The organism is Neobacillus niacini NBRC 15566 (assembly GCF_001591505.1).
Classification (GTDB): Bacteria; Bacillota; Bacilli; order Bacillales; family Cytobacillaceae; genus Neobacillus; species Neobacillus niacini.
Genome location: NZ_BCVA01000043.1, coordinates 1 through 49910, shown reverse-complemented (window position 1 = coordinate 49910; position 49910 = coordinate 1). Strand labels below are relative to the sequence as shown.

The following is a 49910-nucleotide window of genomic DNA, read 5'->3' as shown; positions in this document are numbered from 1 at the left end:
TAATATGATGTTTCTTCAGCCGAACAAGCAGATCATCTTGTCGACTCTTTACATTATAATGACGTTGTATTATAAAGTCAATACGATTTTTCGATAAAATAAGTTGCAAAATATTTCCTTAATCCCCTTGTAACTCTTTTACCTTTACTAGCTTACCTCTACACTTTCCACACACGTAACGACTTGTATTAATACTTCGTTTTCTTTTGTATTGCTGATGGCATATTGTACATTGATACAGGAGGATTTTTGTGGAGATGCGTTTCTTAGGTTTGTCTAGCAGCGGACTGCAAAACCTCGGTGCACCTACTTTTTTTAATAACATTTTAAAATCGGAATCACGGTGCTGATATCCTCTTCCTTCTATATGAAGATGGTAATGGCAGAGTTCATGTTTAATAATTCCAATTAGTTCATTTAATCCTAGTTGATCTAAATACTTTTTATTAATATCGATATTGTGAGTCCCAAGCAGGTATCTGCCCCCAGTGGACCGGAGCCTGTTATTAAAAGAGGCTTTATGCCTAAAGGGCTTTCCAAACGATTCAATTGAGACTTTTTCAACCAGTTTTTGTAGTTCTTTATCCTCCATTTAGATTCCCTCCTACTTAAAGCGAACGTGACAACCTATTATAGCATATATTGTATATACCTTTAATGATCTACTTTTCGGGAGGTTGAACTATGCCGACTTGGTTTCAAAACCAGATGAAAAGAGCTTTCTACGAGAAGGACCGATACCAAATTAAACTGTTAAATCAATGCTGGTTTTTTTACAGAAAAAAACACATTTCGTGAGACTTCCAGTTGCAACAACAAAATCTATTGGTTACCATTTTTCTATTTTCCTTTTTGCTATGGTAGCCAATAACCTCTATTGGTTACCACTTTTTCAATTTTTCTCTAATGTTGGTCATCATGAACACTCTTTGGTTACCACCTTTTCAATTTCTCCCTAATTTCGGGCATCATGAACGCTCTTTGGTTACCACTTTTACAGTTTCTTTCTAATTTCGGTCATCATAAACGTTCTTTGGTTACCACTTTTTCAGTTTCTTTCTAATTTCGGTCATCATAAACGTTCTTTGGTTACCACTTTTTCAATTTCTCCCTAATTCCGGTCATCATGGACGCTCCACGTGTTATTAAAACACAAAAAAGATGACCATCCATATTAAACGGTCATCTTCTATTAAAATTTCTTTATTTTGACGGCGGCAGCATGGTTAACGCGACTCTGCCCTTTTTCATATCGACTGAGTCTACCCAAACGGTTACGACATCCCCAACCGATACGATATCTAATGGGTGTTTTACAAATCGATTACTTAACTTCGATATATGAACCAATCCATCCTGCTTAACACCGATATCGACAAAGGCACCAAAGTCTACTACATTTCTAACCGTTCCTTGCAGCTCCATTCCAGCGCTTAAATCTTCTAATTTAAGAACATCCTTTTTCAATAAAGGACGCGGCAAGTCGTCACGTGGATCGCGTTCTGGCCTTACTAGTGCATCGATGATATCTTTTAATGTTAGTTCTCCAATAGATAATTCAGCAGACATTGCTCTGAGGTCGAGTCCACTAAGCGCATCCCGTAATTCAGCTGTTCCTAAATCCTTGGCTGAAAAACCTAAGCTAGTTAATAGTTTTTTCACTTCATCATAGTTCTCCGGGTGAATTCCAGTTCGGTCTAAAGGTTGCTTTCCATCTAATACACGTAAGAAGCCAATTGCTTGTTCATAGGTTTTCGCTCCCAAACGCGGGACTTTCTTTAATTGCACCCTGCTTGTAAACTTCCCTTCCTCTTCCCTTTTCTTAACAATATTGTGTGCAGCGGTTTTGGTTAATCCCGCTACATATTGGAGTAAGGACGCTGAGGCTGTATTGACATTAACACCTACACGGTTTACTGCTGTTTCCACCACAAAATGCAAGGATTCTGAAAGACGCTTCTGCGTTACATCATGTTGATATTGACCCACACCTACGGATTTAGGATCAATCTTTACTAACTCAGCTAGTGGATCCTGCAGTCTACGTGCGATGGAGACTGCACTTCTTTCTTCTACTTGAAAATCAGGAAACTCTTCTCTTGCTATATCAGAGGCAGAGTACACACTAGCACCCGCTTCATTCACAATTAGATAGTAGATTTCCTCATCCATTTCTTTTAGGATATCTGCCACAAATTGTTCGGTTTCTCTAGATGCAGTTCCATTACCAATCGCAGCCATCTCCACTTTATAATCACGAAGAATTCGAATGAATTTTTCCTTAGCTTCCTTTGTCTTAGATACGGGCGGATGCGGATAAATCACATCAATTTTCAGTACCTTACCAGTTTCATCTACGACAGCAAGCTTACAGCCTGTCCGATACGCGGGGTCAACACCAATAACCACTTTCCCTTTCAACGGCGGCTGTAAAAGCAGGTTTCGAAGATTTTCAGAGAATATATGAATGGCCTGCTCTTCACCTTTATCATTAAGCTCACTTCGAATTTCCCTTTCAATCGAAGGCTGAATCAGACGCTTATAGCTATCTTCAATAGCTTCTATAACATATGCTGCTGCAGGTGAATGCTGAACGCGCACCCATTTTCTTGTTAGGTAGGATAAGATAATATCATTATTTATTTTTATAGATACCCTTAAGATATCTTCCTTTTCTCCACGATTTAACGCAAGGATTCGATGTGGAACAATTTTATTTACAGGTTCCTCATACTCATAGTACATTTCGTAAACCTTTTTCTCGTCCTTCTCTGCGTCTTTAACGGTTGATTCTACTTTTCCAGACTTAAAGGTTTCATTCCGAATCCACTTTCGGCCTTCAGCATCGTCAGAGATCATTTCTGCAATGATATCCTTTGCACCAGCAATCGCTTCTTCAACAGTAAGGACTTCTTTTTCATCAGATAAAAATTCCTTAGCTTTATCCTCGATTGGTGTCATCGGAAAGGTTAAAAACCATTCTGCTAACGGCTCTAAACCCTTTTCCTTAGCAACCGTTGCTTTTGTACGTCGCTTTTGCTTATACGGCCGATATAAATCTTCAACTTCTTGCAGCTTTTCTGCTTTCGTTATTTTAAGTGTAAGTTCGTCGGTTAGTTTACCTTGCTCCGCAATGGTACGAAGTACTTCTTCTTTCCTTTGCTCAAGGTTTTGTATGTATTGCCAGCGTTCCTGGATATCTCGTATTTGGACTTCATCTAGGGCCCCTGTCATTTCTTTACGGTAGCGGGCAATAAATGGCACGGTATTACCCTCATTCAATAAAGAAATAACACTTTTCACCTGTTTTTGAGATATCGCTAATTCGGCAGCTACCTTTCCAAGAAGCTGTTCATCTTTCACAACTGTATCATTCACAACACAAACCTCCATTCCTATTACCATATTGTATCAAATTAGCTCAATCGATTCACATAAATAAAAAAAGCAAGCTAATTAGCTTGCTAAAAGCAGAAACAACTATGAGGGCAGAACATCCGTATAAAAAAACGCTCTTTCTTAAAAGAGCGTGCATACATGCTAAAATTCGATGAGACCTATACTTACTCGCAAGGCTTCATCCACTTTTTCCATCATTTCGTCATCGAGATGGGTTATTTTATCGGTTAACCGCTGTTTATCAATTGTACGAATCTGTTCTAAAAGTATGACTGAGTCTCGTTCAAAACCGTAGCGCTTCGCATCAATTTCTACATGAGTGGGAAGCTTCGCTTTTTGAATTTGTGCTGTAATCGCTGCAACAATAACTGTGGGACTAAACCGATTCCCGATGTCGTTTTGAATGACAAGTACAGGACGGACGCCGCCTTGTTCAGAACCAACAACTGGGGATAGGTCCGCGAAATATACGTCACCACGCTTGACAATCAAGGGATTACCCTCCGCTTACAAGACGTTCAACTGTGTGCTCTGCCTCAAATTCTGCTTGAAACATTTCCGATGCAATCGTTAAATTGATCATCGCCATTTCCATGTATCCACGTCTCATGGATTCGCGAATTTGTCTCTTTTTTCGTTCGCGTAAATACATTTTAGTTGCTTGATAAATAAACTCGCTCCGGTTAACGTTTTCTAATTTTACAAAACCATCTAACTCGGTTAAAAGATGTTGCGGTAATTTCACTAAGATTTCCGTAGTTGCGCCGGATTCAGACACAAACATACACCTCCACCATCACTACACACCAATTTTTCTATCTACCATATTTTATAATAACACTTAATGCCCAAAATGCATAGACTAATTATAATACTACTGTATTATAGGCCAAACAAACTACCTTTTATGCACTAAAATTCCGCATTATCATAAATATGTTACATTTTCATTATTAGCCCACTTATTCGTGAAGAAGGTAATTTTTTAATACGACAATTTCCCCACCCTGTTTATATAGACGAGGTACTCTCGTTGAGATAATACACGGTACTTCGTAATTGATCGTTTCTAACTTTTGAGCAATTTCATTAACAGAAATGAATTCATCTTCCTGTTTGCCAATTAAGGTCACAGTCGTCCCTACTGGAACAGCATGTGGTAATTTTACCATACATTGATCCATACAAATCCTGCCAACAATTGGTACCCTTTTCCCCTCAACCAATACTTCCTGACCCTGGAGCCGACGGATCCATCCGTCTGCATAACCGATTGGAATGGTACCTATCCACTCTTCTCCCTCCGTCTCATACGTAGCACCATAGCTAATCTTCTCACCCTTATCCAGTTTTTTCACATGGACAAGTCTTGAACGGAGCGAAAAAGCTTCATTTAACGCGAGAGGCAGTTCATGTTCAATCTCGGGAGAGGGTGTTAATCCATACATCGCGATTCCAAGACGAACAGCATTAAAATTAGCCTTCGAGAAGCGTAATGCTGCTGCACTATTACTGCAGTGCACGTACTTCGGCCGTTCTTTTAAAACAGATAATAAATCATGAAATAACTTCAGTTGTTGTTCGAAATAAGTTAGATCCACCTCATCTGCTGTAGCAAAGTGTGTAAATATCCCCTCAATATTAATACGCTCATTGTTAGATATTAATTGCACAACCGCTGCTAACTCTTCCTTAGTTCGGATTCCTATCCTCCCCATGCCTGTATCTAGCTTAAGGTGAACGGAAAGGACCTTATCAGAAGGTAAATAGGATTGAGCTGTTTTGACCCATTCCAATTGAAAAACCGTAATCGTGATGTCCAACTTGACTGCAAGTTCAACATCCTCTGGTCGAGTTGCACCTAAAACTAAAATAGGCGCTTTTATCCCTTTATTCCTAAGCGCAATGGCTTCATCCATGAATGCAACTGCTAAATAGGTCGCTCCCGCCTGCAGTGCACTCTCCGCAACTTGTACATCTCCATGGCCGTAGGCATTTGCCTTAACCACCGCTATAATATCGACATTTTCCGGCAAAAGTTTTTTAACCGAGGCAACATTTTCAGTAATACAATCTAAATCGACTTCTGCCCATGTATCTCTATAGAAATAGCCCTGCTCTTGCATGTCTCCACTTCCTATTAAACTAAAGTTATTACAAATTTTATTTTTACTTTTTGATTATCGAACTTGTTTTATTATATGTCAAATACCATATTAGGTTTGAGGATATTGTTTTAACTAACTAATCCTTCTTTCGTTAGAATTTGTTTTTTAAAATCTGGATAAGGTACTATGCCTCAACTTTTATATGATTAAAAGAAACAACATCAAATAACCCTTTATCTGTTAGTTTTAATTCTGGGATCACCGGTAAACATAAAAACGATAAAATCATAAAAATATTTTGTGAGTGGTGGTCTACAATGGTCTCCAGTATTTCATGCATATCTAAAAGTTTCTTGACCGTCACCTCATAAGGTTGGTCAGACATTAATCCAGCAACCGGAAGTTCCACTCGAGCTAAAATTTGTCCATTATTAACAATGACCAATCCCCCCTGAGTCTTTTGTAATTCTTCTATTGCTAGGATTATATCTTTATCATTCGTACCAGCCACGACAATATTATGTGAATCGTGCGCAACGGTGGAGGCGATTGCCCCACACTTTAGTTTCAAACCGTGGACAATACCCAATCCAACATTACCCGTTCTTTTATGCCTTTCACAAACTGCCATTTTAAGATAATCCTTTTTTGGATTACTTATAAAAAAGCCATCTTTAGAATCGGCAAAGTCAACTCTTTTTCTGGTAATCAGTTTGCCAGGTAAAATTTCAATGATATTAGCCTTTTGTCCTTCTTTAAGAGGGATATTCAGCATTTCTTCAGTAATTTTTGGAGTATTTACCGAATTCATAATAGATCTTGGAATCTGGGCTTGTTCTTTCCTTTGTTGACTTTCAATATCCACCATTTTCCCGCTCTTTATCACTTTATGAATGGACAAATCGGCAAGATCATCCACTATTAGTAAATCCGCGATATACCCTGGAGCAACAGCCCCTTTATTTTCTATTCCATGGCATTTTGCATTGTTAATTGTCGCCATTTGAATGGCGATCAACGGGTCTAATTCATTTTTTACGGCAAGTTTAATTGCATGGTTGATTGTGCCCTCCTCAACCATTTCGTCGAGATGTTTATCATCAGTACAAAATGAAAACCGAGTACTATTCTTTGTAGTAATGGCAGGCAAAATCGCCAATAAATCTTTCGCCGCAGAACCTTCTCTCACCAAGACATTGAAACCCTTTCTTACTCGAGTTATAGCCTCATTGGCATTTACCGCCTCGTGATCATTGCGAATCGAAGCAATACTATAAATATCAAGTTTATCATCACTTAAACCTGCAGCATGGCCATCAATGACCAATTTCTTGTTTTTCACCATTTCAATCTTTTCCATCATATCTTGTTCATAATTAATGACTGATGGATAATCCATTACTTCTGCTAATCCAATAACTTCGTCATAATCTAATAGCTTTCTTAAATCATTTGAAGTGAGGGTTGCTCCATTATTTTCAAACTTCGTTGCTGGGACACTAGATGGTAATTTTACTAGGATGTCTACTACAGAGTTTTTCGCATCATCTATCATAAACTTGATACCCTCTATACCTGATACATTGGCAATTTCATGCGGATCCGTTACGACGGTAGTAATTCCATGTTTAATGATAGCTCGAGAGAATTCAGATGGCCGCACCATAGTTGATTCAATATGAATATGACCATCAATCAGCCCAGGTATAATGTACTGATTGGAAACATCAATTACCTTTTGGGATGTTTCAAAATGGCCTATCCCAACAATGTATCCATTAAAGATGGCAACGTCTCCTTTAAAGGTCTCCAAAGAAAAAACATCTACAATCTCTCCATTTTTTAATACGAAATCAACTTCATCAATCTTTTTAGCCTTTCCGATTAAGTCTGAAATAATTGCCTTCATGATTATCCTCCACAGTATAGTAAAAAAAGATGGTGGATAAGTTATCATCGCTCATAACTCTTCCACCATTCTTATTATTACTTAATTTCTATTCGCTAATCGATTTCTAACATCATCAAAAGACGGCATTCCTTGCTGAGCTCCCAGTTTCTCAACTGAAAGAGAAGCTGCAGCATTTGCAAATTGAACAGCCTCTCTTAAAGCATAACCTTCACTGATCGCAAAGCCAAGTGCTCCATTAAATGTATCACCAGCACCGGTCGTATCTACTACAGATGTCTTATAGCCGCTGACTTGAACAACCTCTGTTCCATCGTAATAGGCTGCACCAGCTGCCCCTAATGTTACAATTAGTTTATTGGGGTATGTCTTTAAAATTTCATCAGAATACCCGCCAAAAATTTCAATACATTCTGTCTCATTCGGTGTAATATAGGTCGCCATTTCAATCATTTCCTTCGTACAAGAAGCAGCAGGTGCCGGGTTTAAAAGGACTGGCACCTTGTGTTTCTGGCAAAGCTCAAGTACTCTTTCAACAGTTTCTGGCAATATTTCTAACTGAACAATCACCATGCTACTTTTGGGTAGAACTTCATTCACTTTTTGAATATGCGAAGGAGATAAACTAAAATTAGCCCCAGGGACAACAATAATACTATTATCACCCTCCGCTAAGATGATTGTAGCAACTCCTGTTGATTGAGCATTGTCTATATCGAGATAATCAATACAAATGCCCTCTTTCAATAAATGGTTTTGGAGGTCTTCCCCAAAACTATCCAAACCTACACTACCTACAAAATTCACATTACCGCCTAACCTAGCAGCTGCAACAGCCTGATTTGATCCCTTTCCGCCGGGAAAAGTTGAAAAAGAATTACCTAAAAGCGTTTCCCCTTGGACTGGTCTTTTAACAGCTTCGACTACTAAGTCCATATTGACGCTGCCCACCACTGTGATCATTTCATCACCACCGGCCTCATTATTTTAAAACTGTACGCATCACAATGTCTAAGAATTTTTCATAATCAGCTTCGTAAGCAATATCAACCTCAGGTAAGTTGTTCCATGTGTGATGATGTCTTGTATCTAGGACTGTCATTCCAAGTGTAATTTCCCCTTTGGTTTCAATGCCTACCTTTCCTCTTAGTGTTTTTATGGTTGATTCATCAATTATAGCACCAATCGCCATCGAATCGATTAACACACAATAGGATTCAAAGCCCCTGCCATTTACAAATTGAATCATGTTTAATAGAAAATCAGCCTCTTTTGTCTTCGCTTCTTCAAGTATCCTTAAATGCTGCTCGGTAAAATTCACGTCAAAGTGTGTGGCTACGTCTAATCCAATCGCAGTTAACGCAACACCTGATTTAAATACAATATCCGCCGCTTCAGGATCCACATATACATTCCATTCACTTTGGGGATTGTCACCTGTAGCATTTGCTGTAGAATATTTGTTCAGCCCATATGCTCCGGCAATGGCATAGATCCCTTTAATCATTGGAATGATTTCCGGACTTTTTAAGAATGCCATTGCGATATTTGTTAATGGCCCAAGTGCAGCGATATACAGTTCATTTGGATATTTTTTCACCGTATCGATTATTAAATCAATAGCATGCTGACTGACCAGCTCCATAGAAGGATCAGGAAGATTCGCATTTGCCTGGCCATCCTCTCCGTGTGTAAAAGGATCATTGGGTAGATCTCGGACAATTGGTTTAGCCATTCCTCGGGCAACCGGTATGTCCGTTATATTTAACAATTCAAGTGTTTTTCTTGCATTCACACTCGTTATATCTACATGATAATTACCTGAAACAGTGGTAATCGCTTTAATATCAAGCATATCAGATTTACATGCCAGGATAATCGCTAATGAGTCGTCCATACCTGGGTCACAATCTATTAAAACCTTTTTTATTTCTTTCACTATGATTCACCTTTCTTGTCCATCATTTTATTCAGCTGCATATACGCTTTGTTTCTTGTATTTTGATCGATTCTAAGAGGAACGCCTTCTTCCTCTATACAAATGGCTGCACTGATACTTCCCATCAAGCCCATTTCTTCTAAAGAACGATTCTCACAAAATCCAATTAATACTCCGGCTGATGAACTATTGCCGCCACCAGTAACATCAACAACATTTACATCCTTCACACTGCTTATTTTTACCGTGCTGTTTTTGGTGACCATGTAGGCACCCTTTGATCCAACTCTTAAAAATACAGTGTTGATGTTCCATTCTTTCAGCCGTGTAATAATCACTTCTAAATCTTCTTCTGCGAACAATGTCTTTGCTTCATTTTTATTAATTGAAAATACATCTATGTTTTCAACAATTTTTCTAACCTGATGTAAGTATTCAACGTGTGCAGAATCAGCATTGATTTCCCACATTATTTTAAGTTTTTGCTTCTTATTGAAGCGGAGTAACTCTTCCCAAAATGCTTCATCATGGTCCTTAAATACGTACATACCCACCGTTTCACTCGTTGCTGCTTCAGCAATTTCATTCATTGTGGCATTCATTTTTTTATAATGGTCAATCCCATAATAGGGGGTTTCTGTTCGATTATCGTCATCTTCATATTGGATAATCGTTTTTGGTGTCCATGGATCTTTTATGATCAAATTTTTTGTTGATAGTCCGTTATTGTTAAACCACTTAAAATGGAGTCCAGCAAAATCCTCTCCAACACCGGTCAAAATAGATATATCGTCCGTCCAGACCTTTGCGCCTGCCAACGCATAAACACCGGCCCCGCCTAGGGCATATTGGACTTCCCGACTATCTTTTTTGTGAATTTCATCCGTTACAGCCGTAGAGACGATTAAATATTTAGACATCCAATTCACCTCTTTAATCAAAACTAATATTTTTTACAGAGAATCCATCCGCAACCATCGTTCCTTCATCCATAATGAATCCCGCAGCGCCACATGAATACGTATGATTTGGATCATTTACTTCTATTAAGACTTGTCCATCCACAGTTACAAAGAATCTATTTCCATAAGCTGAAAATTCCATCTTATAGAGCTTGTCTTGTTTGTATTCAAATGGAATAGATCCTAAAATAATTTCATTGTGATCCTTCTTACAAATAATGTCCAAATGCTTGCCGCCAACAAACTTAGCCGCATAATACCGCCGGTGCCCATTACTTCGCAGGATTAAACCAGCAGAGGTATGCAGGCTTAATTCTAATGCAGACTCAACTGAATAATCTTTCCAGCATTGGGTCCCAATCGTTGCCACGCCATTCTTTTCATGATGAGAAATACAATAAGTATATTTAAAGTCGGCAGCAAAGTGCTTAGCTGAACTGGACCATGCACTTAACCAAAATGGATTGGTGTTCCAAATCGAAGTCATCAACATTCCTTTTTGATAAAAGTGACTTGGTGCCTCGTTCCAATCAATTTCCTTAATCATAATCCTTCCATCAAACTGTTTTTCTGAAAGGATTTCGTAACCTAGCCGGAAAATGGACATCCCTTCGGTATCAGGAACAACCCACTCTATTTTATTTTCACCTTTTTTTAAGGGTAAAGGTTCACTTTCAAGCCTTTTAATTTCATTGTGAATGTCATAATAAAGGACGTATTGCTTGATTTGCACTTCATCTTCATTAAAATGTTGAATGACTGACGTTACTTTTTGTGAAGCATATAACGTTGGAGACGCAGTCGTAGCAAAGTTTACCGCTAATTTATCAAATTCAAGAAATACCGGTGTCGATACATGTAGACTCAATCCTTTGGCAATTCCTTTGCACTCCAGTAACAAACCATTTTCATCTGAAAGCTCATTTGAATTATAGACTCTAGTATACTTTGTGTGATTTTTTGAATAGGGACACAGATCAAATCCTTGTGTCGAACCTTTAAAATCAAATGTATAGTTCTTTTCTTCCCGCAGGTAAGTTTCACCTTTTAATCTGTGACTGGCTTCAATAATTTTATGTGTTTCTTTTACGGCGTCCGTAACCACCGAGCCTCCATCCGCAGAAACAACATACAACAAATCTCTCACTGGGTCTCTAAAATCCGGACCAGCGCTTATTCCTTCTAATCCTAAGCGAATTCCATTCAAACAGCCTACATTCCCTGCATTACAATCCGTATCCCAGCCAGCGGAGGCCGCAATCATGATTGATTTTTGAAAATCATCTTCTCCTAAAATCAATGCCGTTAGCAGCATTAAATGATTAGGTACAATATGACAGGTTCCAGGAAATTGTTTATATCCATATTTTCTGTCCAAAAACTCTCTTACTTTTCGCCAATCCTTTTCACGGCTGCACACGTCTCTTGTTTCCTGGATGGCATTTAGTAAGAATGGATTTTCAATATATGTTAAACCTTTATCTAAAAGCTTATTGATATCCTTCTCCTCAAATGCCATAGCTTCCATAGCACCCAGCAAACAAGCAGCTTCAACAGCCATCCCATCATGACTTACACTTGCTGAAGCTTTTATCAGCTCTACTGCTCGATCAGGATCGTTCGGGCACGCCATGGCAATCGCATCAATAAAAATTTGGGCACCAATTTGTTCTGCTAAGGTTGAACCATTCATTTCGATCGAACCGCTTAATGGAGCTTTTATCCCATTCTTTAATCGTAAGAACGCAGTATGCTCGGTGGATCGACCCAAGCCGCCCCACCAAAGGACTGTTTTATCTTCAATAATGTAATTTAGCCAAGTATCACCAAACTTTTCAGCAGTCAACTCTTTATAATCGTAATCTTTTAATGCTTTAAAAAATCCGAATGTACCTGATAAATCATCATCAGCCACTACGAGCGGAACTCCGCATTCTTGATGAACATAGTAATTGATTTCATCAAATTCAGCTTGGATTTTCTCATACGCCCAGCCTTCTACCGGTCTGCCTAGATAAACCCCTATCATTTTCCCTAATACCCCTGCATAGGTTAACTCTGAATAATTCATCAATACCATACCGAACCCCCCTGATTATCTGGACGATACTTTAAATCCATTCGCGAGAATCGCCCCTGAATGAACGACAAATCCCGCACCACCGCTGGCAAACTCGTAATCTACTGCATCAAGTTCCTTAACGCCATCTACCAAGACCTCTAAATTGTGGCCATTCACGATGAACGATACAGCGTAACGCGTATCTAACTTCAAATGGAAGTCTTTATTAGCTAGTTCAATAGATTCATTGTCTTTTTGTTTTGAAATCACCAATTTATCTTTGTAAAATAAAACGGAATAATATCGTTTATGACCATTCGCTCTTGCCACTAATCCGGCAGACTCTTGATTGGTAAAAATAAGTTCTGAGGAAACACGATAATTGCTCCATTCCTTTGAACCGGTTGTTACCACTCCATTATCACTTGAATGTGAAACAGAAAACGTTTCAGCAAAATCAGGATTAAATTGATCTGCAGAACTCATAAACGATTTAATCCAAGTGGTATTGGTCGTCCAAGGTGTTAAGCCTGGAGTTAAATCGAGCGATTTTTTCAGTTCAAAAGATTTTGGCGCTTCATTCCAGTCAATCGTTTTGATCACGATGCGGCCATCTAATCTTTCGTTGCTGGTTAGTCTTATCCCTAATCGATAAATGGCGTGTCCTTTCGTATTAGGAATGGACCATCGTAATTGATTGCTGCCTTTCACCAAACTATACACATCACTATAGATCGTTTGAACTTTATCCTCTTGATCATAGATGTCAATAAAGAACGTTAAAGCTGGGTGCTTTTCATTCAGCGAAAGTACTTCTACTTCAATTTCTTGGGTTGAATACAAGCTAGGGGAAGCCAACACTTCAAAATAGCTTGTCCCTTCTTTTCCTCGAGATTCCAGCTCTATAAACGTATCGACAGAAACAGAGGAATGGTTTCCTTTGGCTAAATGATCAAATTCAATCACTAAACCATTCTCATTTGAAATAGTGTTATAGTTATATAGCTTTGTAGTTGTTAATTCTTCCAGAGTGTCATCATAAAGGGTAAAACCTTGTGTTGAACCAGGGTATTCAAATGAAAAGCGTTTCATTTTAGCCGGTAACTCTTCTCCATTTAACGCATAGGCTGCTTTTACAACTTTCCTTGTCTCTATTACCGCATCGGTTATGCAGCTGCCGCCATCAGAAGAAACAACATACATTCGGTCTGAAACCGCTTTTCGATAATCAGGCCCTTGGCTGATTCCCTCTAATCCTAAACGGATTCCATTTAAGCAGCCTACATTTCCAGCATTACAATCCGTATCCCACCCAGCTGATGCTGCAATCATAATCGACTTTTGTAAGTCATCACCGCCCATGAGTAAGGCCATAATGACCACTAAGTGATTGGTCACCATTGGACAGCTTCCAGGATATTTGTCGTAGCCATGATTTTGTGAAATCCACTCGCGAACCTCTCTCCAGTCCGAAGTCTTGTTACATTCTTCGCGCAAGTCTGTAATGACCTTCGTCAGTTCCTCATTATTTACAGCAGATAAAGCATTTGTAAGTAACTGATCAATATCCCGTTCCTCAAATGCACTTGCTTCCATATGTGCCAATAAACATGCCGCGTCAACAGCTATTCCATCGTGGCTGACACTTGCCGCTTTTCTTGCAAATTCTACTGCTAATTCTGGATTATTAGGCGTTGCTAAAGCCCAGCTGTCAATAAAAATTTGCGCACCTATCTGTTCAGACATACTTTTTCCATTCAATTCACTTGATCCGCTCATCGGTGCATTTATTCCATTTTTCAGTCGAAGATAAGCGGTATGTTCGGTTGATCTTGATAATCCGCCCCACCATAGAACGGTTTGATTTTCAATAATATAGTTAAGCCATGTATCACCTATTTGCGCTGCTGTTAACTCTCTACTAAATTTATTATCTTCCAACGAGCGAAAGAAAACGAAGGTTCCGGAAATATCATCATCAGGTACAATTAACGGAACTCCAACCTGTCTGTGCACAAAGTGATTCACATCATAAAAGGATTCTTTGATCGCCTCATACGTCCAGCCTTCTATTGGCCTTCCTAAATAGACACCGATGATTTTCCCCAAAACTCCCGAATAAATCTGATTTTCATACTTTGAGATACTCATTTTAAGGTCACCCATTTCTTTTATCCTTTAACCGACCCACTAACCAAACCATCAATAAAGTATTTTTGTACTAGTAAGAAAAAGATAACTAACGGTGCGATCATTAATACAGACGCCGCCATCATTAATCCTTGATTGGTGTTGTACGTATTATTCAATGATAAAAATCCTAAGGTAGCAGTGAAATTTTCCTGCCCTTGTAGAAAGGTAGATGTAATCAGAAATTCATTCCAAACCGCTATTCCAACAATGACACTAACTGTAATCAGTCCCGGTCTTACGAGAGGAAACATGATTTTTGTCAGAACATCAAAAGTGGAAGCACCGTCTATTTTTGCCGATTCCTCTAATTCACCAGGAATATTCATAAAAAAGGTACGCATTAAGAAGGTGGCAAGTGGCATATTTACAGCCGCCAAAATGAAACTAACTGCGAAGATGTTTCCGATCAAATTAAATTTGGCTAATACAAAATATAACGGGAATAGAAATAACTGAATCGGGATGGTCATCGCAACCATGAAATAGATCGTTACTCCTTTTTCTGCTTTAATCCTCTTCCCAGCTAAGACATACCCTGCAAGCGATGCGGCAATTAACACAATCACAATGGTTGTCCCAGTCAGCAATAGACTATTAATAAACCCTGTGCTTAAATTAGCTGCATTCCACGCCTCAACATAATTAGAAAAATTCAATTGTTTTGGCCAGGACAAAGGATTTCTTAATATTTCTGTTTGATTTTTAAAACTATTAATCAACACAAGTGATAATGGAGCTAAAGCAGTTATAGAAAAAATGATGAGAATGGCATGGGAAAAGGCCGACTTCTGTCTTGTCTTAGCCAACGTCCTGCTTTTCATTGTCATCCCTCCAGAAGTTTAATTTTTCAGTTCATTCCTACTCATCCATATGTAGAAGCAAGAAGCTAATAATCCGAAGAAACTCATAAATAATGCGATTGCCGCCGCTTTCCCTACTTGAAAAGCAGAAAACGCAAATGTATAAGCATACGTACTTAACATTTCAGTTGCATGCGAAGGTCCGCCGCCAGTAAGTAAATAAACATAATCAAATGTAAGGAAAGAGAAAATAATAATCATGATAAACAAAATATTAAATGTCGGCTTAATCGTTGGAAAATACACGTATCTAAAAAGCTGCCAGCCATTACAACCTTCGAGGTGGGCTGCCTCAATTTGATCTAGTGGAGTTTGTCTTAATGCAGCTAGAAAAACAACCGTCAAGAATCCCCAATAATGCCAAACATCTACGGCTGCTACTGCATACAAAGCTGTATTCATGGATGATAGTGGGGAATCAATCGGAATTCCTGCCTCCTGTAAGTAGCCAACAACTCCAGAAACTGGGTTGAAGATGATGTTTAACCATAAAATTGCATTGGTGGTAGGTGCTAGAATATAAGGAAATAGAAAGATTAATTGATAGACACTCTTCGTTCTTTTTCTTTTTAATAGCAACATTGCTGTTAAAAGCCCAATGACGATCGGAATGGTGATAAAAATTAACGTCCATTTAACGTTATTGAATAAAGCCTGCCAAAAGATGCTGTCTACAAACAATTCATTAAAATTTTGTAATCCAATAAATTCTGGTGTTGTTGAAACCCCATTCCAATCGGTAAAGGATACAATGATTGTTAATAATCCTGGAATAAACACGATTAAAAGACTAATAAGCAATGCTGGAGATAGTAAAAAGTAATTTAATGCTTTTCTCATCAGCCATTGACACCTCTCTACTTCCATGACGTATAAGTAAAATTTCTTTCAGCGGAGGTTCTGCTTATCCCTCCGCTGAATCCAAACTGTTATTATTTAGCAGGTTCCGGTGTTGGTGGAACTAATCCTTTTTCTTTTTCTTTATCAAACTCTTTTTGAGCTTTCTCCATTAATTCTTTACTTGTCATTTGTCCGTTCCAAATCGATTCAATATCTAAGAAAATTTGTTGTGTTGCTGGTGGTAAAAATACACCTGTATAATAGCCAAAGTGTCCCTTATTAACTCCCTCAACCATGCTTTGAATTGCCTCTGCGTATCCTTTTGACAATTCTGGCATATTACTCGTATCAATCTGAAGATCTTTTAATGGTACTCCCCAATATCCAGGCCATGATTTTGTCATCTCATTCATAAACTCATTTGTCATCATCGAATCTAAAATTTTTGCTGCCTCATCTTTGTTTTTTGATTTCGCATTAATAGAAAACGTCGCTGTTACACCTAAAGTATATTGCGGCTCACCAGTTTCGTTATTCATGGTTGGGAATGGCATGAAACCTAAATCCTTAGCCTTATCTCCTGAAAAAGAATGAGAAGCAAATTGATAGACTAAAGATGGACCAAAGAAAAATGGAGCCTTTTCATCCGCGAGTAATTGAGTTGATTCATTAAATGTAAGATTTGGATAATCCTTTCCTGCTAAATAACCCTTTTTATACCATTCAGCAGATTTATCTAACGCTGCAATAATCTCAGGATCCGTCCACTGTGTGTCACCAGTTAAGGCTTCATATACTTTTGCACCGCCAGCAAAATGGGTTAGGAATAAGGAGGAGTAATTTTCATTAACTGGTTTCCACCCTTTGTTTCCTGTTACCGAAGCATACATTCCCTTTTCCATGGCTTCATCCATAATTTTCACTAAATCCTCTATCGTTTTTGGTTCAGCCCAATTGTTATCCTTTAAAACTTTCTTGTTATAAAAAATCCCAATTGTATTTAAAGAATTACCTAAACTATAAAGACTTCCATTCACTGTACCTGATTGATAAATAGGTTCTACAATACGATCCTTCCATCCATATTGTTCAGCATACTTATCTAAATTTTCAATTTTTCCAGCCTCTGCTAAAGGGATGACAAATGATGGACCTGAACCATATACAATATCCGGACCTTGTCCTGAAGAAAGAGCTACTGAAATATCCTTATCAACAGAATTTCTAAATTCTACCGTTAATTCGTACTTATCTTGAGATTTGTTGTATTTATCAACTAAAACCTTCTTCATTGTTTCTTGATGTTCTGGAGGGGCTCCCCAAAACCACATCGTAATTTTTTCTTTCCCACCTGATGTATTTTCACTTTTACTTGAACAACCTGAGACGAATAACATCACCATGAAAATCGCAATAAATCCAACAAATTTCTTTGACATTTTTGTATTCCCCCATTTTTATTTATCTGATTGAACTTTTACATAAAACTCTCTATTTCTTGGCCCATCAAACTCAAGAAAATAAATTCCTTGAGAATGTCCAAGTAGTAATTCACCATTCTCAATAATTAAACTCATTGAAACTCCAATTAATGATGATTTGATATGACCAGCTGCATCTTGGGGTGTGTCATGTTGATGTTTAAAGTCAATTCTAGTTGGAACAATTCTTCTTATTTCATCCTGTAAATCTTCTAAACCTCTTGGATCCCAAAATGAGGTAATGGTTAAACCTGCCGTTGTATGTGGTGTATAGATAGTACAAGTACCACTTTCCACACCACTGCTCTTAACAAATTCAACAATCTCATCGTTTAATTTGACAACATCATGTTCTGCCGTTTGTAATTTAAAGTTTTTTAACATTAGTTTGTCCTCATTTCGGTACTTATTTTATAATGATTTCACTATTTTTAACTGCATTGCCATTTTGAGCAAATGACCAATTATCCTTACATCCCCTGCCATCTTCTTCACCAATAATTTTGGCAATATATCCACTTAGCAAGGCCAATGGAACAAATTGTGTTAAAGGAATAGAGATCGGATATTTTGATATTGGTGTAGCGATTACCGTGCAGTCTTCCGAGAACACGTCTTCCTTTATATCTGAAATCACTAGTGTAGGTCGTCCTAATTCGATTGAATATCCTATGGTTTCAAGCGCCCGAGATAAGCATGGGTTAGAAGAATTCGCCACCATCACAGTCCCTATTTTCGAGAAGTTTCTCATAAAGAAATTAAGATGGAGCCATTCTTCGGTATTCACATGCATGGCATACTTTCCTGCCGCTTCAAATATCTTTGCGTGACCATACCATGCTGCAGCATAGTCAAAACCTGAACCGACAAAATCAAACGCTTCCATTTCTGACCAATTTAATGCTAGTTCTAATGTTTTACTATCCATTAAAGGCAGTGATTCTTCTAAAAGATCTGCTTGTGTTAAAATGTCCCTTCGATAATCCATCGCTACATCCATCGTGTATTTTCCTCTAACCTCACCAATCCTAATAGCCAAAAGCAATAACGATAGAACCGAAACTAAATAACTTCGAACTCCAGGACTTGGTTCAAAGGATGGAATCTCCAAATCTAATGTCTTTTTTGCCGATTTTCCAAGATACGACTGTTTGTTGGCGGTAATTCCAATGGTATATGCGCCATATTTATTAGCTCGTTCTACCGATTCTCCTACTCTCGCAACAGTGCCTGAATGACTTACTGCAAAAATGAATGGATTATTTGGCGAATTCCCCAATTGGTTAGTTGCATACAATCTACTTAATTCAATGGAGGTAACAACTTCAGTTGGAATCCCTGTTAACAGTTCAAAAATATGTTTTGTTGCTAATCCAGCCGCAAAAGAATCCCCACATCCTGTAATAATAATTTTCTGTATTGAAAATATTTCGGGAGTCGTTAAGAGCTTTCTTGTTTTTGGTTCTAAGTCCTCATACTGTTGTCTAATCAATGACGGTAAACTATACACTTGATTTTTCATTGCATTTTCATGTTTGCCCATAATGCCCTCCTAAGAATGATCTCTAACTTGTATTAACAATAACACAAGCATACAACTATTATCAATAATTATTTTTAAACTCAGTAAATTCAATATATTTCCTGTTTTGTGTTATACTTATTTCAAGTACGTTGTATAGACAACAATACAAACAAGAAAATGGAGGGTATGTTTTTGTACTCTAATCGAATATTTATCGACAAAGATTCACCTGTTCCAATCTACCATCAAGTTGCAACTAGTATTCGGGAACGCATTATGAAAAACGAATGGAAAGAGGATGAGAAGATTCCTTCAGAGGCAGTACTTACGAAGGAGTATGATATTAGCCGCGTTACCTTACGACAAGCTCTAAATGTGTTGGATATGGAAGGAATTATTAAAAAGATTCAAGGTAAAGGTGTTTTTGTTAAATATAATCCTAAACCTTTTGTGCATGATTTCAGTCTGCCTACTGCTATGAGTTCCAAATTGGAGCAGAGTGGGCATAATCTTAATCCCGTTTTACTAACCTCCACTCGCTGTGGCCCAATATCTCATGTTAATGAACTATTAAAGATCTCTGAATCTGAGAATTTAGTCTATATAAAACGTCTGTTTTTATTTAATAACAAACCGATCGGGTTAAATAGATCTTGGCTGGCTGAATCAATGGTTCCTGAAATCACAGAGAAACCATTATTGAGTAATAGTCTAAGTAAGACGCTTGCACAAACCTATAATCTAACACCTGCATCCTTAGAAAACTCTTTGCAATCCATTATTCCAAATGCAGCTGATTTAAAGCTTTTGAATGTCCAATACACAGTACCTGCTACTCTATTAAAGAGTGTTTCTTATTTAAATGACCGCACTCCACTGGAATATTCTGAAACCATTTGGTTAGGGGAAAGTGTAAAGTTTACTTTTAACACAAACTAAAAGCACGCAGCACAAAAAACAGGCCCTTTTTTAAAGAGCCTGTTTCTTTAGCTTTTATTTTTCTATATCCCCTTGGACAGTTCTTGCAATCTCAACAAGTTCTTTTTCGGTTAAGTCATTCGAGGCAATCATATAGTCTACACCATCCATGGTCCACGTAATCGAACCTTCAGATACCGCACCGATGGTCACACCTAAATCAACTAAGTCTCCATCCACATATGTTGGTGATGCAGAAGCTTCTTTCACAGTTACCTTTTCTTGTACAAGTGTAAACGACTTTTCACCCTCATACGTTAAGACAACACGCTTGCCATTTTCAAGTTTCACTTCTTTTTCATCTATTAATTTTGCGCCTAAATCAGATGTAGGATATTTAACGGTAAATGCCGTGTCCTTGCTATCTGCCATCACAGGCAGGTTAAGATCCGCACGAGTCATATTCTTTTTCATATCAAAATCACTGTCGTCGAAGCTTGCATTAAATTTAACCTTAGAAAATTCCACTGTCACAAGAGCATTTCGATCAGGATCCATTACTTTTACAACCGCAGGTGATAAATCTTCTTTGTTAAGTTTAATTTCTTGAATTGGCAACATACTATTGTTTTGATAGCGAGTTTTTGTTTCAAATACATAATGTTCTTTCGTAGAAGAAAATTTCGCTTCTTTATCCTCAACGATGTCTTTGATCAATGATTCGTATAAATAGGCCTGGCTGCTGTTTTGCGGCCAATCACTTTGGAATTTGAAACTCTTCTTAAGAGCTGGAGTTAACACAAATACTCCTTCATTATTCCGTAAAATCATTTGGCTTTGGTCTTTTTCAGCATTTTTTAAATTAACGCGATAAAATGTTGGATCTTTATGCCAAATTTCCACGTTATATACCTGTGAATCAGCACCCATTTTTAACGTCATTTTTGCGTCTACTTTATACCCTGATAAATCATTTAGTTTTCCATTTAACTCTTTCACCACATCTTCTTTTGACTTTGAGCCACAGGCTGCTAGTAGAAAGACGACCATTAACCCCGTGATCAAAAGCAACAACCTTTTCTTCAATTCCTTCAACCCCTTCTTGTCTCATTTTCATATGAATTTAAAGAAGACTTGTCTCTCCCATTTCCCTATGAATATATGAGACAACCTTTTGGAATATGATAAAGGATTGAAAGAAAAGTAAAAGCGCCTCGAGGGGCTAGGCACGGGAACTAGACAGTCCGTGGACATCATTTTTTCTACTTTTCTTCGATTACTACCTGGGCAACAGCATAATCACGACTGTGTGAAATTGAAAGAAAACCATTGGTATCAGGTTTTACGATATAAGGCTTGCCTAGAGAATCAGTTTCAATTTCAATATCTAAAAACGATAGTTCTCTCCCTATTCCCGTCCCGGCGGCCTTTGAATAGGCTTCTTTCGCAGCAAACCTTCCCGCTAAAAATTCAATCTTCCTTCGGTCCGGAAGCTGTTCAAATGTTTGTTTTTCTTTATCAGTCAGTATTCGATCAATTAATTTTCTCTGTCTCGTGACAATCTCTTCAATCCTTGAAAGTTCGATTATGTCAATTCCAATCCCTTTAATCATGGCTAGGTCCCCTTCTATTTATATTAAACAATGCATAATAGTACAACAGGAGCAAAATTCAGTCTATTATAGAGGTAAGTCTATTCAGGAGGTCATTATGTTTACGAGAACAGAAAGTTTTCGCGAATTTATCCGTTATTATCCAGTTGTTTCTACTATTATTGCCATCCATTTCCTATTATATCTTTTTACTGCCTTACCTATTTTTCCAAACTTTTGGTTTAAATCCACCTTTTCAGGGGTGAACCTCTATATTACGGAAGGGCAATATTGGCGGTTGGTAACCCCCATTTTTATGCATGGCGGTTTTACTCATGCTTTATTTAACAGTTTTTCACTTGTCCTTTTTGGCCCAGCACTTGAAAGGCTGCTAGGGAAAAGTAAATTCGTATTGGTTTATCTTGTTTCCGGCATCCTAGCTAATATAGCGACACTGCTGCTTGAACCGTTAACATATGTACACGTTGGATCAAGCGGAGCCATCTTCGGATTATTTGGTTATTATATTAGCATCATTCTCTTTCGTAAGCATATGCTCTCACAGCAAAACTCTCAAATAATCCTTACAATTTGTGCCCTAAGCTTAATCATGACCTTTATACAGCCCAATATTAATATTACCGCCCATATATTCGGATTAGCAGGTGGATTTTTACTAGGAGCTATTTTTTATAATAAAAAAAGGGGTTGAGCCATTTATTGGGTTCAATCCCTTTTTTCAGATTCCCTCGAAAACCAAGTGTAGACCTTTTTCACATCATTTCGGTCCATATCGCTTACACGGCCTCCCGCACCACCAAAGCCCACTTTCACAAAAGCCTCTAATGTCACCAGGTCTTTCCTTCTCTGAAAATAACTTTCTTTCAATTCTAGAACTTGAAGTTTACTTTTCTTAATAAACACAGTGGTCCGTACCATAGTTCGATAACGAAGACTCAATTGCTGCTCTTCCAATCTCCAGCCGGCGTCCTTATATTTTAATACTCCCCAGATTGTTACTAGGGCAAGAATAAGCAAGGAAAGAAGGCCCCAACCCTTTAGAAAAACTATTGAAGCGACAGCAAGTGGAACGATTATGATCCAGCTTCGAAAAACATATCGGTTCATGGCTCTTTTAGGAACGGGCGTGAAATTTGAAGCGAACCGATAATCCGTAAGAACTGGCCCTAAAATTTTTTCAATGTCCTGCAGTTTAACAAGCGGAAGCAGTAATACCTTTGAACCTTCTTTATTACTAGCTGAACCACCAGCACTTTCAACCATAACAGAACCGTAACCCAGCCATTGCCGGACGATATTTTCATTAATCCTTATGGCTTGAATTCTGGTTAACGGAATGGTAATTTGTCTTTTTTCTAATAGACCTTGAGAAATAACTAAATCATGTTCTGTTTTTGCAACTTGGAAATTTGCATATTTTAACATTGTTCCAAAAAGAGCAACAATCCACGCTGCCACAAAGCCGATAAAAACAAAAATGGCGATTACAATCATATTACTTACCGCCAATTGTCCGACGCCGCGGAATAATTTTTCGTAAGGAATAAAATCATCCAACTGAGAGAAAAAGGCCAATACAGCTGAGATTACGACCCCTACTCCTCCTGAGGTAAGTGATAATAAAATAAGCTGTGCCGAAGTCATTTTGAATACTGTGTGATTAGAAGGTTCTTGAACATCTTCAATGTCTGGAACAGAAGGATTTTTAGCTACAGCAACATACTCTTGTATATAGCGTGCCTCTGATTTAGAAATGGCTGACAGAACTGCCTCTGCCTCATCGGTTCCGCTCCCGCCAGCTGTTTCAATCCGAACTTTTACCATCCCACATAAACGCTGAAGAATCCCCTCTGAAATATCCAGACTTTGGATACGTTCCAACGGAATATACCTTTTCTTCCGGACAAAGACGCCGTATTCTATTCGAAGTTCATTCTCCTCTAACCGGTAAGTATAGCGCAGCCATGAAAGGATGCTGATTAGAATAATTCCTATAATCACAATAGCGGAAGCACCAAAAAGCAGCAGCTTCCCGCCATCACCTTTATTCCAAATAAAGAACAATGCGATAAATGAAAAAATAAAATCCTTAACTCTCTTACCGATCGTTAACACAATCACAATGGGATGGAGCCGTTTTGGTTCAGACATCTTCATCCGCCACCCTTGCTAGATTAGAAATAAAGCGCCTTAATTCTTCCGCTTCACTCTCTTCTAATGCAGGAATTTCATGAGCTGTTGCTGCCGTATTAATAATGACGGAGGCTAATTGATAATTACGCAAAATTGGTCCCTGCACAGTATCTACATGCTGTACTCTAACCATCGGAATCAATGTCCGCTTCACAATAAAGATTCCTTCTTGAAGCTCAATTTCCTCTTCCCTAACCTCATAACGCCAACGCTTCCATCTAAGTGATGGTAATAAGTAAATAATAAAATACGAAGAAATAAGTTCAATTGCGATTAATAATGGTGATATCCAAAATGGACCCTTAAAGATATGTAAAAGATATATCGCTACGCCAGCTAAAATCCAGCTGATTGCAATTTTTATCGCACCTGAGATTCTCCAAACCGTTAATGCTTTCACAGAAATTCTTTTTTGCGGCTCTAGAATCATATTTCCCCCCTACTTCCATAGTTTCCCTTAAGTATACACGGAAATGGGTCAGGAAACATCCTTGTTATTCAACTACAAAGCTAGATTGGTCTAGTACCTTAATTCCCCGGCTTTTCAGGTCATCTATCAGTTGAAAGAGTGCCGCATCTTTTTGTTTGGCTTCTATCATGCAATGGATCTCTGGTACAGTTCCTATTATTGTGTTTAAAAATGTTAAAAGCATTTCTGGATCAACAAAATCAGCATGTGCCCTAAATTCATTTTGTGAACGAGGACTTGATATATGCATTTTAACCGGAAGTGGAGAATCCCTCCAGGTAGTGACAATTCGTTCCCAATCCTGCTGCCACTCCACGTCTTCGTGATTTGCCAAATGGTGGTGATAGTCAAATACCATTGGAATCCCTAGCTTTTCACAAAGATACAGCGTTTCTTTTACTGTAAATGTTGTATCGTCGTTTTCAAGCATAATCATTTTTTGAATGGCTGGCTGGATGAATCCCCAATTGTGAATAAACTGTTCAAGCGCCATTTCTTTATCTTCGTAGCCGCCGCCTACATGTAGGACACAGCGATGCTCAGTATCGATCCCCATACCTTTTAGCAATTTCTTATGCATGACAAGTGTCTTTAGTGCGTTGGAGAGTATCTCTTTATTCGTTGTGTTAAGCACTACAAAATGGTCAGGGTGAAAATCAACCCGCATGGGGTGGAGGTTAAGATAGTCACCAATCCTTTTTAAAGATTCCTTTAGTGGTTTAATATAATCCCAATCCAGCAACTCCTCGTGGTTAGCAAGAGGAATCAGGCGGGAGCTTAGGCGAAAGAAATGAATTTGATTCCCAGCATTGTGTTTTAATAACCGAAGGCAATTATCTATATTTGACTCAGCAATTCGCTCAAGCTTACGAATAGCTGCATCACGGTCTTTAATTTTGCTAAATTGTGCAAATGTCATCGTTTGAGAAGGCGAGGCGTTCTGAAGCTCCACACTCATTGCAACATAACCAAGTTTAACAATCATCTTAATCACTCCTAACAAGCTGTTACCATTAATGTTCCCAATATACAATTGTAAAATAGAGGCTTGTTAAACTTGTCTGTTGATTTCTTTTCCTCCTTAGCCTCAAATACTTGTTCATATGATGAGTCTGTTAATTTTGAGAAGTGGATACCTTACTATTGTTTAGTGAATACTCGTTACCGTTTACCCCCAAAATATCGCTGTACAGGCACGAATAGACTCTATTTGTTACCTTTTTAATTAAGTTTCCTCTGCACGGGCACGAATAACTATTATTCGTTACCGTTTTCACTTAAAGTGCCGCGGTACAGGAACGAATATCCTATCCGTTCCAAACCAGCTCCAATACACACTCCTTTTTCCTAAAACAAAAGCCAAAAAAAGAGAGCACGGACATTATATGCCCATGCTCTCTTACATTATTATCGGTTAAAGCTTCTTGGTTTTGATGATTTTCCTGATGTGCGTGTTTCACCTGTTCTTGGCTTTCCAGGTGCCTTTTTACGATCACGATTACCGCCGCTGCGTTCCCCGCCACGAGATGAATTATAGCCGCCTCTATTGTCGTCTCTTCTTCTGCGGTCACGATCTTGCGGCTTTCTGTCTCTCTTAGAATGAAGCGGTGCTTCTTCCGTTAACTTTACCGGAGTTTGATCTGGTTCTTTTGTTAACATTTTCAAGACTGCTGCAATGACAGTTGAAGCATCATTTTCTTCAAGTAATTCGTTGGCAGCTCGTTTATAATACTGAAGATTATTTCCTTCAATTGTTTGAACAATCTTATCGACTACTGCGCGTTGCTGACCTTCTAACGCTTCATCAAGTGTAGGAGCAGTCATTCTCTCCATCTTACGCTTCGTTGTTCTTTCTAAAATTGAAAGGTAAGACTTCTCACGCGGTGTGATGAATGTCAGTGCCATACCAGATTTACCGGCACGTCCTGTACGACCGATACGGTGCACATAGCTTTCTGGATCTTGCGGGATATCAAAGTTGTAAACATGTGTTACACCAGAAATATCTAGACCCCTTGCAGCTACATCCGTTGCAACAAGGACATCAATCGTTCCTTCTTTAAATTTACGAAGGACTTGAATACGCTTTGCCTGTGTTAAATCTCCGTGAATTCCTTCAGCAGTATAACCTCTTAACGTTAGTGCTTCAGATAATTCATCAACACGGCGTTTTGTCCGTCCGAAAATAATTGCTAATTCAGGTGATTGGATATCAAGCAGTCTTGTTAAAACATCAAATTTATTTTTTTCCATTACCTCTAGGTAATATTGTTCAATCGCAGGAACTGTCATTTCCTTTGTTTTAACTCGAACAATTTGTGGATCCTTCATAAATTTCTCTGCCATTCTCTGGATTGGAGCTGGCATTGTAGCAGAGAAAAGCAATGTTTGTCGTTCTGCCGGTGTTGCTGCAAGAATCGATTCAATATCTTCAATGAATCCCATATTTAGCATTTCATCCGCTTCGTCAAGAATAACAGTATTTACTGTGTCAAGACGCATAGTTTTTCTGTTGATATGATCTAATACACGTCCAGGTGTACCAACAATAATATGTGGGAATTTCTTTAATGAACGGATTTGGCGGCTGATGTCCTGTCCTCCGTAAATGGATAAAACGCGGACTCTTTTACCAGAACCGATTTTATAAAGCTCTTCCGAAACTTGAATTGCAAGCTCACGAGTAGGAGCGATAATGATCCCTTGAATCGCGTCCTTCGTTACATCAATTTTTTCAACCAAAGGAATACCAAATGCAGCTGTTTTACCAGTTCCTGTTTGGGCCTGCCCAATCAGATCCTTGCCGGCTAAGCCCATCGGAATTGTTTCTGACTGAATTGGTGTAGCTTCCTCAAAACCCATTTTAAGGACAGCCTGTAAAGTTGCCTGACTTAGGCCTAAATCTTCAAACTTTGTCAATGTTTTCATTCTCCTTCATTTATATAAAAATTTAATCTATGTGCTGAATACTTGTGATTCGCATCAAAATGCCGTAACTAGGTAACATCTTTATTTTACCAAAAAAAAGACATCCCTCCAAAGGAGTATGCCCTATTTTACTCGTTCTTTAGACACGTTGCTGATAATCATAACATTATTACAAGTATATTGCAATTAATGTGGTTTATTTACGAGTCCCATATCAGCATTACTGCTCCATCAAAAAGTCATAAACTTGGGAAAATAGGGCCTCTTTTTCCTGACAGTGACAAATATGATGGCTAGAATCCTTAATATACGTAAGTCTTTTTGTTTTCGCATTTATTGTCCGGTATAAGTATTCAGCACTTTTGGGAGGGACGATACCGTCACACTCTCCCTGTGCAATTAGCGTTGGCACTTCTACTTGAGGGAGAAGTGGTTTGATGTAAGAAACAAGTCTTCGAAATTGGAAAGTCGCTTTTATGGGAGTTGCTTTTATTTTTCTTTTGTAACGTTGAAATAATTCATTTTCTTCTAAGTTTCCTTTAAATAAATCAACCATCATTGATTTAATTTCACTTGCCATCTGTTTTGGGTTTAGATAATAAGCAGCTGCACTAAGTAGTACAAGCTTGTCCACAGGGTATTTTGCAGCCAGGAGGCTTGCAATCATGCCGCCCATAGAAAACCCAATTACATAAACTTGATCACAGGTTTCAATCAATTTCTTTAATTCAGACTCTGCATGTTCTATCCATTGTTGATAATGGATATCTTTTAGTGACAGATTTTCGCCATGGCCAGGAAGAGTAGGGACACTGAATACCCAATCCGTATGCTGCGTTAAATACTCAGCAAGCGGTTCTACTTCATATGGTGCCCCTGTAAAGCCATGAATACATAAACAGCCAATCAAAATTCTCCACCTACTTTGCTCTATAAATGAATTATTTTTCTTTAGTGTTCCATTAACAGCACTTAGCATACAGTCTAGACTTCGGTCTTTTATTAATCCTGCTTTTGTTGTAAGGCGGTCACAATTTCCTCAAGTTTCATCCCTCTTGAAGCTTTTACTAGTACTAAGGTACGGTTGTCTACTTGCTTCTCTAATACTTTAATTAACTCATTTTTATCGGTAAAAGAAAAAACTCTTTGTTTTCCTAGAGCGGATCGTGCACCTTCAGCCATATGTTCCGCTAATTTCCCATAGGTGAACAACAAATCTATCTTATCAGGATTCAATCCTTCGCCGATTTGCTGATGATACTGTTCTTCTTGAGGCCCTAATTCAAGCATATCACCGAGGACGAGGATAATTTTTTCATAACCTTTTAAATGTGAAACTAGTTCAATGGCAGCCATCATGGAGGTAGGACTGGCATTATAGGCATCGTTGATGATTTTTTCACCATGACTACCTTCTACTAACTCCATTCGCATATTGGTTAGTTTTACACTGGTTAAACCTTCATTCATTTTTTCAAATGGCACATCAAAGTAATGAGCAATAATCATGGCAGCAAGGGCATTTAATATATTATGTGTACCCAATACAGGAAGTTCGAAACTTTCCGAAGAGTTATTGATTTTAAACATATTTCCTTGTTCTAATTGAGTAATTTCTGTTGGAAAAAAGTCATTACTATCGGTTCTTCCAAATGTTTGTACGTGCACATTGCCTTTATATTTATTTATCCGTTCCATCAGAAGGGGCTCATCTCCATGAAGAACCGCTAAACCATGTTCTTTTAGACCTTGTAAAATTTCTAGCTTGGCTTCTGCAATTCCTTCTCTCGAGCCTAGGTCAAGAAGGTGGGATTCACCGATATTGGTGATGACAACTGCATCGGGAGAAGCAAGTTTTGTCAGGAAGGCAATTTCTCCTCTGCCGCTCATCCCCATTTCTAGAACCGCAATATCAGTATCCTCATCCAAACCTAAGACAGTTAAAGGCAAACCAATATGGTTATTATAATTCCCCTCGGTCTTTTGAACTTTATAGGTAGTGGATAACAAAGAATACGTCATATCTTTAGTCGTGGTTTTCCCGTTACTGCCTGTTATACCTACTACTTTTACTTGTAACTGTTTACGATATTCTCTTGCTAATTCCTGTAACGCCACTAAGCAATCCTCAACGATAAGAATCGGTAAATGCAGGGGTGGATTCGGTACATCGCTTTGCCAAAGTGCCGCAGATGCTCCTTTTTTTAAGGATTCCTCTACAAATTTATGACCATCTGAGTTTTCCCCTTTAAATGGTATAAACAGGTTTCCCCCTTCAATTTTTCTAGAATCGATTGAAACACCACTAATTTCTGTATCAGCAAAAGAGGTAATCTCATTTTTTACAGAAATCATCTCCGATATCTGCTTTAAAGTTCTTTTTATCATGTCAATCCTCCAGTAGGATATTTTAATAAAGACACGGCACTTAGCCGTGTCAATGTTTTCTAGAAGGTGTATTTAATGTTTTGCTTCTGGGCATGGCGTTCCCTTGCAAGATTTACCAATGTTTCAATCAATTGTGGATACTCAACACCCGTATGCTTCCATAACAGCGGGAACATGCTAAATGGCGTGAATCCCGGCATTGTATTCACTTCATTAATTAAAGCCTTACCATCCTTTGTTAAGAAGAAGTCCGCACGCACAAGGCCTGAGCAATCCAACGCCTTAAAGGCTTGAATAGCCATCTCTTTAATTTGCTGATACTCTTCCTTCGTGACATCCGCAGGAATGATTAAAGCTGTGTCACCGTCTTCATATTTCGCTTTATAATCATAAAAATCCTTCTTTGGAACAATTTCACCTGCAACTGAACACTTGGGATCGTCGTTCCCAAGAATACCTACTTCAATTTCACGTGCTGTAACACCTTCTTCGATGATTACTTTTCGGTCAAATTGAAACGCTTCTACAAAGGCTGCTTCTAATTCCGTTCTATTTGTACATTTGCTAATTCCTACACTTGAGCCTAAGTTGGCAGGCTTTACAAAGCAAGGGTAGCCGAGTTTTTCTTCCACTTTTGTATAAATTGACTCTTTCGCCTTTTCCCATTCTGTTCGAACGAAAGCAACATAATTTACTTGCGGAAGCCCCGCTTGTGCAAATACATTTTTCATCATAACCTTATCCATACCAGCTGCGGAAGCTAATACACCATTACCGACATAGGGCAGGTTTAACAATTCCAATAATCCCTGTACCGTTCCATCCTCACCATTTGGTCCATGAAGCAGCGGAAAAATGACATCTAATGGTTCGCTGTTTTGTTTTTGATCATTGAAAAGAGTCGGTGCCAATGATAAAGGAGATAACTGATTTTCATTTGAAAATTCTAATGCCTGAACATTTTCTGCAGGCGCAGTAAGCTGAGGTCCCTTTATCCACTGACCCTCTACATTTATGTAAATCGGATGAATTTCATATTTTTCCAGATCGAGCGCCTTAATGACCGCAAGAGCTGTTTGTAACGATACTTTATGTTCAGCGGATTTACCTCCGTATAGTAAACCAATTTTTGTTTTCATACTAAACCTCCATTTTCGCATTCACGATTTTATTTTATCACTTTTATTATTTTATGAAACCTACAGCTTGGCTAAAAACCACCTAGTTATACAAACACAAAGAAATCTCCCCAACAAAATGGAGAGATTAGATAACTGTAAGCTTCCATTCTTTTGTTTTTTTATCAAAGATGATTTTAGCATGGCAGGTTTCGCCTGAAATTTGCTGATATTCTTCGTACATATCATCCATCGATGCAAAATCACCAATTACCCAAATCGGTATTTCCAGCTTGTTTCGCTGATGATCAACATCACGTAAAGAAATACAGATACCTTCCTTAATAAAGGGCGTTAAAGATAAGAGAATTTCCTTATTAATTGGTGGATATGAACGTTTTTTTCTGATTCCGAGAAGTGTCTTTTCAAGCTTCAACTTTCCCAGCTTACTGGAAAGCGCATAACTTAAAAGATGAAAAAAGTCCTTAAAGCTTCGATAATATACTTTATTAAAGAATCCATCGTCGTGCGCCAAATAAACAAAACGGTTCCCTAACTTATTATAAAAAGGCAGTTTTAAATGCTGCTTTTGATGTCCCAAGTATAATATTTCCGCTATTTCTTGTCCTGTTAGTTCATTTAATCCTTCTTCTTCAACAAAGTCAATCCAGCAGAAATCACCGTAGCCATAAATATCTTCCGCAGCTAAACTTTCGATTCGCTCATCCGGACAATATTCTAGCAGAGTATGCATATTAAAATCACTATCTTCAAAGCGATGTTTTAATAATAGCAAATGATTCAATGTACCCGAAAAAGCAGCAGCAAATTCAGCAAATTCAATACCGTAAGATAGTACATACTGATCATTTTGATTTAAGTGGACATAGACAAGATCCTGTATGTCTTGATGGTGCTTTTTCAAAGCCAAACTCCTCCGATCAGGAAAATAAACATTATGGTAATGAGTTAAAATACTCATTAAAACGCTCACCAATATTAACCAATCTTTCACTATTTTATCATTAATAGTCCAAATAGCTTATTTCAATTCTTTTACAATTCTAAAGAGATTTGTGATACTTTTGAAACAGTTAGCTTTATTCCTTTATGTATAACACATACTAGTCGATAGTAGTATTAACTGCAGTACAATCAACAAATCATTTTTTACATACATGTATAGAAGGATTAAAACGCACCGTTAGAAAGGAGCGTGCTGTCAATGATTAAAGATATGACGAAAGACGAAATGACCCTCCATATTATAAAGTTATTAAAAGAAAACAAAAAGGCAGATTTTCTTACCATCCTTGAAGAACTGCAGCCATATGATACAGCAAAAATATATGAGGATTTACCTGAAAAGCATAAACTTCGTTTTCTCTTATTCTTAAATTTTGAAGTACTCGCTGACCTAATGCAGGAACTTGAAAAAGAAGAGCAGCTTGAGGTTTTAAATAAACTCGGGTTAGAGAAATCCAGTAAAGTCCTTGATCTAATGGACAATGATGATTTGGCCTTGTTCCTTGATGAACTATCACCAGAGAAAAAAGAGTCACTGCTCTCTGGTATGAAGGTAGAAGAGTCTCAAGCTGTTACCGATATTATGAATTACCCTCCTGAAACTGCAGGCAGAATGATGACGAATCGCTTTGTCTGGATTCGAAGTTATTACAGCGTAAGGGAAGCGGTGGATAAGTTAAAAACGTTTGCTGAGTTTGCTGAATCCATTAATTATTTATATGTTGTTAACGAAGAGAGAAAGCTGGTTGGTGTTGTTTCTTATCGAGACCTACTGCTTGCTGACATTAATGAGAAAATTAATAACATCATGTATGAACGTGTAATATCTGTTTCCGTGACTACCGACCAAGAAGTCGTCGCCAGAATGACGGAACGATACGATTTCCTTGCAATTCCTGTGGTTGATGAAAGTAACAGACTTGTCGGTATCGTTACCGTCGATGATATTATTGATGTCGTCATTAAAGAGGCAAATGAGGATATAGAAAAATTATCTGCCTCTGGGAAATCAATTGACTTTGATACAAAAACATTTGTTGCAGCTGCTAGGAGGCTTCCATGGCTTATATTGCTTTTATTTATCGGGCTATTGTCCGGCAGAATAATCAGCAGTTTTGAACATACCTTGGAACAAGTCGTCGCCATTGCCTTTTTTATGCCCATGATTGCAGGAATGACCGGTAATACTGGTACTCAATCACTAGCCGTAGTGGTGCGAGGACTTATTTCTCATGATATCGATAAAGGGGTCATCCTTCGCTTGATCGCCCGAGAACTTGGTGTCGGCGTGACAATCGGGATTACCTGTGCCATCCTTATCTCCATTATCGCTTATATATGGCAGGGAAGCTTTATTTTAGGTGCAGTGGTCGGTGTTTCACTTTTCTTTACACTCATTATTGGCACCCTTGCTGGTACAATCATCCCGCTGATTTTATTCCGTTTAAATATTGACCCTGCTGTTGCCTCCGGCCCGTTAATTACGACAATTAATGATATTTTTTCTCTACTCACTTACTTTGGTATTGCCACGATGTTTCTAAACTATCTCATGTAGGCACGGTCATAGACCGTGTTTTATTTTTTTGAAACATTTTGTCTAGTGAAATCGTCATAATAGTAAAGTTGTTGTAATAAATTACCTAAATATATTGTTACCAAATATTTTCTTTGTTAGCATATTACTATACAAATAGACAAAAATTGGGTGTGGCATATGGACAATTTCACTAAAAAGGCAGACCGCTTTGATTGGACGTTAACATTAATTTTGTTTCTATTTTTTCTCGTAAGTTGTTTAGGAATTTATAGTGCACAAACAGCTGGACAGTACGATGAAAATTTCCTAGTTAAGCAAACTTTCTGGTATGTGGTTGGAGCAGCCATCATTTCCATTACCATTCTTTTTGACAGTTTTCAATATAAACGGCTTTCCTGGTACTTGTATGGATTTGGACTTATTTTGCTTATTGGTGTCCTTGCTGCCCCAGAAAGCATCGCTCCCATTAGAAATGGTGCCAAAAGCTGGTTTATTACGCCTCTTGGGTCGATTCAACCATCTGAATTTGTTAAAACCTTTCTCATTTTAGCACTTAGCACTGTCGCAACCCAGCATCAAGAGAAATATCTAGAGAAAACATTTAAAAGAGACGGTTGGTTATTACTTAAATTAGTAATCACAACATTCGTACCAATCTTCTTTATTATGAAGCAAAATGATCTAGGTACTTCGCTTGTCTTATTATCGATTTTAGTCGGATTCATTCTCGTATCTGGTATCACATGGAAGATTATTTTGCCTATCTTTAGTACCGGTGCTTCACTTGCCGTTTTCATTATTTATTTGGTTGTTCAAAGACCAGATATACTCGAAAAATACCTGCATGTACAAGAATACAAATTTAATCGAATATATGCATGGCTTGACCCGTTCAACCATTCAAGCAGTTCAGGTTACCATCTATTGAAATCCTTAAGTGCGATCGGTTCCGGATTGATAACCGGTAAAGGATTTGGCAATCGGGAGGTTTACATTCCTGAAGGTCACACAGATTTTATATTTAGTGTGATTGGTGAAGAGTATGGCTTTGTAGGCGGCAGTGTCGTCATCGGACTGTTCTTTCTATTAATCTATCACTTAATTAAAACAGCATTCGATACCAATGATCCATTTAATACATATGTGTGTACGGGAATTATCTCTATGCTCACCTTTCATGTATTCCAAAATGTCGGTATGACCATTCAAGTACTTCCGATTACAGGTATTCCCTTACCTTTTATCAGCTATGGCGGAAGTTCATTAATGGGTAATATGTTTGCGATGGGTATCGTCTACAGCATTCGCTTCCATCATCGTAATTATATGTTCACATCATCAAAGTCTTTAAGCAGTTAAATCAAGGCAGCGGTAAAATCCGCTGTTTTTATTTCTTTCTTCTCTAAACTGTTATAAACTTAGAAAAGCGAAAATATTTAAGGTGAAGGTGAACTATGAAAGAATTTATTTTCTCAGTACTAGAGTTCTTATCAGAGTTAGGCTACTTCGGAATTGCTCTAGGGTTAATGATAGAAGTTATCCCTAGCGAAATCGTCTTAGGGTATGGCGGTTATATGATTTCAGAAGGAATCCTCGGCTACCCCGGCGCAATTATTGCTGGAACAGTTGGCGGAACCCTTGCACAGTTATTTCTCTATTGGGCAGGATACTACGGCGGGCGGCCCTTCTTAGAAAAATACGGCAAATATGTCTTTATTAAAAAGAAGCAAATTGACCTGTCCGAACAATGGTTTCGAAAATATGGAGTCGGCGTCATTTTTTTCGCCCGATTTATTCCCGTTGTCCGACATGCGATATCCATTCCTGCTGGGATTGCGAAAATGTCTGCGACCAAATTTACGCTTTATACGGTAGCTGCAGTTATTCCATGGACCATCCTTTTCCTATATTTAGGACATACACTAGGGGAAAATTGGTCACATATTAAAGAATATGCTGCGCAATATACCTTGCCTATTATTATCGGTGCCGTTATTCTTGGTGTTATTTACTTCTTAATAAAGAAAACAAAAAAATCAACTACTGATTGATTACAGTGGTTGTTTTTTTTTGTCATCAAAGCATCATTTGACTTTTTATCGTGTTAGAAAATAAAATAGAAAAGATACATGGTGTTTGTCGATAATAACAGATTTACGTCGAAAGGATTGATTTTTTGAAAAAGTTTGGTTTAGCTTGGCAAATTTTAGTCGGATTAATCCTTGGGATTGCTGTAGGTGCAATTTTTTACGGAAACCCTGAGGTGCAAACATATTTACAACCAATAGGTACAATCTTTATACGCTTAATAAAAATGATTGTCATACCGATCGTAGTTTCCAGTCTAATTGTTGGGGTTGCGGGTGTAGGAGATATTAAAAAGCTTGGATCATTGGGCGGCAAAACGATCCTTTATTTTGAAATTATTACGACCATAGCGATTATTATCGGATTAGGTGCAGCTAATCTCTTTCATCCAGGTACTGGCATTGATATGGATCATTTAACCAAGAAAGATATTGGCGGATATATTTCTACAACAGAACAGGTAGAAAGCCATAGCTTTGCAGATACATTTGTTAATATTGTTCCTCAGAATCTATTTGAATCACTCGTAAAAGGCGATATGCTAGCAATTATATTCTTTTCGGTCTTCTTTGGCCTTGGGGTCGCTGCTATTGGGGAAAAAGGGAAACCTGTTCTCGCATTTTTCCAGGGAACGGCTGAGGCGATGTTTTATGTAACAAATCAAATTATGAAATTTGCTCCATTTGGTGTTTTTGCACTTATCGGAGTTACGGTTTCAACCTTTGGAGTTTCCTCGTTAATTCCCTTAAGTAAATTAATTTTTACGGTCTATGGGGCAATGGTCTTCTTTATTCTAGTTGTTTTAGGTTTGGTTGCTAAGCTTGTCGGTATTAATATCTTTAACATTATTCGTATTTTAAAAGATGAACTAATCCTTGCTTATTCAACAGCAAGCTCTGAAACAGTACTTCCAAAGATTATGGAAAAAATGGAGCGCTTCGGTTGCCCGAAGGCTATTACCTCCTTCGTCATTCCGACAGGATATTCATTTAACCTTGATGGATCCACCCTTTACCAAGCCTTGGCAGCGATATTTATTGCACAAATGTATGGTATTGATCTTTCCATTAGTCAGCAGATCTCACTTATGCTGGTACTTATGGTAACCTCAAAGGGAATCGCCGGTGTTCCTGGGGTTTCGTTCGTTGTTTTATTGGCGACTTTAGGGTCAGTTGGGATTCCACTTGAAGGCTTGGCATTTATCGCTGGTATCGACCGAATACTAGATATGGCTAGAACAGTTGTAAACGTGGTCGGAAACTCGCTTGCCGCGGTAGTCATGTCAAAATGGGAAAAGCAATTTGATACAGAAAAAGCCGACAACTATATTAAAGAGATTCGTGATGTTAAACCAGTGATTGAATAAAATAGAGGCTGCTTGGAATCATTTCCAAGCAGCCTTGTTTTTATAGCATTATGCTCGTAATAGCCGCTGTTAATAAGCTTACGAGTGTTGCTCCGTAAAGTAATTTCAGTCCAAACTTTGCTACTTGATTTCCCTTTGCTTCATTTAAGCCCTTAACTGCCCCCGTGATAATTCCAATCGAGGAGAAGTTCGCAAAGGATACAAGAAACACAGAAATAATTCCAACTGTTCTACTTGAAAGAGAGTCAGCAATCTTTCCTAAATCCATCATCGCTACAAACTCATTGGATAATAACTTCGTTGCCATAATCGTACCGGCTTCAACCATATCGACTGCTGGTATACCAACGATAAAGGCAAGTGGTGCAAATATATAACCTAAGACCATCTGGAAGCTAATTCCGAAAATGGCTTCAAAAACATGGTTAATCATACTAATTAATGCAACGAAACCAATTAACATGGCTCCTACAATAATAGCGACCTTGAATCCATCCATAATATATTCCCCAAGAACCTCGAAGAAAGTTTGTTTTTCCCCTTCTTGAATATCAATAATATCTTCTTCCGGTGAAACCTCGTAGGGATTAATAATGTTGGCAACCATAAATCCGCCAAATAAGTTTAACACCAAGGCCGTAATCACATACTTGGGATCAATCATCGTCATATATGCCCCTAATATCGAGGCAGATACCGTAGACATCGCTGACGTACATAAAGTATAAAGGCGGTGCTGAGGGATATATGGAAGCTGCTTTTTTACAGAGATAAACACTTCAGATTGACCGAAAACAGCCGATGCAACCGCATTATAGGACTCCAATTTACCTAAACCATTGACCTTACTTAAAACAATACCAAGATAACGGATGATAATGGGGAGGACCCTAATATGTTGGGCGATCCCAATTAAGACAGAAATAAACACGATAGGTAAAAGGACATTTAAGAAAAATGGTCCTGCCCCCTCATTTGCCATTCCTCCAAAAACAAAATTAATCCCTTCTGCTGCATAGCTTAACAGATGGTCGAACAATGTGGAAACAGCTGTAATAATCACAAAACCTACCTCAGTATTAAGCAGCAAAAAAGCAAAGAGCAGCTGCAGTACGAGCATAGTGATAAGCGGTTTAACCTTAATCTTTTTCTTATTGTTACTAGCAATATAGGCTAATAAAAAGATGATAACGATGGCTGCTAGAAAAAGTAAATATTTCAATCCTATTCCTCTCCTGTTCTGGATGTTCTATCAATTATGTAAGGTGATAGAAAATACAATTTATTTCGACAAATAACGACACTTTTATCAAACAACAAAAATGAGTATAATGTTACCGTTTTCTCCTGTCAATTGAATCAGAGATAGTGGTAAAATTCAGGTTTTTCACTTTTTTATTATTCCATCCCGCCTTTTTCTTACTCTTTTGCAAAAAAAAAATCCACCTGAAAAGGTGGATGATTAAAATGATGGTCTTTTTATTTTTTTTCCGTTTCAATAACACGTTTCATTGCTTGAATATGTCCCAGGTGCAAATTCTCGTGAAAAAGAGCAAAATTAACGAGCTCACCAAAGGCCTTCTGACCAAGAAATGGCTCTTTTAACTCCACGCTGAGGCTTTCAACAGGAATTTCCTTCATTCTATTTAATTGGTCTTTTAACTGGCCTACTAAGATAGAAACAGACGGAACATCCCCTTTCCAGTCAGCGGGTTTCGTCCCTCTTGCAAATAGCTCCATATAGTTTGCCGGCAAATGGCTTGTATTTTTCGGAAAGCCAAATAGCAAACTCTCGGTTGTTGTTAACACATGTCCTACATGCCAGTGAATGTTGTTGTTAAATCCTGCAGGTTGAACACTGACTAGCCCCTCGTCAACAGCAGCTACATTCTTGATAAAGAAACTTCTTGTTAACTCCATATTATTTAGCAAAAGTTCACTCATCTCTTCTTCCTCCTCTTTATCTCCCTTAACACTTCTTCATTTTATAACAAATTAACCCACCCATTAAACTATTTTTACTTACATTTCCTCTGGAGCTTCAATCCCTAATAATCTTAAACCTTCCTTTAAAACAATCGTCACTGAATAGACGAGTGCCAAGCGGGCTTGTTGTTCTGCGTTGTCCTCAAGGATTTTAACATCCCCATAATATTTATTAAAGGCTTGTGCGAGGTCCACAATATATTTGGCAATTTGAGAGGGATCAAACTGCTCATATGCCCTTTTAATTGCATTTGTAAACTCAGTAAGCAGACTAACAACCTTCCATTCTTTTTCCCAGGATGGCGACGAGATTGGGGCTGTTACAGCCATCTGCCAGTTCCCTTTTCGTAGAATAGAGCAGGCACGTGCATAGGTATATTGCACATAAGGTCCTGTTTCACCTTCAAAACGGAGCATGTCTTCTAGTGAAAATTCTATATCATTCATTCTAAAATTCTTTAAATCATGAAACATGACTGCCCCTACTCCTACCTGTTTTGCCACTGCATTCTTGTTCGTAAGGTTCGGATTTTTTTCCTCAATATTATGTTTTGCCATTGCGATGGATTCATTTAATACTTCCTCTAATAGGACGACCTTCCCTTTTCTTGTTGACATCTTCTTGCCATCTTTAAGCATCATTCCGAATGGAATATGGACCATATTGCTTGCCCATGCGTATCCCATCTTTTCTAACACAGCGATTAACTGTTTAAAATGAAGGCTCTGTTCATTACCAACAACATATAACGACAAATCAAAATCATAGTTTTCTTTACGGTAAAGCGCTGCAGCTAAGTCACGAGTTGCATACAGGGTAGCTCCATCAGATTTTTTTATTAAACATGGAGGCAATCCTTCATCTGTTAGTTCCACCACTTGAGCCTGGTCGGATTCTACCAGCAATTGTTTTTCCTCTAGAAGCTGGACAACATGGTCCATTTTATCATTATAGAAGGCTTCCCCTGCAAAAGAATCGAATTGGACATTCATCAATTCATAAATCCTTGAGAACTCTTTTAAGGACTCATCACGGAACCACTGCCATAGCATCGCAGCTTCCTCATCACCATCTTCAAGTTTTTTAAACCAGTTTCTTCCCTGTTCCACAAGTGAAGGATCATTTTCTGCTTCATCGTGGAACTTTACATAAAGCGTTAGTAATTCCTTAATAGGTTTCTGTTTAACCTTCTCTGCTTCTCCCCAAAGTTTAAAAGCCGTAATGAGTTTACCAAACTGAGTGCCCCAGTCCCCAATATGGTTAATTCGGATTGGCTTATATCCGCATTTTTCAACAATAAATGCTAAAGAGTTACCAATGACAGTAGAACGCAAATGGCCCATTGAGAACGGCTTGGCGATATTTGGTGATGACAGGTCAATGGTTACAGGTCGGTTATTGCCAATATCTAAAGCACCATACTTCTCCTGCTGCTTAATAATTTCAGCAACCGTATCTTCCGAAACCATTTTTTTATTTAAGAAGATGTTGATATACGCCCCCACCACTTCTACCTTCTCGATAGTTGGTGATTGGATCTTTTCACTTAACTCTTGAGCAATAACTGCGGGTGATTTTCTTTTTACTTTTGCTAATATAAAACAAGGAAAGGCGAAATCACCATGCAGGTGGTTTTTAGGTTTTTCAATTAACATTTCCAGTTCTTTCTCTTGAATTTCATGGTCGAGTGCTTCATATAAAATCTTTGCAAACTCCTGTTTATACTTCATTTTTTAAGACCTCCATTTTTATCTCTTTTGGCTGTGTTAAATTGGGCTGTTGAATGGCGTTCCAATCAACAGGTTCTATATCTGTAGCCATCTCTTTATAAAAACAAAAAACTCCCGTCTCTATGTTGAAGAGACGAGAGTTAACTCGCGGTACCACTCTACTTGTTCTATAAGAACCAGCTTGGCTTGTTAACGGAGAACAACTCCGGTTTGCCCTACTATTTTCAGGCAAACATCTCAAAAGTGCGCTTCATTCTTTGCTTCGTATCAGGCTCCCACCATCCCTGACTCGCTTCGACTTCCCAAAGAACTACTCTCTTTTTCACTGATTTTTTCCGACTTGATTGTTGTTATTATACTGGATAAAAAAGGATTTATCCAGTCGTTGCTGTTTATTTTTTAAAATGGGCATCCTACTAATAAAGGAGGGATAGTATGGCCAGAAGAAATAGAAATAAAATTCTCGTCCCTGAAGCAAGGAATGGATTAGACGCATTAAAAGCAAGGGTCGTCCAGGCACAAAATCCTGAAAACGCCAAATTTGAGGCCGCCGAGGAGGTCGGTGTTCCTTTAAAGAAAGGTTATAACGGTCAGCTCACTTCACAGCAAGCTGGTAAGGTCGGGGGCAGACTAGGCGGAAGCATGGTCCGTGAACTTGTCAAAATGGCACAAGAAAATATGGCTAAAAAAAGGTAAGCAGTGGCCCCCCACTGCTTACCTAACACTTAAGATCCGGTGGATCGATAGTGCCTTACTCCAAATTGCCAGACGAAAATACACGGAAGAATAAAGAGGCTTCCAGCAAGAGGAGTCAGCATATATAGAAGCTCATTCCCCTTTGTTTTTCCAAGAATAAATAAGAGTGGAAGATAATTTACCGTTCCAAATGGGATGACATAGGTAAAGAATTGAGCTACCCACTTTTGATAAATATTTAATGGGTATTGCGCCATCTCTCTGCCTCCATCTGTAAAGATATTGGCCACCTCTAGACCTTGCACTGTCCAAAAACACATCGTCGCAGCAAGCATATAAATGCCTGTGAAAATGAATACCCCGCTCGTAATCATAAAAAACAGAGTGACTACCTTAACGAAGCTCCATTCAATGGGAAGATTATTCAACGCCCAAATTAAAACGATACCACTTTGAAGGAGCCTGCCTATCCGTGTGAATTCAAATTTTGAACCGAGCACCTGAAGAAATGTACTCCGCGGTCTTACAAGGACCCTGTCAAAATCTCCCTTAATGATTAGACTAGAAAAAGTGTCAAAGCCGCGTGCAAAACACTCGCTTAACGAAAAAGCCATGTGAATCACAGCAAAACAAAGTGCCACTTCAAAAAAATCCCAGCCTTTTATATGTCCAAACCTTTCAAACAAAAAGTAAAGCCCCGCAAAAACCGAGAAAGGAATAAAAAACTGTCCAATAGATAAAAGCCAAAATGACGTTCGGTATTGCATTTGTGATTTAAATAAAATGAGCAGATACTTAAAATAAAGACTCATCTCCCATTATCCCCCCTGTACGACTACTCTCTTTAATACGCTGTTAAATGCTAATTTCCCTAACCATAGCAGTCCTAGAAGATAGCCAAGTTGAATAAACACACCTATTAAGGCATCACTTTGTGCAATATGTCCTGAATATACTCGGAATGGAAAATCAGCTGTCCAACGAAATGGCAGGACATAAGCAATTTTTTGCAGCCACAGCGGCATTAACGGAATCGGAATAATCAAACCTGCAAAGAATTCTCCTAAAACTCCAAATATCAAAAGTGAACCCATTGGAGATAAAGTCACAAATACAGAAATATATAAGAACATTGATATGGCTACTAACAGAAGTAAGCCTAATAAAAGGGTTATAACAAATAAAATAAAGGTTGTTACATCTGGAGGAAGAGTCATGTTGTAGGGTTTTGGCAAGAAGAAAGCCACTAGTAAAATAGGATAAAAGCGTAATAGTGCACTGGATAACCGCTGTGCTAAAAGTTTGGCATACCAGAAGCCATATAAATCTGTTGGCCGGCAAAGTTCATAGGCAATATTGCCGCTAGTTATGAGATCAAATAATTCATTGTCCCGAAACCAAAGCATAATAAATGCAAGAAAAGCCTGCTGCAGCCAAATATATGTAATTAATTCTTGTAAGGAAATTGGCGGCGTTATGGATGAATGTTCGTAAAAGGCTTGAAAGACCATAATCGAGATAAATCCCCAGAAAAATTGGGTTGCTACTCCAGCTAGTGCAGCAGACCGATACTGCATACCAATTAACACCCTTAGTTTTAGTATCGAAGCATATACCTTCATATTTGGAACTCCTTATAAAGCTGGATGATCACGTCTTCTATTGGCTGTGATTCGATTGTCACATCTAAAAGGTCCACCTTTTGGGATAACTCGGTAATAACTTCCGATGTAAGGATTTTTTCTGTATCGATGCTGAGGACAGCATGTTCAGGAGACCAGTGGATGATCGAGGTCCCTGGTATATCAATAGAATTTATATTTTTACGGTAGTCCACGGTTATCGTTTTATGGGATCCGAAGCGTTTCTTCAATTCCTCAATTTTCCCATCATAGAGCAAACTGCCTTTACCAATTAGAATCACTCGGTTGGCCAAGGCTTCAATATCATTCATATCATGGGTAGTCAGGAGCACCGTTACGCCTTTTTCTTGATTGATGGTCTTGATAAACTGGCGTACGGCTATTTTTGAAACTGCATCGAGTCCAATCGTCGGTTCATCTAAAAATAGAATCTGAGGATTATGTATAAGTGAAGCAGCAATTTCACAGCGCATTCGTTGACCCAAACTTAGTTGCCTGACCGGAGAGTTCATTATTTCCTTTAATTCTAATGTTTCTATTAGCAGATTTAACGTAGTTTTATATTCCTGTTCCGGTACGTTGTAAATATCCTTCAATAGCTCAAATGAATCAATCACCGGAACATCCCACCAAAGCTGCGAGCGCTGACCAAAGACGACGCCTATATTTTTCACATAATCCACGCGGTTTTTCCAAGGTGTGTAGCCCATGATACTGCAGTTTCCTCCGTCAGGCACTAATATGCCGCTCATGATTTTAATCGTTGTCGATTTACCAGCACCATTCGGACCAATATAACCGACAATTTCTCCGGGCTCAATACTGAAAGTGATATCTTTTAAAGCTTCTACAATCGTATGCTCCCTGTAAAAGAGCGCCTTGGTAGCCTGCCTTAATCCAGTGGAACGCTTTGCCACTTTGAAGGATTTAGTAATGCCCTCTAATTTAATCAAATACTTTCCCTCCTTTTTGTCACGGAAGAAAATAGTATCATTCGAAGTTGATAAGTGTCAAGAATTTTCTAAATTGTTTTTTCATAATCAATATGGGCATTTTATGCCCTACTGAATATCATGGTGAAGAGGTGAGCTTCCTTTGACATACACATATATTGATGAAAACCTACAGTGCATTGCTTCCCTTCAACGTGATTTAAATCTAGTTACTGCCTTCTTATTGTTAACCGGACAAATTACAGTAATTGGAGTGTTTATAACATCAGGAGGATTTCGTGTTTCATTAAGTGGGCCTATACTGGGCGGAGAACGAACAGTAGGTAAATACGAAGATAAAATATCAAATGCAGTTATTGATATCATTGATCTTGTACTTGCAATCTTATTAATTGTGGATCAAATTAGGTTGACTGGTGTTGTACTCGGACCCAGAAGATTTTCAGTGAATGTAAGCGGCCCAATCTTTGGTGTCCCTTTATATGAACCTGCACTTCCTGTATTAAGACAAGATTATCACTTTTTTCAGCAGATTGTATCAAGTCATTTTAATATTGACTCCAGTATATTTAAAAATATTGAAAAGGAATGATCATAATGGCTCTAAATCAATTACCCACCATTAAATTATCCGATAATAGTGTGTTTCTCATTGCTATTTCAATTGCTGCCTTCATCTTTTTCTTTACGCGTGTAGAACGGATCGACGGAGGAACTTCTATTTAGGTGTTCATTTTTAAAAAAGGTCTATGGATTTAACTGGGTTTGAAAAATAACCGGCAAAATTCCGTTTGAACTGGGAAATATCAATATTTCCTTAAAAATAAAGGAAGTTTTTCCGTTTATATGAGCCAAATCGGTGAATTCTGTCTTATGTAGAGCAGTTAATCGGAATATCTCCGCTTAAATCTGCTTCTTAAGCTTCCTCTATATACTTAGCCGGAAATTCTCCCCTTATCAAAAGTGAAGCAGAGCCTAAACATAAAGAGAGGTTGCGAACAACCTCTTTTTCGTGGTTAATTGGAATGGTGTTTATTTTTTTCCAAGGCAGACTTGACGGCCGTTTCAATTTCGATATAGCTTGTGCAGCGGCAAATATTCGATTCAAGCCACTCTTTAATCGTCGAATCATCCGCGTCTGGTTTCTTGAGAATAAGGGAATGACAATTCATGATAAACCCAGGTGTGCAATATCCGCATTGAAAAGCAAAATGTTCAACAAACGCCTGTTGGATCAGGGTATTACCTAATCCTTCAATCGTTTTAATTTGCTTTCCCTGCCCTTCTACCGCCATCATTAAACAAGACTTCATTGGCCAGCCATCGACATTAATTGTGCAAGCTCCGCAATCCCCATTCAAACACCCCGGTTTTGCCCCTGTTAATCCAAGCTTCTCCCTAATCGTATATAAGAGTGTGTCTCCAGTTCTTACAGTCACCGTGCGCACTTGATCATTAATGTTTAAATTAATCGTGTGTAGTTTCACAAAAATCACTTCCTTCCCTTAGTCGAACGCCCCTAAAACATCCTCAAGTAAATTTTGCAAAACAAACAGCCTGTATTCTGAAGAACCTTCAACATCATTAAGAATGGGGCTGGGCACTTCGGCTAATGCACTTTGAATCCGCGCCTTTACGGATAATTCATGGTTATTTAACGCAGCCTCCATCTTCTTTGATCGAAACGGAAACGGGCAAAGGCCGCTGAACGCCGTCCGTACCTCTCCATCTATTTTTAATGCGGCAACTGTTATTAATGGGTACCCTGTTTCCCACTGCTGCCGGCGTTTAATGCTGATAAAAGGGGCATGGATATATCGATCATCTGTGGCTACTTGGATAAGAAACTCACCTTTTTTCAATATCAGCTGCTCATTGAAAATCTCATTAAGTGGTTTTACTGTTACACCTTCCGGCCCAACAATTACTACTTGACTGTCGGCTAATAAAAATGGCAGTACTGCCTCCCGATAGAATATTTGCCCGCAGATATTACCGCCGAGGGTTATTTTTCCGCGAGCGGTATGGTCTGCTATGTTACTTGATGTATTGGTCAGTAATGGAAACAAATTCGCTTCTTCAATTTTCGTGAGTGTTAAATTAGCTCCTATTACCAGATAACCCTGTTCAAACTGCATAACGTTTCCTTCTACAATGTCTTTTAGATCAATGGCTGCTTCTGTAAAGGCAAGATTAATCCTTCCGAGAGTAAGTAATTCGGTTGCACCCGAAATATACATTGGTTTTTTTCCATTTCGGTCAGCATTTTGAAAAAGCCCAACTGCTTCCTGCAGCGTTTTTGGCCGATAATAGTCAAAATCAAATGACAGCATTATACTTTCCCCGCCTTTGTCTTCCAAATTAACTCTGGGGTTAACGGAAGGTGGTGTAATGAGACATTTGCCGCCAAAGAAAGGGCGTTCCCGAGCGCACCAGGCATTCCAAGAAGACCATGCTCACCAACCCCGCGGGCCCCGTACGCAGCCTGCAAATCAGGGGTATAAACAAAATCAACAAGATATTCAGGATTTTCACCGTAACGAAGCGGACGATACGTACGTAGCTGCGGGTTCAGGACCTGGCCAAGCTCATCATAGTAAAAGGTTTCTCTTCCCGCAAAGGATAGCCCCATACTCATTGCTCCCATCACCTGCCCTAATGCCGCTTTTTCGTTTAATACAATTCCTATATCAATGACCGAAGCAGCTCTAATTAATCGATAGGTTAAATCACGGCGGTCAAATTCCACTTCAACACCATAAGCGGCTACCGTCCATTCCGGTCCTGGATTTCCTTCTCCTGTCTCGGGATCCAGATAGGTAAGGTGACGGAGGATAAAATTTCCCCTTCCGATAATTTGGCCGCCAATCGAGTTTCCATTTGGATATTGATAGCCGTAGCAAATCTCCTTAAAATCAACACCTATCCGAGGATTGTCTTTTATAAAAACCCTGCTGTTTGCTACCTCTAAATCTTCAGTCGGTGCCCTCAAGACAATAGAGGCAATATTCTTTAATTGGGCAATGACATCGTCTGCCGCCTCTAATAATGCCCTTCCTGCCATATAGATTCCTCTACTTGCGACCGTCTTCCAATGCTCAGGTGTAGTTTGCGTATCCACTTTCATTCGCACGTGGATTTTTTCTACATTCATCTTCATTTTTTCAGCAAGTATCTGAGCTAATACAGTTTTCGTCCCAGTTCCAATTTCGACAACACCAGACATTAAATTAATGCTTCCATCGCGGTTAAATGTCAGGATTACACCTGAAGGAGCATTAGGATCAATTGTTGATGTTTTCCAACTGCAGCTAATCCCCTTAACCCTTACTAGTCTCTCATTAATCTCCTTAACCTGCCCCTCCTCCCAACGGATCAATTTTCTTAATTTCTCAATACATTCTTGTAAATTCCCCACGTTACTTTGATTAAGCAGGACTCTTGTTGGAGTGGTATGACCTGGTTTAATTGCATTTCGGTAGCGCAATTCCAACGGATCTATTTGCAGCTTCTTTGCCAATAAATCTACTGTTCTCTCAATAGCAAAAGAGAGTTCGGAATGACTAAAACCGCGAAAAGGGGTTGCATATGTATGATTGGTGTACATGCCATAAGAATCACACCATACATTTTCCACCTTATAAGGACCAGTACAGTCAACTGCCCCTGCTCGCGTCAGGTCAATCAATTTATCAGAGTAGGCGCCTCCATCCCATAAAAACTGAATTTTCATTGCTTTAATTATGCCATTTGGATCCGCACCAATTTTGACCTTCGCGTCCAGGCCAATATGACAGGGTGACATAATTATATCTTGTTCCCGTTCATTGAAAATTTCTACTGGCAGTCCTCCGACTGCCTTTGAGCCTAAATAAGCGAGTAGCTCCAGCTGGACAGCAGCCTTTCCCCCGTAAGCACCGCCTACGAGTGGTGTGTCGACTACAATCTTTCCAAGATCTTCATTAAAATAACTAGCAATTAATTGCTTCACCATAAAGGGTGCCTGTGATGACGTCATAATCTTAATTGTTCCGTCCGGCCTAATCTCTGCGATGGAACTTCTTGTCTCCATTGCTGCATGATCGGATGGAGAAAACGAATATTCCGCCTCTACAGTAACCGAGCTTTCCGCCAATCCTTTTTCCACGTTGCCTTTGCGTATTTTTACATGATGAGCTATATTCGTTCCAGGAACGGGGTAGACATCTTTTTCCTTTTTATACTCACCTAAGCGCTCATGCACTAACGGAGCATTGTTTTGAAAGGCCTGTGTCGGCGTATGAACAACAGGCAATAACTCATACTGAATGTTAATCAGGCTGGCAGCAAGATCTCCTTGGGCCGGTGTATCGGCAACCACAAGTACAACAGCCTCCCCATGATACCGTACCTTATCGGTCGCTAATGGGGGACGGTCCCGCATGGATTCACCTGTGAGCGCAATATTTTCCCCTGTTAAGATAGCACGTACACCAGTGACTTTTCTTGCATTACTCGTATCAATACTAGTGATTCTTGCATGGGCATAAGGACTGAGCACCACCCTTCCGGAAAGCTTTCTCGTGCTGTGGTAATCGTGTGTATAAAGTGCACGTCCTGTCACTTTTTCCTGTGCCTCTTTACGAATAACGCTTTTCCCGATAACCTCCATATTCATCCCTACAATCCTTTTTTATTTGTTCAAATAGGAATTTTACCAACTCATTACCTATGTATATTCAGCGCCTTTTTAGATTATTGATGGTTTATGTTTCTAATGAGAATTGGACAAAACAAAAAGACTGGATCCATGATTGGATCCCGCCCGAATTTTGATTTATTTTTGATTAAATGTACGGTACCAATTTTGGCTGGTGTTACATCGTTGTACATTTTTTGCGTTAAAATGATTTGTATATTTGTAGATATTTCGCCACAACCAGGTTATAAGATTTTCTATATGATTAGGTAGAAAGGATGTGGATTATGTTCTTAAAATCTAGAACTGAATCAGACTTATTAAAGCTATTAGGATTTTTAAACAACCGAATGAGCTTAACGGAAGACGACCTGAAGCAGTATTTATATTTGAAGAAAGGATACGAAGGAGAATTGGCCTTTGACCGGTTAACGGCTGCAACCCTTAATAGTGACGTATATATTTTAAACGATATCATGCTCGAAATAAATCATTCAAAATTTCAAATTGATTCCTCCCTGATTATACAAGACACCATTTTCCCTTGTGAAATAAAAAATTTTGAAGGTAATTATTTTTACAATGATGGTGAGTTTCACTTTTCTGGCTCAAAAAGTCTAATCACAAATCCATTGCACCAAGTAAAGAGAGCCGAAACTTTACTCCAACAATACCTCAAAAAAAATGGATTCCATTTCCGAATTGTTCCCTATCTAGTTTTTATCAATCCTAAATTCTTCTTATATCAAGCTCCCCAGAACGATTCTATTATTTTTCCTCCACAGCTAAGCTCCTTTATGGAAAAACTAAACTCAAAGCCACCAAACCTAAATGGGATGCAGCGAAAACTAGCTGACAAAATGATAGCGGATCACATCATTGAATCTCCCTATCCCAAATTGCCTCCCTATGAATACCATTCACTGCTAAAAGGATTTACTTGTGCTATCTGTAATTCCTTTCAAATTGCATGTGGCGAGAGGAAAGTTACATGTAAAGATTGCGGTTTTGAAGAGGAGGTTGAATCAGCTGTTGTACGGAGTGTGGAAGAATTAATCCTACTTTTTCCAAGTCTAAAAATCACTACTAATATTATTCATGACTGGTGCGGGGTGGTGGAGTCTAGAAAGACGATCCGAAAGTTCTTAACTAAGAATTATAAATTAATGGGACATGGGAAGTATTCATATTTTGAGGTCTTATTGAAGGAATGAGGTATCTCTGTGTATTCTAGTAGATCTACAGGATCCATGGTTACCACTTTTTTGATTTTTCTTGGATTTCGGTCATCATGACGG

At 38.5% G+C, this 49910-nt stretch carries 46 protein-coding genes and 1 other annotated feature; of the genes, 11 read left to right on the top strand and 35 right to left on the bottom strand.

The genetic code is table 11. The features are described 5' to 3' along the window. Positions 1-118: 118 nt before the first annotated feature. Positions 119-592 carry a SprT family protein gene (locus tag BANA01_RS23180; protein WP_034673259.1) on the bottom strand — a complete coding sequence of 158 codons (474 nt, stop codon included), beginning with the start codon at positions 590-592 and terminating at the stop codon, positions 119-121. Between the two features lie 92 nt (positions 593-684). Between BANA01_RS23180 and cmpA the strand changes: the two genes are divergently transcribed. Further along, a complete protein-coding gene (cmpA, locus tag BANA01_RS29690; RefSeq protein ID WP_095251326.1) occupies positions 685-798 on the top strand; it encodes a cortex morphogenetic protein CmpA in 114 nt (37 codons plus the stop codon). A 405-nt stretch (positions 799-1203) separates the two neighbouring features. Here cmpA and BANA01_RS23175 read toward each other — a convergent pair whose 3' ends face one another. The 15 genes from BANA01_RS23175 to BANA01_RS23105 form a co-directional block, all read right to left on the bottom strand. Further along, positions 1204-3393 carry a Tex family protein gene (locus BANA01_RS23175; protein ID WP_034673262.1) on the bottom strand — a complete coding sequence of 730 codons (2190 nt, stop codon included), beginning with the start codon at positions 3391-3393 and terminating at the stop codon, positions 1204-1206. A 147-nt stretch (positions 3394-3540) separates the two neighbouring features. Beyond that, positions 3541-3891: a type II toxin-antitoxin system PemK/MazF family toxin gene (locus BANA01_RS23170; RefSeq protein WP_034673264.1), complete on the bottom strand. Its 351-nt coding sequence runs from the start codon at positions 3889-3891 to the stop codon at positions 3541-3543. 4 nt (positions 3892-3895) lie between these two features. Then, on the bottom strand, positions 3896-4177 hold the full coding sequence (locus tag BANA01_RS23165; protein WP_034673267.1) for a CopG family ribbon-helix-helix protein: 282 nt from the start codon (positions 4175-4177) through the stop codon (positions 3896-3898). Positions 4178-4361: 184 nt separating this feature from the next. Next, entirely contained in the window at positions 4362-5525 is a 1164-nt protein-coding gene (gene alr, locus BANA01_RS23160) for an alanine racemase (RefSeq protein WP_034673270.1), read from the bottom strand. Between the two features lie 166 nt (positions 5526-5691). Further along, positions 5692-7416: an adenine deaminase gene (ade, locus tag BANA01_RS23155; RefSeq protein ID WP_034673272.1), complete on the bottom strand. Its 1725-nt coding sequence runs from the start codon at positions 7414-7416 to the stop codon at positions 5692-5694. 81 nt (positions 7417-7497) lie between these two features. Continuing rightward, positions 7498-8379, bottom strand: coding sequence for a ribokinase (gene rbsK, locus BANA01_RS23150; protein WP_034673273.1), 882 nt, complete (start codon positions 8377-8379; stop codon positions 7498-7500). Between the two features lie 19 nt (positions 8380-8398). Further along, on the bottom strand, positions 8399-9355 hold the full coding sequence (locus BANA01_RS23145) for a nucleoside hydrolase (protein WP_235847210.1): 957 nt from the start codon (positions 9353-9355) through the stop codon (positions 8399-8401). Further along, positions 9355-10275: a carbohydrate kinase family protein gene (locus tag BANA01_RS23140; RefSeq protein ID WP_034673277.1), complete on the bottom strand. Its 921-nt coding sequence runs from the start codon at positions 10273-10275 to the stop codon at positions 9355-9357. The genes BANA01_RS23145 and BANA01_RS23140 overlap by 1 nt, the downstream gene beginning before the upstream one ends. Positions 10276-10288: 13 nt before the next feature. Then, positions 10289-12397 (bottom strand): ADP-ribosylglycohydrolase family protein, encoded by a 2109-nt coding sequence (locus BANA01_RS23135; RefSeq protein WP_034673280.1) that lies wholly within the window; start codon positions 12395-12397, stop codon positions 10289-10291. A 15-nt stretch (positions 12398-12412) separates the two neighbouring features. Next, on the bottom strand, positions 12413-14530 hold the full coding sequence (locus BANA01_RS23130; protein ID WP_034673353.1) for an ADP-ribosylglycohydrolase family protein: 2118 nt from the start codon (positions 14528-14530) through the stop codon (positions 12413-12415). Between the two features lie 20 nt (positions 14531-14550). Continuing rightward, positions 14551-15393: a carbohydrate ABC transporter permease gene (locus BANA01_RS23125; protein WP_052106283.1), complete on the bottom strand. Its 843-nt coding sequence runs from the start codon at positions 15391-15393 to the stop codon at positions 14551-14553. 18 nt (positions 15394-15411) lie between these two features. Continuing rightward, on the bottom strand, positions 15412-16272 hold the full coding sequence (locus tag BANA01_RS23120; RefSeq protein ID WP_157411872.1) for a carbohydrate ABC transporter permease: 861 nt from the start codon (positions 16270-16272) through the stop codon (positions 15412-15414). Between the two features lie 92 nt (positions 16273-16364). Then, complete coding sequence (locus BANA01_RS23115) at positions 16365-17711, bottom strand: ABC transporter substrate-binding protein (protein ID WP_052106284.1); 1347 nt, start codon at positions 17709-17711, stop codon at positions 16365-16367. Positions 17712-17729: 18 nt separating this feature from the next. Next, positions 17730-18137, bottom strand: coding sequence for a secondary thiamine-phosphate synthase enzyme YjbQ (locus BANA01_RS23110; RefSeq protein ID WP_034673284.1), 408 nt, complete (start codon positions 18135-18137; stop codon positions 17730-17732). Between the two features lie 22 nt (positions 18138-18159). Further along, positions 18160-19296: an SIS domain-containing protein gene (locus BANA01_RS23105; RefSeq protein WP_034673286.1), complete on the bottom strand. Its 1137-nt coding sequence runs from the start codon at positions 19294-19296 to the stop codon at positions 18160-18162. 174 nt (positions 19297-19470) lie between these two features. On the opposite strand from BANA01_RS23105, the gene BANA01_RS23100 reads away from it, so the two are divergent. After that, positions 19471-20217 carry a GntR family transcriptional regulator gene (locus tag BANA01_RS23100; RefSeq protein WP_052106285.1) on the top strand — a complete coding sequence of 249 codons (747 nt, stop codon included), beginning with the start codon at positions 19471-19473 and terminating at the stop codon, positions 20215-20217. A gap of 54 nt (positions 20218-20271) precedes the next feature. Here BANA01_RS23100 and BANA01_RS23095 read toward each other — a convergent pair whose 3' ends face one another. Then, a complete protein-coding gene (locus tag BANA01_RS23095; RefSeq protein ID WP_034673288.1) occupies positions 20272-21282 on the bottom strand; it encodes a LolA family protein in 1011 nt (336 codons plus the stop codon). Positions 21283-21458: 176 nt separating this feature from the next. Beyond that, entirely contained in the window at positions 21459-21809 is a 351-nt protein-coding gene (gene acpS / locus BANA01_RS23090; RefSeq protein WP_034673290.1) for a holo-ACP synthase, read from the bottom strand. A 97-nt stretch (positions 21810-21906) separates the two neighbouring features. On the opposite strand from acpS, the gene BANA01_RS23085 reads away from it, so the two are divergent. Then, entirely contained in the window at positions 21907-22500 is a 594-nt protein-coding gene (locus BANA01_RS23085; RefSeq protein ID WP_034673293.1) for a rhomboid family intramembrane serine protease, read from the top strand. 14 nt (positions 22501-22514) lie between these two features. Here BANA01_RS23085 and BANA01_RS23080 read toward each other — a convergent pair whose 3' ends face one another. From BANA01_RS23080 to BANA01_RS23045, 8 genes are all read right to left on the bottom strand, one after another. Further along, positions 22515-23960, bottom strand: a complete 1446-nt coding sequence (locus BANA01_RS23080) for a PH domain-containing protein (RefSeq protein WP_034673296.1) — start codon at positions 23958-23960, stop codon at positions 22515-22517. Then, positions 23953-24432 (bottom strand): PH domain-containing protein, encoded by a 480-nt coding sequence (locus tag BANA01_RS23075; RefSeq protein WP_034673299.1) that lies wholly within the window; start codon positions 24430-24432, stop codon positions 23953-23955. Before BANA01_RS23075 ends, BANA01_RS23080 begins: the two co-directional genes overlap by 8 nt. A gap of 64 nt (positions 24433-24496) precedes the next feature. After that, entirely contained in the window at positions 24497-25456 is a 960-nt protein-coding gene (gene uvsE / locus BANA01_RS23070) for a UV DNA damage repair endonuclease UvsE (protein ID WP_034673301.1), read from the bottom strand. Between the two features lie 422 nt (positions 25457-25878). After that, a complete protein-coding gene (cshA, locus tag BANA01_RS23065; RefSeq protein ID WP_034673304.1) occupies positions 25879-27390 on the bottom strand; it encodes a degradosome RNA helicase CshA in 1512 nt (503 codons plus the stop codon). Positions 27391-27619: 229 nt separating this feature from the next. Then, the gene (locus BANA01_RS23060) at positions 27620-28309 is read right to left on the bottom strand and encodes an alpha/beta hydrolase (protein ID WP_034673307.1); all 690 of its coding nucleotides are present in this window, start codon (positions 28307-28309) and stop codon (positions 27620-27622) included. 92 nt (positions 28310-28401) lie between these two features. Continuing rightward, entirely contained in the window at positions 28402-29787 is a 1386-nt protein-coding gene (locus tag BANA01_RS23055; RefSeq protein WP_034673310.1) for a UDP-N-acetylmuramoyl-tripeptide--D-alanyl-D-alanine ligase, read from the bottom strand. Between the two features lie 59 nt (positions 29788-29846). Then, a complete protein-coding gene (locus BANA01_RS23050; RefSeq protein ID WP_034673313.1) occupies positions 29847-30926 on the bottom strand; it encodes a D-alanine--D-alanine ligase in 1080 nt (359 codons plus the stop codon). Between the two features lie 127 nt (positions 30927-31053). Beyond that, positions 31054-31830 carry a hypothetical protein gene (locus BANA01_RS23045; protein ID WP_034673315.1) on the bottom strand — a complete coding sequence of 259 codons (777 nt, stop codon included), beginning with the start codon at positions 31828-31830 and terminating at the stop codon, positions 31054-31056. A 300-nt stretch (positions 31831-32130) separates the two neighbouring features. Here BANA01_RS23045 and mgtE point away from each other — a divergent pair, with 300 nt between their 5' ends. The 4 genes from mgtE (at position 32131) to gltP (ending at position 36925) form a co-directional block, all read left to right on the top strand. Next, positions 32131-33489, top strand: a complete 1359-nt coding sequence (mgtE, locus tag BANA01_RS23040) for a magnesium transporter (RefSeq protein WP_034673317.1) — start codon at positions 32131-32133, stop codon at positions 33487-33489. Positions 33490-33648: 159 nt separating this feature from the next. After that, positions 33649-34830 carry an FtsW/RodA/SpoVE family cell cycle protein gene (locus BANA01_RS23035; RefSeq protein WP_034673319.1) on the top strand — a complete coding sequence of 394 codons (1182 nt, stop codon included), beginning with the start codon at positions 33649-33651 and terminating at the stop codon, positions 34828-34830. A 95-nt stretch (positions 34831-34925) separates the two neighbouring features. Next, a complete protein-coding gene (gene uptA / locus BANA01_RS23030; protein WP_034673322.1) occupies positions 34926-35522 on the top strand; it encodes an undecaprenyl phosphate transporter UptA in 597 nt (198 codons plus the stop codon). Between the two features lie 125 nt (positions 35523-35647). Further along, on the top strand, positions 35648-36925 hold the full coding sequence (gltP, locus tag BANA01_RS23025; RefSeq protein ID WP_034673324.1) for a glutamate/aspartate:proton symporter GltP: 1278 nt from the start codon (positions 35648-35650) through the stop codon (positions 36923-36925). A 40-nt stretch (positions 36926-36965) separates the two neighbouring features. Here the strand turns inward: gltP and BANA01_RS23020 are convergent, their stop codons facing one another. The 3 genes from BANA01_RS23020 to argS form a co-directional block, all read right to left on the bottom strand. Beyond that, positions 36966-38147, bottom strand: coding sequence for a NupC/NupG family nucleoside CNT transporter (locus BANA01_RS23020; RefSeq protein ID WP_034673327.1), 1182 nt, complete (start codon positions 38145-38147; stop codon positions 36966-36968). A 257-nt stretch (positions 38148-38404) separates the two neighbouring features. Beyond that, positions 38405-38869 (bottom strand): DinB family protein, encoded by a 465-nt coding sequence (locus BANA01_RS23015; RefSeq protein WP_034673329.1) that lies wholly within the window; start codon positions 38867-38869, stop codon positions 38405-38407. Between the two features lie 78 nt (positions 38870-38947). Next, a complete protein-coding gene (argS, locus tag BANA01_RS23010) occupies positions 38948-40642 on the bottom strand; it encodes an arginine--tRNA ligase (RefSeq protein WP_034673331.1) in 1695 nt (564 codons plus the stop codon). Positions 40643-40768: 126 nt separating this feature from the next. Next, positions 40769-40977: a binding site (T-box leader), on the bottom strand. Positions 40978-41077: 100 nt separating this feature from the next. Here argS and BANA01_RS23005 point away from each other — a divergent pair. Beyond that, positions 41078-41338, top strand: a complete 261-nt coding sequence (locus tag BANA01_RS23005; protein WP_034673335.1) for an alpha/beta-type small acid-soluble spore protein — start codon at positions 41078-41080, stop codon at positions 41336-41338. Between the two features lie 29 nt (positions 41339-41367). Here the strand turns inward: BANA01_RS23005 and BANA01_RS23000 are convergent, their stop codons facing one another. The 3 genes from BANA01_RS23000 to BANA01_RS22990 are packed head-to-tail and all read right to left on the bottom strand — an operon-like array spanning position 41368 to position 43934. After that, positions 41368-42150, bottom strand: a complete 783-nt coding sequence (locus tag BANA01_RS23000) for an ABC transporter permease (protein WP_034673338.1) — start codon at positions 42148-42150, stop codon at positions 41368-41370. 6 nt (positions 42151-42156) lie between these two features. Beyond that, positions 42157-42960, bottom strand: a complete 804-nt coding sequence (locus tag BANA01_RS22995) for an ABC transporter permease (RefSeq protein ID WP_034673341.1) — start codon at positions 42958-42960, stop codon at positions 42157-42159. After that, positions 42957-43934: an ABC transporter ATP-binding protein gene (locus BANA01_RS22990; protein ID WP_082799645.1), complete on the bottom strand. Its 978-nt coding sequence runs from the start codon at positions 43932-43934 to the stop codon at positions 42957-42959. Before BANA01_RS22990 ends, BANA01_RS22995 begins: the two co-directional genes overlap by 4 nt. A gap of 142 nt (positions 43935-44076) precedes the next feature. On the opposite strand from BANA01_RS22990, the gene BANA01_RS22985 reads away from it, so the two are divergent. Both BANA01_RS22985 and BANA01_RS30690 read left to right on the top strand, forming a co-directional pair. Then, a complete protein-coding gene (locus tag BANA01_RS22985) occupies positions 44077-44526 on the top strand; it encodes a hypothetical protein (protein ID WP_052106286.1) in 450 nt (149 codons plus the stop codon). A 5-nt stretch (positions 44527-44531) separates the two neighbouring features. Further along, a complete protein-coding gene (locus BANA01_RS30690; RefSeq protein ID WP_268875110.1) occupies positions 44532-44660 on the top strand; it encodes a hypothetical protein in 129 nt (42 codons plus the stop codon). Between the two features lie 290 nt (positions 44661-44950). Here the strand turns inward: BANA01_RS30690 and BANA01_RS22980 are convergent, their stop codons facing one another. The 3 genes from BANA01_RS22980 to BANA01_RS22970 are packed head-to-tail and all read right to left on the bottom strand — an operon-like array spanning position 44951 to position 48585. Beyond that, on the bottom strand, positions 44951-45421 hold the full coding sequence (locus BANA01_RS22980; RefSeq protein WP_034673345.1) for a (2Fe-2S)-binding protein: 471 nt from the start codon (positions 45419-45421) through the stop codon (positions 44951-44953). Between the two features lie 18 nt (positions 45422-45439). Then, positions 45440-46267, bottom strand: a complete 828-nt coding sequence (locus tag BANA01_RS22975; RefSeq protein WP_034673347.1) for an FAD binding domain-containing protein — start codon at positions 46265-46267, stop codon at positions 45440-45442. Next, complete coding sequence (locus tag BANA01_RS22970) at positions 46267-48585, bottom strand: xanthine dehydrogenase family protein molybdopterin-binding subunit (protein ID WP_034673362.1); 2319 nt, start codon at positions 48583-48585, stop codon at positions 46267-46269. The genes BANA01_RS22975 and BANA01_RS22970 overlap by 1 nt, the downstream gene beginning before the upstream one ends. 314 nt (positions 48586-48899) lie before the next feature. Here BANA01_RS22970 and BANA01_RS22965 point away from each other — a divergent pair, with 314 nt between their 5' ends. Then, on the top strand, positions 48900-49826 hold the full coding sequence (locus BANA01_RS22965; RefSeq protein ID WP_063254861.1) for a nuclease-related domain-containing protein: 927 nt from the start codon (positions 48900-48902) through the stop codon (positions 49824-49826). The last annotated feature ends 84 nt before the right edge of the window (positions 49827-49910 follow it).

Excerpts from the sequence above, each read along its gene's own strand:
- BANA01_RS23180 (WP_034673259.1), bottom strand. The coding sequence starts at position 592 with ATGGAGGATAAAGAACTACAAAAACTGGTTGAAAAAGTCTCAATTGAA.
- cmpA (WP_095251326.1), top strand. The coding sequence starts at position 685 with ATGCCGACTTGGTTTCAAAACCAGATGAAAAGAGCTTTCTACGAGAAG.
- BANA01_RS23175 (WP_034673262.1), bottom strand. The coding sequence starts at position 3,393 with ATGGAGGTTTGTGTTGTGAATGATACAGTTGTGAAAGATGAACAGCTT.
- alr (WP_034673270.1), bottom strand. The coding sequence starts at position 5,525 with ATGCAAGAGCAGGGCTATTTCTATAGAGATACATGGGCAGAAGTCGAT.
- ade (WP_034673272.1), bottom strand. The coding sequence starts at position 7,416 with ATGAAGGCAATTATTTCAGACTTAATCGGAAAGGCTAAAAAGATTGAT.
- rbsK (WP_034673273.1), bottom strand. The coding sequence starts at position 8,379 with ATGATCACAGTGGTGGGCAGCGTCAATATGGACTTAGTAGTCGAAGCT.
- BANA01_RS23140 (WP_034673277.1), bottom strand. The coding sequence starts at position 10,275 with ATGTCTAAATATTTAATCGTCTCTACGGCTGTAACGGATGAAATTCAC.
- BANA01_RS23135 (WP_034673280.1), bottom strand. The coding sequence starts at position 12,397 with ATGGTATTGATGAATTATTCAGAGTTAACCTATGCAGGGGTATTAGGG.
- BANA01_RS23130 (WP_034673353.1), bottom strand. The coding sequence starts at position 14,530 with ATGAGTATCTCAAAGTATGAAAATCAGATTTATTCGGGAGTTTTGGGG.
- BANA01_RS23125 (WP_052106283.1), bottom strand. The coding sequence starts at position 15,393 with ATGAAAAGCAGGACGTTGGCTAAGACAAGACAGAAGTCGGCCTTTTCC.
- BANA01_RS23120 (WP_157411872.1), bottom strand. The coding sequence starts at position 16,272 with ATGAGAAAAGCATTAAATTACTTTTTACTATCTCCAGCATTGCTTATT.
- BANA01_RS23115 (WP_052106284.1), bottom strand. The coding sequence starts at position 17,711 with ATGTCAAAGAAATTTGTTGGATTTATTGCGATTTTCATGGTGATGTTA.
- BANA01_RS23110 (WP_034673284.1), bottom strand. The coding sequence starts at position 18,137 with ATGTTAAAAAACTTTAAATTACAAACGGCAGAACATGATGTTGTCAAA.
- BANA01_RS23105 (WP_034673286.1), bottom strand. The coding sequence starts at position 19,296 with ATGGGCAAACATGAAAATGCAATGAAAAATCAAGTGTATAGTTTACCG.
- acpS (WP_034673290.1), bottom strand. The coding sequence starts at position 21,809 with ATGATTAAAGGGATTGGAATTGACATAATCGAACTTTCAAGGATTGAA.
- BANA01_RS23085 (WP_034673293.1), top strand. The coding sequence starts at position 21,907 with ATGTTTACGAGAACAGAAAGTTTTCGCGAATTTATCCGTTATTATCCA.
- BANA01_RS23080 (WP_034673296.1), bottom strand. The coding sequence starts at position 23,960 with ATGTCTGAACCAAAACGGCTCCATCCCATTGTGATTGTGTTAACGATC.
- BANA01_RS23075 (WP_034673299.1), bottom strand. The coding sequence starts at position 24,432 with ATGATTCTAGAGCCGCAAAAAAGAATTTCTGTGAAAGCATTAACGGTT.
- uvsE (WP_034673301.1), bottom strand. The coding sequence starts at position 25,456 with ATGATTGTTAAACTTGGTTATGTTGCAATGAGTGTGGAGCTTCAGAAC.
- BANA01_RS23055 (WP_034673310.1), bottom strand. The coding sequence starts at position 29,787 with ATGATAAAAAGAACTTTAAAGCAGATATCGGAGATGATTTCTGTAAAA.
- BANA01_RS23050 (WP_034673313.1), bottom strand. The coding sequence starts at position 30,926 with ATGAAAACAAAAATTGGTTTACTATACGGAGGTAAATCCGCTGAACAT.
- mgtE (WP_034673317.1), top strand. The coding sequence starts at position 32,131 with ATGATTAAAGATATGACGAAAGACGAAATGACCCTCCATATTATAAAG.
- BANA01_RS23035 (WP_034673319.1), top strand. The coding sequence starts at position 33,649 with ATGGACAATTTCACTAAAAAGGCAGACCGCTTTGATTGGACGTTAACA.
- uptA (WP_034673322.1), top strand. The coding sequence starts at position 34,926 with ATGAAAGAATTTATTTTCTCAGTACTAGAGTTCTTATCAGAGTTAGGC.
- BANA01_RS23015 (WP_034673329.1), bottom strand. The coding sequence starts at position 38,869 with ATGAGTGAACTTTTGCTAAATAATATGGAGTTAACAAGAAGTTTCTTT.
- argS (WP_034673331.1), bottom strand. The coding sequence starts at position 40,642 with ATGAAGTATAAACAGGAGTTTGCAAAGATTTTATATGAAGCACTCGAC.
- BANA01_RS23005 (WP_034673335.1), top strand. The coding sequence starts at position 41,078 with ATGGCCAGAAGAAATAGAAATAAAATTCTCGTCCCTGAAGCAAGGAAT.
- BANA01_RS23000 (WP_034673338.1), bottom strand. The coding sequence starts at position 42,150 with ATGAGTCTTTATTTTAAGTATCTGCTCATTTTATTTAAATCACAAATG.
- BANA01_RS22995 (WP_034673341.1), bottom strand. The coding sequence starts at position 42,960 with ATGAAGGTATATGCTTCGATACTAAAACTAAGGGTGTTAATTGGTATG.
- BANA01_RS30690 (WP_268875110.1), top strand. The coding sequence starts at position 44,532 with ATGGCTCTAAATCAATTACCCACCATTAAATTATCCGATAATAGTGTG.
- BANA01_RS22975 (WP_034673347.1), bottom strand. The coding sequence starts at position 46,267 with ATGCTGTCATTTGATTTTGACTATTATCGGCCAAAAACGCTGCAGGAA.
- BANA01_RS22970 (WP_034673362.1), bottom strand. The coding sequence starts at position 48,585 with ATGGAGGTTATCGGGAAAAGCGTTATTCGTAAAGAGGCACAGGAAAAA.
- BANA01_RS22965 (WP_063254861.1), top strand. The coding sequence starts at position 48,900 with ATGTTCTTAAAATCTAGAACTGAATCAGACTTATTAAAGCTATTAGGA.